Source organism: uncultured Marinobacter sp. (assembly GCF_947259545.1).
Taxonomy (GTDB): domain Bacteria; phylum Pseudomonadota; class Gammaproteobacteria; order Pseudomonadales; family Oleiphilaceae; genus Marinobacter.
Genome location: NZ_CAMYMK010000008.1, coordinates 514,532 through 572,202, shown reverse-complemented (window position 1 = coordinate 572,202; position 57,671 = coordinate 514,532). Strand labels below are relative to the sequence as shown.

At 56.4% G+C, this 57,671-nt stretch carries 53 protein-coding genes and 1 tRNA gene (2 of these 54 running past the window's edge); 13 read left to right on the top strand and 41 right to left on the bottom strand.

The window, feature by feature from the left end; genetic code table 11:
- The 23 genes from Q0Y21_RS14295 to rpsB form a co-directional block, all read right to left on the bottom strand.
- Positions 1-2,177 carry the 5' portion of a hypothetical protein gene (locus tag Q0Y21_RS14295; protein ID WP_297796826.1) on the bottom strand. Its footprint begins 766 nt before the window's first position, so the window shows 2,177 of its 2,943 coding nt (coding positions 1-2,177); its start codon is at positions 2,175-2,177; its stop codon lies beyond the left edge, outside the window.
- On the bottom strand, positions 2,170-2,952 hold the full coding sequence (locus Q0Y21_RS14290; protein WP_297796824.1) for a Wadjet anti-phage system protein JetD domain-containing protein: 783 nt from the start codon (positions 2,950-2,952) through the stop codon (positions 2,170-2,172). Before Q0Y21_RS14290 ends, Q0Y21_RS14295 begins: the two co-directional genes overlap by 8 nt.
- A 144-nt stretch (positions 2,953-3,096) precedes the next feature.
- Entirely contained in the window at positions 3,097-4,404 is a 1,308-nt protein-coding gene (locus Q0Y21_RS14285) for a DUF3883 domain-containing protein (RefSeq protein ID WP_297796822.1), read from the bottom strand.
- Entirely contained in the window at positions 4,401-4,796 is a 396-nt protein-coding gene (locus Q0Y21_RS14280) for an HIT family protein (RefSeq protein WP_297796821.1), read from the bottom strand. The genes Q0Y21_RS14285 and Q0Y21_RS14280 overlap by 4 nt, the downstream gene beginning before the upstream one ends.
- A 73-nt stretch (positions 4,797-4,869) precedes the next feature.
- Complete coding sequence (locus Q0Y21_RS14275; protein ID WP_297796819.1) at positions 4,870-6,201, bottom strand: NADH:flavin oxidoreductase/NADH oxidase family protein; 1,332 nt, start codon at positions 6,199-6,201, stop codon at positions 4,870-4,872.
- A gap of 419 nt (positions 6,202-6,620) precedes the next feature.
- Positions 6,621-7,433: an SDR family NAD(P)-dependent oxidoreductase gene (locus tag Q0Y21_RS14270; RefSeq protein ID WP_297796817.1), complete on the bottom strand. Its 813-nt coding sequence runs from the start codon at positions 7,431-7,433 to the stop codon at positions 6,621-6,623.
- A gap of 8 nt (positions 7,434-7,441) precedes the next feature.
- Positions 7,442-8,512 carry an AraC family transcriptional regulator gene (locus Q0Y21_RS14265; protein WP_297796815.1) on the bottom strand — a complete coding sequence of 357 codons (1,071 nt, stop codon included), beginning with the start codon at positions 8,510-8,512 and terminating at the stop codon, positions 7,442-7,444.
- A 294-nt stretch (positions 8,513-8,806) separates the two neighbouring features.
- Positions 8,807-8,883, bottom strand: a tRNA-Met gene (locus Q0Y21_RS14260).
- Between the two features lie 70 nt (positions 8,884-8,953).
- Positions 8,954-9,631 (bottom strand): ribonuclease HII, encoded by a 678-nt coding sequence (gene rnhB, locus Q0Y21_RS14255; protein ID WP_297796813.1) that lies wholly within the window; start codon positions 9,629-9,631, stop codon positions 8,954-8,956.
- Complete coding sequence (gene lpxB, locus Q0Y21_RS14250) at positions 9,628-10,806, bottom strand: lipid-A-disaccharide synthase (RefSeq protein ID WP_297796811.1); 1,179 nt, start codon at positions 10,804-10,806, stop codon at positions 9,628-9,630. Before lpxB ends, rnhB begins: the two co-directional genes overlap by 4 nt.
- Before the next feature lie 17 nt (positions 10,807-10,823).
- Positions 10,824-11,615 carry an acyl-ACP--UDP-N-acetylglucosamine O-acyltransferase gene (gene lpxA, locus Q0Y21_RS14245; protein ID WP_297796809.1) on the bottom strand — a complete coding sequence of 264 codons (792 nt, stop codon included), beginning with the start codon at positions 11,613-11,615 and terminating at the stop codon, positions 10,824-10,826.
- Positions 11,615-12,052 (bottom strand): 3-hydroxyacyl-ACP dehydratase FabZ, encoded by a 438-nt coding sequence (gene fabZ / locus Q0Y21_RS14240; protein ID WP_127331619.1) that lies wholly within the window; start codon positions 12,050-12,052, stop codon positions 11,615-11,617. The genes lpxA and fabZ overlap by 1 nt, the downstream gene beginning before the upstream one ends.
- 11 nt (positions 12,053-12,063) lie before the next feature.
- Positions 12,064-13,089, bottom strand: coding sequence for a UDP-3-O-(3-hydroxymyristoyl)glucosamine N-acyltransferase (lpxD, locus tag Q0Y21_RS14235; RefSeq protein ID WP_297796807.1), 1,026 nt, complete (start codon positions 13,087-13,089; stop codon positions 12,064-12,066).
- Positions 13,090-13,152: 63 nt separating this feature from the next.
- Positions 13,153-13,650 (bottom strand): OmpH family outer membrane protein, encoded by a 498-nt coding sequence (locus Q0Y21_RS14230; protein WP_297796805.1) that lies wholly within the window; start codon positions 13,648-13,650, stop codon positions 13,153-13,155.
- A gap of 44 nt (positions 13,651-13,694) precedes the next feature.
- Positions 13,695-16,013, bottom strand: a complete 2,319-nt coding sequence (bamA, locus tag Q0Y21_RS14225; RefSeq protein WP_297796803.1) for an outer membrane protein assembly factor BamA — start codon at positions 16,011-16,013, stop codon at positions 13,695-13,697.
- Between the two features lie 43 nt (positions 16,014-16,056).
- Positions 16,057-17,406, bottom strand: a complete 1,350-nt coding sequence (gene rseP / locus Q0Y21_RS14220; RefSeq protein ID WP_297796801.1) for an RIP metalloprotease RseP — start codon at positions 17,404-17,406, stop codon at positions 16,057-16,059.
- A gap of 48 nt (positions 17,407-17,454) precedes the next feature.
- Positions 17,455-18,630, bottom strand: a complete 1,176-nt coding sequence (gene ispC, locus Q0Y21_RS14215; protein WP_297796798.1) for a 1-deoxy-D-xylulose-5-phosphate reductoisomerase — start codon at positions 18,628-18,630, stop codon at positions 17,455-17,457.
- Between the two features lie 8 nt (positions 18,631-18,638).
- Positions 18,639-19,478 carry a phosphatidate cytidylyltransferase gene (locus Q0Y21_RS14210; protein ID WP_297796796.1) on the bottom strand — a complete coding sequence of 280 codons (840 nt, stop codon included), beginning with the start codon at positions 19,476-19,478 and terminating at the stop codon, positions 18,639-18,641.
- A 22-nt stretch (positions 19,479-19,500) separates the two neighbouring features.
- Positions 19,501-20,271, bottom strand: coding sequence for a polyprenyl diphosphate synthase (uppS, locus tag Q0Y21_RS14205; RefSeq protein WP_297796794.1), 771 nt, complete (start codon positions 20,269-20,271; stop codon positions 19,501-19,503).
- Between the two features lie 67 nt (positions 20,272-20,338).
- Positions 20,339-20,896: a ribosome recycling factor gene (gene frr, locus Q0Y21_RS14200; protein WP_297796792.1), complete on the bottom strand. Its 558-nt coding sequence runs from the start codon at positions 20,894-20,896 to the stop codon at positions 20,339-20,341.
- 72 nt (positions 20,897-20,968) lie between these two features.
- Positions 20,969-21,697 carry a UMP kinase gene (gene pyrH, locus Q0Y21_RS14195; RefSeq protein ID WP_297796790.1) on the bottom strand — a complete coding sequence of 243 codons (729 nt, stop codon included), beginning with the start codon at positions 21,695-21,697 and terminating at the stop codon, positions 20,969-20,971.
- Between the two features lie 187 nt (positions 21,698-21,884).
- The gene (gene tsf, locus Q0Y21_RS14190; RefSeq protein ID WP_297796788.1) at positions 21,885-22,754 is read right to left on the bottom strand and encodes a translation elongation factor Ts; all 870 of its coding nucleotides are present in this window, start codon (positions 22,752-22,754) and stop codon (positions 21,885-21,887) included.
- Between the two features lie 90 nt (positions 22,755-22,844).
- Entirely contained in the window at positions 22,845-23,597 is a 753-nt protein-coding gene (gene rpsB / locus Q0Y21_RS14185; protein ID WP_297796786.1) for a 30S ribosomal protein S2, read from the bottom strand.
- A 251-nt stretch (positions 23,598-23,848) separates the two neighbouring features.
- Here rpsB and map point away from each other — a divergent pair, with 251 nt between their 5' ends.
- From map to dapE, 6 genes are read left to right on the top strand one after another with little or no spacing between them, the layout of a single operon-like run.
- Complete coding sequence (gene map / locus Q0Y21_RS14180) at positions 23,849-24,619, top strand: type I methionyl aminopeptidase (RefSeq protein ID WP_297796784.1); 771 nt, start codon at positions 23,849-23,851, stop codon at positions 24,617-24,619.
- Positions 24,620-27,265 (top strand): [protein-PII] uridylyltransferase, encoded by a 2,646-nt coding sequence (locus Q0Y21_RS14175; RefSeq protein WP_297796782.1) that lies wholly within the window; start codon positions 24,620-24,622, stop codon positions 27,263-27,265.
- Positions 27,262-28,464 (top strand): succinyldiaminopimelate transaminase, encoded by a 1,203-nt coding sequence (gene dapC / locus Q0Y21_RS14170; RefSeq protein WP_297796780.1) that lies wholly within the window; start codon positions 27,262-27,264, stop codon positions 28,462-28,464. Before Q0Y21_RS14175 ends, dapC begins: the two co-directional genes overlap by 4 nt.
- Entirely contained in the window at positions 28,461-28,808 is a 348-nt protein-coding gene (locus tag Q0Y21_RS14165; RefSeq protein ID WP_297796778.1) for an ArsC family reductase, read from the top strand. Before dapC ends, Q0Y21_RS14165 begins: the two co-directional genes overlap by 4 nt.
- A 27-nt stretch (positions 28,809-28,835) precedes the next feature.
- Positions 28,836-29,864, top strand: coding sequence for a 2,3,4,5-tetrahydropyridine-2,6-dicarboxylate N-succinyltransferase (gene dapD / locus Q0Y21_RS14160; RefSeq protein WP_297796776.1), 1,029 nt, complete (start codon positions 28,836-28,838; stop codon positions 29,862-29,864).
- On the top strand, positions 29,851-30,987 hold the full coding sequence (dapE, locus tag Q0Y21_RS14155; protein WP_297796774.1) for a succinyl-diaminopimelate desuccinylase: 1,137 nt from the start codon (positions 29,851-29,853) through the stop codon (positions 30,985-30,987). The genes dapD and dapE overlap by 14 nt, the downstream gene beginning before the upstream one ends.
- A 2-nt stretch (positions 30,988-30,989) precedes the next feature.
- Here dapE and Q0Y21_RS14150 read toward each other — a convergent pair whose 3' ends face one another.
- Positions 30,990-31,208, bottom strand: coding sequence for a SlyX family protein (locus tag Q0Y21_RS14150; protein WP_297796772.1), 219 nt, complete (start codon positions 31,206-31,208; stop codon positions 30,990-30,992).
- Positions 31,209-31,424: 216 nt separating this feature from the next.
- On the opposite strand from Q0Y21_RS14150, the gene Q0Y21_RS14145 reads away from it, so the two are divergent.
- Positions 31,425-31,970 carry a cold-shock protein gene (locus Q0Y21_RS14145; RefSeq protein WP_297796770.1) on the top strand — a complete coding sequence of 182 codons (546 nt, stop codon included), beginning with the start codon at positions 31,425-31,427 and terminating at the stop codon, positions 31,968-31,970.
- Positions 31,971-32,030: 60 nt separating this feature from the next.
- Here the strand turns inward: Q0Y21_RS14145 and Q0Y21_RS14140 are convergent, their stop codons facing one another.
- The 4 genes from Q0Y21_RS14140 to Q0Y21_RS14125 all read right to left on the bottom strand — a co-directional run bounded on the left by Q0Y21_RS14140 (position 32,031) and on the right by Q0Y21_RS14125 (position 35,784).
- A complete protein-coding gene (locus tag Q0Y21_RS14140) occupies positions 32,031-32,408 on the bottom strand; it encodes a hypothetical protein (RefSeq protein ID WP_297796768.1) in 378 nt (125 codons plus the stop codon).
- Positions 32,380-33,786 (bottom strand): hypothetical protein, encoded by a 1,407-nt coding sequence (locus Q0Y21_RS14135; protein ID WP_297796766.1) that lies wholly within the window; start codon positions 33,784-33,786, stop codon positions 32,380-32,382. Before Q0Y21_RS14135 ends, Q0Y21_RS14140 begins: the two co-directional genes overlap by 29 nt.
- 61 nt (positions 33,787-33,847) lie before the next feature.
- A complete protein-coding gene (locus tag Q0Y21_RS14130; RefSeq protein WP_297796764.1) occupies positions 33,848-35,254 on the bottom strand; it encodes a mannose-1-phosphate guanylyltransferase/mannose-6-phosphate isomerase in 1,407 nt (468 codons plus the stop codon).
- A gap of 89 nt (positions 35,255-35,343) precedes the next feature.
- Entirely contained in the window at positions 35,344-35,784 is a 441-nt protein-coding gene (locus Q0Y21_RS14125) for a VOC family protein (RefSeq protein WP_297796763.1), read from the bottom strand.
- 149 nt (positions 35,785-35,933) lie between these two features.
- On the opposite strand from Q0Y21_RS14125, the gene Q0Y21_RS14120 reads away from it, so the two are divergent.
- Together Q0Y21_RS14120 and Q0Y21_RS14115 are read left to right on the top strand one after the other, a co-directional pair.
- Complete coding sequence (locus tag Q0Y21_RS14120) at positions 35,934-36,863, top strand: DUF1853 family protein (RefSeq protein ID WP_297796761.1); 930 nt, start codon at positions 35,934-35,936, stop codon at positions 36,861-36,863.
- Positions 36,864-37,007: 144 nt separating this feature from the next.
- On the top strand, positions 37,008-37,880 hold the full coding sequence (locus tag Q0Y21_RS14115; protein ID WP_297796759.1) for an ABC transporter substrate-binding protein: 873 nt from the start codon (positions 37,008-37,010) through the stop codon (positions 37,878-37,880).
- Between the two features lie 61 nt (positions 37,881-37,941).
- Here Q0Y21_RS14115 and Q0Y21_RS14110 read toward each other — a convergent pair whose 3' ends face one another.
- The 6 genes from Q0Y21_RS14110 to tssI all read right to left on the bottom strand — a co-directional run bounded on the left by Q0Y21_RS14110 (position 37,942) and on the right by tssI (position 44,299).
- Entirely contained in the window at positions 37,942-38,544 is a 603-nt protein-coding gene (locus tag Q0Y21_RS14110) for a hypothetical protein (RefSeq protein WP_297796756.1), read from the bottom strand.
- A gap of 555 nt (positions 38,545-39,099) precedes the next feature.
- The gene (locus tag Q0Y21_RS14105) at positions 39,100-39,780 is read right to left on the bottom strand and encodes a hypothetical protein (protein WP_297796753.1); all 681 of its coding nucleotides are present in this window, start codon (positions 39,778-39,780) and stop codon (positions 39,100-39,102) included.
- 174 nt (positions 39,781-39,954) lie between these two features.
- Complete coding sequence (locus Q0Y21_RS14100; RefSeq protein ID WP_297796750.1) at positions 39,955-40,881, bottom strand: hypothetical protein; 927 nt, start codon at positions 40,879-40,881, stop codon at positions 39,955-39,957.
- Positions 40,859-41,365 (bottom strand): DUF3304 domain-containing protein, encoded by a 507-nt coding sequence (locus Q0Y21_RS14095; protein WP_012139544.1) that lies wholly within the window; start codon positions 41,363-41,365, stop codon positions 40,859-40,861. Before Q0Y21_RS14095 ends, Q0Y21_RS14100 begins: the two co-directional genes overlap by 23 nt.
- Entirely contained in the window at positions 41,362-42,213 is an 852-nt protein-coding gene (locus tag Q0Y21_RS14090) for a DUF4123 domain-containing protein (RefSeq protein ID WP_297796746.1), read from the bottom strand. Before Q0Y21_RS14090 ends, Q0Y21_RS14095 begins: the two co-directional genes overlap by 4 nt.
- 4 nt (positions 42,214-42,217) lie before the next feature.
- Positions 42,218-44,299: a type VI secretion system tip protein TssI/VgrG gene (tssI, locus tag Q0Y21_RS14085; RefSeq protein WP_297796743.1), complete on the bottom strand. Its 2,082-nt coding sequence runs from the start codon at positions 44,297-44,299 to the stop codon at positions 42,218-42,220.
- 170 nt (positions 44,300-44,469) lie between these two features.
- On the opposite strand from tssI, the gene Q0Y21_RS14080 reads away from it, so the two are divergent.
- Positions 44,470-45,495, top strand: coding sequence for an NADP-dependent oxidoreductase (locus Q0Y21_RS14080; RefSeq protein WP_297796740.1), 1,026 nt, complete (start codon positions 44,470-44,472; stop codon positions 45,493-45,495).
- 50 nt (positions 45,496-45,545) lie between these two features.
- On the opposite strand, the gene Q0Y21_RS14075 is transcribed toward Q0Y21_RS14080, so the two are convergent.
- The 6 genes from Q0Y21_RS14075 to Q0Y21_RS14050 are packed head-to-tail and all read right to left on the bottom strand — an operon-like array spanning position 45,546 to position 52,416.
- A complete protein-coding gene (locus Q0Y21_RS14075) occupies positions 45,546-46,514 on the bottom strand; it encodes an NAD(P)H-quinone oxidoreductase (protein WP_297796737.1) in 969 nt (322 codons plus the stop codon).
- 19 nt (positions 46,515-46,533) lie between these two features.
- Complete coding sequence (locus tag Q0Y21_RS14070; RefSeq protein ID WP_297796734.1) at positions 46,534-47,673, bottom strand: DUF3524 domain-containing protein; 1,140 nt, start codon at positions 47,671-47,673, stop codon at positions 46,534-46,536.
- 14 nt (positions 47,674-47,687) lie between these two features.
- Entirely contained in the window at positions 47,688-49,418 is a 1,731-nt protein-coding gene (locus Q0Y21_RS14065; RefSeq protein ID WP_297796731.1) for a sugar phosphorylase, read from the bottom strand.
- A complete protein-coding gene (locus tag Q0Y21_RS14060; RefSeq protein ID WP_297796728.1) occupies positions 49,415-50,638 on the bottom strand; it encodes a glycosyl transferase in 1,224 nt (407 codons plus the stop codon). Before Q0Y21_RS14060 ends, Q0Y21_RS14065 begins: the two co-directional genes overlap by 4 nt.
- Positions 50,639-50,668: 30 nt before the next feature.
- Entirely contained in the window at positions 50,669-51,472 is an 804-nt protein-coding gene (locus Q0Y21_RS14055) for an HAD-IIB family hydrolase (protein WP_297796726.1), read from the bottom strand.
- A complete protein-coding gene (locus Q0Y21_RS14050) occupies positions 51,469-52,416 on the bottom strand; it encodes a hypothetical protein (protein WP_297796722.1) in 948 nt (315 codons plus the stop codon). The genes Q0Y21_RS14055 and Q0Y21_RS14050 overlap by 4 nt, the downstream gene beginning before the upstream one ends.
- Before the next feature lie 85 nt (positions 52,417-52,501).
- Here Q0Y21_RS14050 and Q0Y21_RS14045 point away from each other — a divergent pair, with 85 nt between their 5' ends.
- On the top strand, positions 52,502-53,956 hold the full coding sequence (locus Q0Y21_RS14045; RefSeq protein WP_297796719.1) for a protein adenylyltransferase SelO: 1,455 nt from the start codon (positions 52,502-52,504) through the stop codon (positions 53,954-53,956).
- Between the two features lie 33 nt (positions 53,957-53,989).
- On the opposite strand, the gene Q0Y21_RS14040 is transcribed toward Q0Y21_RS14045, so the two are convergent.
- The gene (locus Q0Y21_RS14040) at positions 53,990-55,504 is read right to left on the bottom strand and encodes a fumarate hydratase (RefSeq protein WP_297796716.1); all 1,515 of its coding nucleotides are present in this window, start codon (positions 55,502-55,504) and stop codon (positions 53,990-53,992) included.
- Positions 55,505-55,701: 197 nt separating this feature from the next.
- Here Q0Y21_RS14040 and Q0Y21_RS14035 point away from each other — a divergent pair, with 197 nt between their 5' ends.
- Both Q0Y21_RS14035 and Q0Y21_RS14030 read left to right on the top strand, forming a co-directional pair.
- Complete coding sequence (locus tag Q0Y21_RS14035; RefSeq protein ID WP_297796713.1) at positions 55,702-56,475, top strand: enoyl-CoA hydratase; 774 nt, start codon at positions 55,702-55,704, stop codon at positions 56,473-56,475.
- 195 nt (positions 56,476-56,670) lie between these two features.
- On the top strand, positions 56,671-57,671 hold the 5' portion of the coding sequence (locus tag Q0Y21_RS14030) for a hypothetical protein (protein WP_297796711.1). It continues 1,783 nt past the right edge of the window; 1,001 of the gene's 2,784 nt are visible here — the first part of the coding sequence; it begins with the start codon at positions 56,671-56,673; the stop codon falls past the right edge of the window.

Genomic DNA, 57,671 nt, shown 5'->3' with positions numbered 1-57,671 from the left:
ACATTCCAGCGCTCAACCATGCCAGCAAACAGGTCCGACAGACTTTTGAACGTTTCCCGAATAACCGAAGATGTCGGACTATCTTTTTGTAGCTCGCTGTCACTATCTGAATGGATGCCCAAGACCACAAACTGGTTCAGACAATCGAGGATGGCGCGGCGACGTTTCTCCAGGTCGTCCAGCTGAGTTTCCAGGTCATCAAATGAGGCGGCGGAAACGCGCTCAATGTCTAACGGCTTCTCGGCCTCCAACTCTCTAAGGTGCGGGAACCGATGCTCCACCGTGCCCACGCTTTTGCTGAGGCCCGCGAGTTCCCGTTCCCTTTCTTCGATACGATCTTTCTCTGCCTTGGCTTTGGCGGCTTTCTGTTGCACGGCATCCTGCTTTTCCTGCTCCAGTCGTGCCTGCTCTTCCAGTTTGGCCAGTTGCTCGTCCGCCGCCTGTTTTTCCTCGGTGGCATCCCGCAGAGTGGTGGCTGCCGCGGGGTAACGCCTTAGGGTGTCCAGATCCTTTTCGATGGCGCGGATCTCTTTTTCGGTGCGCTCGATCAACCGCGGCCGGTCATGTTCCTGGTTGGCGGTGTCCGCCAGCTCCGCCCGCTCCTTTTCGAGGCCATGAAGCTCACCTTCAATATGCCGGCGCTGCTCGGCGAAGTCAGTCTGCCGGGGCGGCTGGGCCTGGTATTCGGCATCGAACCAGTCAAAGCCTTTATCATTGGGCACGAACAGCCGGGCAAAGGCTTCGATGGTCGCCTTGGTCTCGGCCTCCAGATCCTGGCCCGGACTAGCCATGACCAATCGGGGGTCCACTGCCCGTAGCGGTGCAGCGGTGGCTTCATCCAACTGGTTCTGCAGCTGCCATTGTTGCTTGCTCTCCCGATCCTTCAGGGATTCGAGTTTGCGTTCAAGTTCCTGCTTCTTCTTCTGAATCTGCTCTAGCCGGATTTCCGCCTGGGCGGCACTCTTGAGCGCAGCCAGGTGCCCTTTCTTACTATCGAGTTCCTCTTTCTGAATGTCCTCGATTTCCTGAAGGGTCATCTCACCGTACTGAGACATCAGCAAATCGCCATCTTTCTGGCTCTGCTCCGCCTGCTTGATACGACGGTCAGCGGAACGGATCTCGCCCTTCAGGCCGCTAGCGTCCTGCTCCAGTTTTTTCAGAGCCTGAAGAACATGGCGCAGCGTCTCGTTCTGCTCATTGAACGCCTCCACTGCGGTTTTGCGCCTGGAGCCAATGTCCTGCAAGGCATTGGTGACGCCATCCCGAAAAGCAGCAAAATCGTGCTGACTGCGCAGCAGGGTCTGGTAGGCTTGGTAATCCCGATACAGCTTTTCAAACCGAGGCCGCTCTTTTTCGATTCGGGTTAGCTGGGTTTGTTGCTGCTTTAACTGATCGTGCCGGTTGAGAAACTCATCGATATTGAAATCGAAGGCGTCATCGGCAAACTTCTTGTCCGCCTCGATAATGCTGGCCACAGCATTGGCCATGGCCTGATCGTCTGCCTTCATTTCAAACAGCAACAGGATCAGCGTGCGCAGAGACTGCACCCGGCGCTCGTCGGACTCACCCAAAGGCAGCACGGAATAGCGCACGGCATCCGCGTTCATCAACTCGCTGCTGTACAGCATCTGTTTGAGTTTGGCCGGGTCATTCACCAGCCGAGTGTCTTTGTTGAGCTTTTTCAGAGTCTCTGATAAGCGGCTAAATGACAATTCTGGTACGGCCTGCCCGATACCATCTTCGTCATCACTATTCCAGAACAGGGGCCGCAGCTGGTCGTAAGCCACCGGCACAAAGGCGCGACCGTAACTGAGCTGGCTGGCGCTGTCCCGGTACAGAATCTGGCAATGCACCCCGGCCGGGTTCTCGGCTTCCATGATCAGGAAACTGAACTGGCTGGGAAAGTAATGCTGGTAACTTTCCTCGTTGGTGTAAAAGCTGCCAGCGCTGGCGTTACGGAAGGCGAATTTCTTGCGGCTGTTCTTGAAGTTGTTCTCCGGCAGCAGGAACAGCCGCAGCGAATTCAGCAGACTGGACTTGCCGAGGTTGCCCGGGCCCAGAATCAGGCCGTGGTTATCCACCGGAATTTCCACGTAACAGAAGCCGGCGGAGTCCACCAGCACAAGACGGCGAATGCCAAAGGTAAAATTGCCTGGGCTCCCCTGGGAGTCACTCATCCAGAATCATCTCCTGTTCCATGAATTTGCCGGTGGCTCGAAAGGCCTCTGCCAGGGATACAAATCCAAGCGCTTCGGCTAGTGAAAGCGCTTTGGTAAACCGCTCAGTGCTATCCGGCACCTTGCAGAAACGGTCTAGCCAGGGCTGCCAGTCGGTTGGCTGCACGAACGTGGCTTTGTCACCGAGAGAGGCGGCCATCGTCGAGAACATTTGCAGACCACCGGCATCATAATCGAATGCGCAGAATACTTCTTCGTAGCCCTTCAACCAGTCAAGAATTGCAGCCCGGGTAATCCGGTTGCCACCGCCTAACACCACATCGCACTCTACCAGCTCCAGACGCTTGCCCAATGCTTCACTGGCAAAGTCCAGCATTTGTCGATATTGATAGAAATTACACTCGTTCTCCACTACCAATACAGAACGTGCGGGATGAAAACCAACATCGACGGAATCGTTCGCGATAACCACAATATCCGGCCGGCTGGACGCCAGACCCAGGTGATAGGCAAGAAGAAAGCTGACGTCGGTGCCATGGCGGTGGGAGTTGCCCTTTTTAGCGGCATCCACCCGGCTGGCCGGAGCCTCCGCCCTATTCTGCAACTCTGCGAAACCAGTTTCATCCAGTACCGTGACCACCCACCGGTTAGTCTGGACTTTCTCCGTGGCAAAAATATCTCTGTGGCGGCAACGAAAAGACTCGGGGAGTTTCTTCAGGAACGCTTCATAGTTAATAGGCTGGCCGCGCAGGATTTTCTTGAGGTAATCGTTCAAGGGGCACCAGAATCACTCAGAATATTGTTTTTCGACGCATGTTTAGAGGTTAGTGTAACGTTATCAGATGCCAATTGTACCGGGGCTTGCCCGACCGACGCAGCTTCGTCTTCTGGCTTTTTCTGGTTAGTGATTTCGACCCTATCAAAACCGCGCTCGGTAGTTTTGGGGCAACAACTGCACATGCTGTTCAATCGCCCCAGGCAAGATGAAAAATTTCGGAGCCGTGGTAAATTCGTAAACCCGATACAGGCGAAACGCGTCTGAGAAGTCATTGGAGAATGCCCGCTCGTTCTCGCTGATGAAAAATGGCAGATACTTGCCAGAGTTGGTCGCCTTAACCTCCAAGAAGCGCTCTTGATCCCTCGAGGCATCAAAAGACCGGATATCGAAACCCAACCCATCGCCCCGGTCCTTGCTCGACCATTCAACCTCTGCCGCCAGGTCCGGCCGCCCCAGAGCTGTAAGCCTCTGCCGTTCCATACGAAGAACGAATTCCTCAGCGCGCTCCCCCAACTGGCGATTGCGACGCTCACGCTCTGAGAAGTCGATACGTGTCGCCAAGTAATTGGGCCTGCCCTCGGCGACATGAGGAATGCGCTCTGGCGGTTCTGGATCAAACACCGCATCCCAGGCCCAATCCTGATTTTCCGGCTCATTAACAACCTTATCGGCAACGAGATTTACGTCGTCGACGACCTTCTGATGGCCAGCAAGATAAGACAGAACCACCTGTTTGAGCTGGTACTGATAGTTGAAAGCGGGTTTGTAGCCGGGGATGTAGGGTAGGCCCAACTCCAGTAATACAGCACTGACATTCTGGTGTTTGTATTCGATCGATCCCTCGGAGCGATTATTCAAGCGGGGCTGCAGCGCCCTGCGATGCGCCGCTTTGCTGTAGGAGGCTCCGACGAGATGTTTCTCCAGCATCGTCACGTAATCATTGACTAAAAACTCGCATTCCAACCAGTCCCAACCACCATGTTCCGGCTGAAGAAGGTCACGAATCGACTTTTCATCAAGGCTAGTTAACAGTGCGGACCGCAGAAGCTCGCGCGCAATCTGGTTACCCAGCAGTTCAAACAGCTCATCGTCCAGAAACGAATGATCGATGTGGGCATCGATGACCCCTTGCGATGTCGCCGTTGTCAGTTTTTGATATGGTTCTTGTTGACCGGGTCTGATTTTGTGGTGCCAAAACCCCTCACTCCGCAGGTGGAAAAACGGTAAATGGGGGTTGTTCCGGTCCGAAGGAGATGCCAATGCCTGAAAACGCTCGCTGAAATGGCGCTTGAGATCATCGTCAAGATAAAACCGGTTGTTCGTAACTTCGCCCGACTCTACGAGATCCATGACCGCCTGCAACATGGCCACTTTGTGAGGGCTCTTATTAGTACTCCCTCTGTTCATTCGAAGCGTTGAAAAGCGCTTCTCATAATCAAGCAAACTCACCGGCCACTCCAGTAATCCGCTTTCTCCGGGATGACCCATCGCACGCCACCACGAGGATCTTGCTGATCGCCTGCATACCTCGGTATCAAATGACAATGCATGTGCAAGACCGTCTGCCCTGCCGCCGCTCCACAGTTCATACCAATATTGTAGCCATCAGGCTGGTAACGCTCTTCAATCCACTGCTTGCCTTGCTCGACCAACTCCATAATGGCTTGTTGTTCAGCCGAGGTAAGGTCAAACCAGTCCGCGGCATGCCGATTGGGGACGATCAACAAATGGCCCTGAGAAACCGGAAAGCCATCCAGGCGAATATGAGCCAACCCATTGGACGGCATTGAACCATGTTCTGATCCTTCATTGACGACGCAAAATGGGCAGTTCTTTTTCATTGCAAGCTTCCGCCTATGGATCCAAAGTTTCCTGATGTGTTGAGCTATGCTCGTCAAAATCTTAGACCAGAATTCAGCCCCTGCGTTGTCGGTGGGACTTTTTCACCCGCCGGGCCCGGCTGAGTTCATCCTTCATGTAGGCGCCGACGGCTTTCAGGAGACCGAGATCCGGATCGGCCTGTTCGTTGTCTGCCAGCCGGAAAATCTGTTGGTAGTACCAGGCTTGGCCACCCAGCACGTTGATCACTTTCAGCGGCATCAGCGGGCTGGCCGGTGAGAAAAACCCACTCTGGGCGAGCTTGATGTGATCCTCATGGCAGACGGTCTTGTCGATGCGCCCCTCGAGCAGATCCCTGGGCGTGTCCGGGTCCGTGCAGAGCGGGCGGCCCAGGCCGATCACATCGGTCTCACCGTTGGCGACTACCTCTTCCATAAAAGCCCGCGTGCGAAATCCGCCGGTGACCATCAGCGGGCAATCGCAGACTTCACGAATCTTCTGGGCATAATCCAGAAAATAGGCCTCCCGCTTGCGGGTGCTTTCCCGCATGGCCGGCCCCTCGCTCGCGGTGTCCGCATCACCGGTGTAACCAAGCAGCCGCGGCTGTTCGTAGGTGCCGCCAGAAACCTCCAGCAGATCAATCCCCTCTTCATTGAGCCAGCGGACCACCTTCACACTCTCGTCCAGGGTGAACCCGCCCTTGCGGAAATCGTCGGAATTGAGTTTGACCGCCACCGGAAACTCCGGCCCCACGGCCGCGCGGGTCGCACGAACTACTTCCAGCAGGAAACGGGCACGATTCTCCAGAGCCCCGCCCCAGCGATCCGTCCGCTGATTCGTCACCGGAGACAGAAAGGAAGACAACAGATAACCATGGGCCCCATGAACCTGAACACCGGTGAAGCCGGCATCCCTGGCAATCCGGGCAACATTGGCAAAGCGCTGGATGAAGTCCAGGATCTCCAGCTCCGTCAGCGCCCGCGGGCGGGCATAGTTGCCCATGAGTGACAGCTGAACCGCCGAGGGCCCCATCGGCCGCGAAGTGACATAGCGCGGCGACTGGCGGCCGGCATGGGAAATCTGCATCCACAAATGGTTGCCATTGCGGGTACCGGCTTTGGCCCAGGCCCGCAGTTGCGCCATACCCTCAGGCTCGCCCTCCGACGGTGCAGGATCAATGGCCACATTACCCGGTCGTTCCAGCACCCTGCGGTCAATCATCACGTTGCCGGTGATCAGCAACCCTGCACCGCCATCAGACCAGCGCCGATAGAGCGTTTCATGCCGGAGGGTGGCGTGCAAGTGAGCATCGGACAGCCCTTCGGTCATAGCGGCCTTGGCGATTCGGTTGGGTAAGACAGCGCCGCAGGGGAGTTTCAGGGGCTGGTCCAGAGGGGATTGGAGCATGAGGTATCCTGATTCTTGTTGATTTTTCGATTTCCGAATCATGATTCGTTAGAGGAATTCGCACAATAGCCGGCACAAGCTTCTCCATGAGCGCGACACAATCCCGCAGCTGGTCCCGGTTGACGGAACTGTCCAGGTAGCCCCTCTATGCATCAGCTGTTTGCAAAGGGTATAGATTCCGTTCAAAGCAATGCCCAATACCGGCGGGGTATCCTACTTGCCAAAAGCCGTCTGCGCAGCAACCCTCGCCCTCTCGACTGGCCTCCCCATTCCTCTCAAATGTGCTTGTCGTTGTGGAAGTCCCAAAAACCCTGAAGAACATAGCGGTTGTTTAACAGCACTCGGACTTTTGGGAAATTCCGTCCAGGCCGGTTCCCACGTCAAAAGTCGGAGTAGCATGGCTTTCAAAATAAGGGTAATTAACGGGCGGATCGGTTACCAACAACCCCTTGAAGAATCCGCGAGACAAACTGCTGGGGGAACAGGGAGGAAACCGGAACCAGCTTATTCAATCCGGGCAGCGCCACCCGCTGCTTTCTCTCAATTGCCCGAATTCCGCACTCGGCAACTTGTGCTGCATCCATCGCAACCAGGTCAGCAAGAGAGCTGATGGATCCACGGCTATGCTGTTCTGACGATAGCCCCATGGCGTCGTATATCTTGGTGCGGGTTATTCCGGGGCATAGCATTCCTACATAGATCCCATGAGGAGCCAGTTCATCGGCCAAGGCGTGAGTAAAGGCAATCACATAGTGTTTACTACCGGCGTAGGCGGCCAGTTTCGGGACGGGCACATAACCACCAATGGAGGCGACATTGAGAATGTGCCCCTGCACTCCTTCCTCTATCATCCGCCTGGCAACCACTGCCACCAACTCGGTGACAACCTGAATGTTGAGAGTCAGGGCTTTGCGCACGCTCTTTGTGTCGAGTTCCGTGTGGTTGCCCAGCAAGCCAGTCCCGGCATTGTTCACGAGCACTTCTACGCTGAATCCCTGGTCATCAAGTTGCTGCATCAACGTTTCAACAGCGTCGTCTGTCGTAAGGTCCATCTGGATGGGAATGAATTCACCGGGGCCATTACCCAATTCTGCTTGCAATGACTCAAGTTCATCCGGGTCCAGGGTCGCGGTTGCAACTTTTGCCCCCATCGCGTGAAACATGATGACCATTTCCCGGCCAATGCCACTGCCACCGCCGGTTACCAATACCTGCCTCTGATTCCAGTCCATACCTTTCATTACCTCTCTTTATTGTCTCGATTGGCTGCTTGCTGTCTGAACTGGGAAGGAGTCATCCCATGACAGGCCTTGAACCACCTTATAAAAGACTGGCTTTCGGTGTACTGCAGACGATGCGCAATAGCTTCGATACTCTCATTGCTTTCCAGAAGAAGCTTCCTTGCCATCTCCTCACGTAATTCGTCCAACAACGCCCGATAACTGGTGCCCTCAACGTTCAATCGACGTAAAAGGTGACGGCTGCTCATACCCAAGGCATTTGCCAACTCGGATCTGGAGGGCTTTCCTCGCATAACCATCGTTTTCAGAATTGAGCGGGCATTCCCTAAAAAATCGGGCTCTGTTTGTTTGCTTTCCAGGAAGCGGGCATGATTCTCGAGAACATCTCGCATTGCACTGTTGGAGTGCAGCAGCGGTGCATCCAGGTGGGCGATCGGAAAGACCAGCGCGTTCATCGGCTGGTTAAAATGCACCGGACAACGAAATACCCGCTCATATTCTCTGAGTTGGTGAGCAGTTTTTGGTGCCCCATGCTGGAGGAGCACGCAATCAAAATCCCAATGCCTTATGTTTGGCAGGTGTACTCTCACTGTGGCGAGACTACCAAGCATGTAGTCAACCGCTTGCGACCGAAACTCTGGATTGGTCGTGGCTAAATTCCAGGTCCAGGCAACTTGTCCGGGATTGAATTCAAACGAGGTGCTTCCAACGTTGCTCACCAGATGCTCATACCGCATGCACATCTCAATCACTTCGCGAAGCGTTCCACAGGCCCTCACTATATAGCCCGCCACGCCAAAACTTTCGGGCTGAGAGAACTCAGATAGGTGAAGCCCAAGGAGATCATCACCGGTATGCTTCACACCCGCATTAAGTACGGATTCAAGGTACCGCATTGGCACCATCTGGTTTGGATCAATCAGGTACTCAGGGCGCAGCCCGGTCTCATTTAATATGCTGCTGTACGTTAATCCGAACTGCTCGGCCAGGGTCAGAAGATGCTGCAGAAGGCCGGACAGGACGAAAGCCCCGTCGTCGTTTACGCCACCGCTCTGGGAGTCTGATTGCATACCGTGACCGCTCTTCCCAATCATGAAAGACCCGGATTGGAGTCAGATCGTTTTAGTTAGTCTGCCCACAATACTGGACCGGCAGGCAAGCTGCCCATCACATCTTGGGACCACCAATAAACATTTTAGGACATATTTAGGAATGCATCTGCCCAGGCTGAAGGCCACACGAATAACCTCCGTGATCCAGCAACAGACCTCGAAGCCACCTGTGGTGCTGTGTCGAGAAGAATTTCTGCCACCCCAAACGCAAAAAAGGCAGACCAGTAAGTACTGATCTGCCTTTCTTTTATGTGGTAGCGGGGGCAGGATTCGAACCTACGACCTTCGGGTTATGAGCCCGACGAGCTACCAGACTGCTCCACCCCGCATCAAACTGGTTGTTTATCGGGGAACCCCCGAATCAACGTGCGCGTATCTTAAGGATTCGCCCTATGCCTGTCAATCGATATTTTCAAACAGGTCACTCGGATACGTCAGACTCTCCTGCGGTGCCTGCTCATACATGCCCACCTTATCGATTGCCTCCTGCACGGGACGGAACGAACGTCTGTGGTGAACGGTGGCCCCCAGGCGATTCAATGCCTCCAGGTGAACTGGCGTGGGATAGCCTTTGTGCCTGGCAAGCTCGTAACCGGGGAACTGCTTATCCAGTTCGGCCATTTCACGGTCACGAACCACTTTTGCAATGATGGATGCCGCGCTGATGGCTTCGACGCGCGAATCGCCTTTAACGACCGGCTCCGAAGGCCAGCGCCATTTCGGGCAACGGTTTCCGTCGACGAGCACATATTCTGGCTCCACAGACAGGCCGGAGACCGCCCTTTCCATCGCCACCATGGTTGCCTGGTAGATGTTCACGCGATCAATCTCATCCGCCTCGGCACGCCCGAGACTCCAGGCGGCGGCCTTCTCCAAGATTTCTTCGTACAGAGCTTCCCTGCGCTTTTCTGTCAGCTTTTTGGAGTCAGCGAGCCCCGCTATCGGGCGTTCGGGATCCAGTATCACTGCCGCGGTTACAACCGCTCCGATTAATGGGCCCCGGCCGACTTCGTCGACACCCGCCAGGCGCGAACCGGAGTAATGGCAGTGGAACGGAGGTAATGGCGACTTGCTCAAGACGATCGCTCCAGCAGTTCAGAGATAGCGTCCGCCGCTCGCTCATCCGCATTCTGGCGGAGTTGCAGGTGCAACTCGGTGAACGCCTCGGTCAGACGGGTTCGCTCGTCCTCGTTCTCCAGGCGCTCGAGCACGGCGGCGCCCAGAGCCTCGGGGGTGGCGTCGTCCTGAAGCAATTCCGGCACCAGTGGCTTACGGGCCAACAGATTGGGAAGTGCGACATGGGGCACCTTGACGAGGCGCGATAGCAGCTTGTAACTGACATTGCTCAGCCGATAGCCGACCACCATCGGCTTTTTCAGCAGCATGGCTTCAAGCGTGGCTGTTCCCGATGCCAACAGCACCACGTCGGAGGCCGCCATCACCTCACGGGAGCGCCCTCTTACGATGGTGACCGGCAATGCCACTTCCAGGGACTCCACCAGCCCGCGCACCTGCTTTTCACGGTCACGGTTCACACAGGGAATCACCAGCTGCAGATCCGGACGGGACTCCTGTATCCAGCGCGCCGCAGCCAGAAACAGGCTACCGAGGCGTTCCACTTCGCCACTGCGACTGCCCGGCAATATCGCCAGCACCGGCTTGTTCTCATCCAGCCCGAGGGCCTGCCGGGCACCTGCGGTGTCCGGTTCCATCGGTATGCGATTCGCCAACGGGTGCCCGACAAACGCCACCGGTACATCGTGCTCTTCGTAGAAACGGGCCTCGAAGGGGAACAGGGTCAACATCAGGTTCACGGATTTTGCGATCTTGAAGATTCGCTTCTGGCGCCACGCCCAGACCGAGGGGCTGACGTAGTGGACCGTTGGAATGCCGGCATCGCGGCAGCGGCGTTCAACACCGAGGGTGAAATCCGGGGAATCGATACCGATGACCACATCCGGTGGCGTGGTCAGGAAATAGTCCATCAGGCGGGCGCGAATGCTGAACAGTTCGCGAATGCGGCCAAGCACTTCCACCAGCCCCATCACCGACAACCGCTCCATCGGAACCAGGGAATGGAAACCGGCCGCTTCCATCTCTTCCCCGCCGATACCGACAAAACGGGCGCGAGGGTATCTGGCACGCAGCGCATGGATCAGGCCGGCACCGAGTATGTCTCCCGATGCCTCGCCCGCCACAATGCCAAATGTGATGCGGCGGTCGCTAATAACCCTGGGGGTGGGATGGTCCATCACCGCTCCAGGGCCGACTATCGAATGATGCCGCGGTGTGCACCACGAAGAGAGTCAAGGAGCGGACGCAGCTCGTCCACATCGGGGTAGGACTTTTCCAGCTCTTCCACAGCCTGTTCGGTGGTCAGGCCCTGGCGGTAGATAACCTTATACGCCCGGCGCAAGGTCAGCAGCACTTCCTTGCTGAACCCTCGGCGGCGAAGGCCTTCCACGTTCATGCCGTGAGGCGCAGCGGACTGGCCGCTGGCCATGACATACGCCGGGATATCCTTGAGGACAATACTGCCACCGGCCGCCATGCTGTGAGGGCCAATGTGACAGAACTGGTGAACCATGGTGCCACCACCAAGGATCGCCCAGTCACCAACGGTGACGTGTCCGGCCAGGGTCGCGCAGTTGGCGAGAATCGTGTTGTCGCCAACCGTGCAGTCATGAGCCACATGAACATAGGCCATTAAAAGGTTGCCGCTGCCGATCCGTGTCTCACCACGATCCTGGACAGTGCCACGATGAATCGTACAGTTTTCACGGATCACGTTGTCATCACCGATCACCAGTGTGGTCGGCTCGCCGGCGTATTTCTTGTCCTGACACTCTTCTCCAATACTGGAGAACTGGAATATGCGGTTGTTGCGGCCAATAACCGTTGGCCCTTTTACCACCACATGGGAGAGGATTTCGGTTCCCTCTCCTATTTCCACATCGGGGCCGATGTAGCTCCACGGACCAACGGTCACGTTGTCCGCCAGTCTGGCTGATGGGTCTACAATCGCTTGAGGATGGACACCCGACCAGTCATTTGTCGCCATCAAACTTCTCTCTCAGCGGTCAATATATCGGCCACGCAGACGACTTCACCGTCGACCAGTGCCCGACACTCAAATTTCCAGATTCCGCGTTTGCCAGAGATAAAGGTGGATTCCATGCACAATCTGTCTCCCGGCACCACGGGGCGCTTGAAACGCACCTTACTGGACCCAGCCAGATATTGTACCACGCCATCCGAGGGTTTCCGTTCAACGGTCACAAAACCCAGAACCCCTGAAAGCTGCGCCATCGCCTCTATTATCAGCACTCCGGGCATGATTGGCTTGTTTGGAAAATGGCCCGTAAAGAATGGTTCGTTGAAGGAAATGTTTTTATATCCCTTAATGGATTTACCCTTCTCGATTTCGGTGACCCGATCCACCAGCAGAAACGGGTATCTGTGGGGCAAATATTCCAAAATTTCTTCAATATACATCATCTTTATCGGCCTCAGCCTTCTGATTTCTTTTCCAGTTCTTTAAGCTTTCGCGCCATAGCGTCCAGCTGCCGAAAGCGAACTGCGTTTTTGCGCCACTGGCGATTCTTTTCTGCGCTGGTACCCGAAGAGTACACACCCGGTTCCCGGATATCGCCCGTAACCAGGGTCATGCCCGTCAGGTGTACCTGGTCTGCAATCTCCAGGTGACCGGCAACACCGGATGCGCCGCCGAATACACAGTGCCGGCCGATTCGGGTACTGCCTGCAATCCCGACCATGGCAGCCATGGCACTGTGATCACCTATGGTTACGTTATGGGCGATCTGGATCAGGTTATCCAGTTTGACACCATTGCCAATCACCGTGTCATCCAGGGCACCCCGATCAATGGTGGTGTTAGCGCCGACCTCCACGTCGTCGCCCAGAACCACTTTGCCGATCTGGGCAATGCGATGCCAGGCGCCCTTCTCATTCGCAAACCCGAAGCCATCAGAGCCAATCACCGCACCACTGAGAATATGGCAACGCTGTCCCACGACAATATCGTGAGCCAGGGTTACCCGGGGGCGTAAAACCGTCTGACTGCCTATGCGAGAACGGGCCCCTATGATGGAGCCGGCACCGATAACAACATGATCGCCAATCTCAGCTTCCGCTTCGATCACTACCTGGGGACCAACGGACGCCGTTTCGGAAATCCTGGAAGACGGATCCACAATCGCAGACGGATGGATGCCAGGCTGCGGACGAGGCGCGGGATCGAACCAGTGGCTGAGGCGAGCATACCCAAGATAGGGATTGTCCAGTAACAGGACATTGGTCGGAGAATCGCCCGCTGCCGAAGGTGAAAGGATAACGGCCGATGCCTGTGTTTCTTTCAGATAGCGGCCGTAGGAGGGATTGGCCAGGAACGTAATCTGCCCGTCGGTAGCGGCCTGTAACGTAGCCACGCCATGAATAATGGTATCCGGATCTCCCCGGAGCTCCGCCCCAAGTTCGGCAGCGATCTCCCCCAACCGGTAGCAACTCTGTGTCATCACTTACTCCACAAGGTAAGGCCGCCCGGCCTGTCGTTGATGCCGGGCCGAAGCCAGGCCTGATCAGCGGTTCAGCTTATCCAACAGCTCATCTGTCAGGTTCATTTCCTGCTTCACGTAGATCACGGCCTCGCTGGGGAGAATCACATCAAGATCATTTTCTTCAACAAGTTCCTGAACAGCGGCATCTACTTCAGGGCGGGCATTCTCAACGAAAGACTGTTTACGGCTGGCTACGGTGGAGTCCAGACGCTGCTTCAGGAAATTGAATTCCTTTACCTTTTCCTGGAATTCTGTCGCCAGCTTGCTGCGCTCGGATTCGTTCATCATCGCGCCATCCTTCTCGAGACGATCCTTAAGCTTCCTCGCCTCTTCCTGGGCACGACGAACCTCAGCCTCATCATCGGAGAAATCCCGCTGAAGGTTTTCGCTGAAAGCTTTTGCCTCGTTAGAAGAAAACAGGGCCTGGCGAAGATCGACAACACCTATACGAGTTTCAGCCGCTACAGGAAAAGCCACAACCACCGCCAACATGGCGACCATTGCTGCAAATCGGAACATGGGTTTTCTCCTCTGTTTCTTTGTTTTTCTACATCGTCCGCTGATCAGAAGGTCTGTCCCAGTGAGAACTGGAAGACCTGTGTATCGTCACCACTCTTATCGTTCAACGGCTTGGCCAGACTGAAAGCCAGGGGACCAACGGCGGTGATCCACTGGAACCCTACGCCTGCCGACAACCGCAACTCGTCCGCGGCAGGATCAAAGTCCCGATCCGGATCAAATACCTGACCCGCATCCACAAAGAATGCCGTGCGCATGGAGCGGCTGTCCCCGGCAAACGGTGTCGGGAAGATCAATTCCAGGCTGCCTTCAGTCAGGACACTACCACCGAACGGGTCAGGATCAGACAGATCATTGGGGCTGTTTGTCGCCCGCGGCCCCAGGGAATTGGCTTCGTAACCACGGACCGAACCATAACCACCGGCGTAGAAGTGTTCGTAGAACGGCATAACATCGCGGCCATCGTAGCCATCACCATACCCCACCTCGGTGCGTCCGCGCAGCACCCAGGTCTGCCTCTCATTGAGCGGCTGATAGAAGTCGGTTTTATGGCTTAGCTTGTAGAAAGTCAGGTCACTGCCGGGCACGGCTATATCGGCAGACAGTGAATGACTATAGCCATCGGTGGGCAAGACACCGCGGTTCAGGGTGCTGCGACGCCAGGAGCCAAACAGGAAATAGTTATTGAAATCACTACCTTCCTCTTCGATGAACTCCCGGACCTCTTCCGAGGTAAATACACCACCCTTGAGCTTGGACAGGGTGTAGCCAACGCCGAAATTCAGACGGGTAATGCTGTCGGTCGGATACCCGAAACTCAGGCGGCCACCGTATTCGTCCAGCAGGTAGGAGGAAATATCCTGCTCTTCAAAGTCCGTTTCACGGGCAAACAAACTGAAGCCCCGGCTGACGCCATCCACCGTGTAGTACGGATCGGTATAAGAGAAGTTTGCACTTTTGATGGAGTCACTGACGTTAACGCCAAAGGACACCCGCTTGCCACTGCCGAAGAAGTTATTCTCCGACACATTGGCGCCCAATATCACGCCTGAGGCCTGAGAGAAACCAATCGAGGCAGAAAGACTACCGGTGGGCTGCTCGACGACGGAATAGTTTACATCCACCATGTCATCGGTGCCGGGAACCGGGACTGTCTCAACGTCTACTGTCTGGAAAAAACCCAGCCGCTCCAGCTTGGTCTTGGAGAACTCAATGCGATCAGTGGAGGCCACTCCGCCTTCCATCTGCGTCATTTCCTGTCGCAGGACCTCATCGCGGGTCGATACGTTACCTTCAAAGTTAACCCGACGGACGTAAGCACGCTTCCCGGGCTCTACATAGAACGTTACCGACGCGGTATTGTCCTCGGCAGGCTCAGGCACGGCGTTGACGTTAGCGAATGCGTACCCTTCACGTCCCAGACGACGAGACAGGCGCTCGGACACAGCCGTCACGGTGGAACGGGAGAAAATGTCGCCCTCTTCGATGGGAATGAGCTTACGCAGTTCATCCTCGTCGACGATCAGTTCGCCCCGAAGCTGGACGTCTGACACGGTGTACTGAGAACCTTCATTAAGCGCGATCGCAATAAATACCTGCTTCTTGTCCGGTGAAATCGATACCTGACTGGACTCCACGTTAAAGTCCAGGTAACCCCGGTCCAGGTAAAACGACCTCAGAGACTCCAGATCGCCGCTGAGCCGCTCACGCGCGTACTTGTCAGCATTGGTAATGGAATTCCACCAGCTACTTGTTCTGAGCTCGAACAAATCCAGCAATTCCTCATCATTGAAGTTCTCATTGCCTATGATGTTGATGTGCTGGATGGCCGCCACATTCCCTTCATTGATCACCAGTTTGATAGCAACCCGATTGCGGGGCAATTCCTCTGCAGTGGCCTTCACCCGGGCATTGTAACGGCCCTGACTGATATAGGATCGAAGGATCTCAAGCTCAAGGCGCTCCAGGGTCGCCCGGCGAAATACCTGGCCCTCCTCGAGCCCTGCTCCCGCCAGCGCATCCATGAGCATATCCGTTTCGATCTTCTTGTTGCCTTCAATCTCAATGGAAGTGATGGAAGGCCGCTCGCGAACGGTCAGGATGAGAACGCCACCGTCCCGGCTTGCGTCAATATCCGTGAACAGCCCGGTACGGAACAGGTCCTTAATCGCCCCCGCAAGCTCGGCTTCATCCACCGGCTCCCCAATACCGACGGGAAAGGAAGAAAATACGGTACCTGCGGATACCCGCTGTAGCCCCTCTACCTCAATATCGGAAACCGTGAATTCGTCAGCGTGCGCTGAACTCATGCCTATGCCGGCAATTGCCAGACCTATGGCTACACCTAGAAGAGAACGTCTCATTCAGTCATTTCGCCTGTTAATGCGCGTAAGGAGCCCGCAATTCTCACAACCGCATCAGGTCGTTGTAAAGAGCAAACACCATTAATGTGAGAATCAATGCCATACCAATTCGTAATCCAAGCGCCTGAACCTGCTCGGAAAGCGGCTTACGGCGGATGGCCTCGATGGTGTAATAAACAATGTGACCACCATCAAGAATCGGTATCGGCAGCAGGTTCAGCACCCCCAGACTCACGCTCAGGTAAGCCAGGAAGCGGACAAAATCTTCGAAGCCGGAGCTGACACTGGCTTCAGCGACCCGGGCAATGGTAATCGGACCGCTGAGATTGGTGGGTGACAACAGCCCGGTTACCATCTTTTTGATAGCAACCAGCGTCAGACGGGTATCCGCCCAGGTTTCACTGATGGCATTCGGCACCGCTGCGATGGGACCGAACCTCACGTCCCGCAGCACTTCGTCGGGCCAGCTTACCTGAGCAACACCAGCTCCGACAAAGCCAATCTCCTCACCGCTGTCGGTGGTTTTCGATGCCGGCGTTACCCGGAGGTCCAGGCGCTCGCCCTGACGCTCAATGGTTACCGCCAGCGACGCTCCCGGGGAACTCCGGATGATATCCACCAGCTCAAACCAGTCCGCAACAGGCTCCCCGTCCACAGCAACGACCCGATCTCCGGATTTCAGGCCGGCAGATTCTGCAGCACCACCCCCGCTGATTTCGTCCACCACAGCAGGAATTGAGGGGCGCCAGGGCTGAATTCCGAATTCACCCAGGGGATTGGGATTATCGTCTCTGAGACGCCAGCCATCGAGCGAAGCAGACAGCTCTCCGCGGCTGCCACTGTCACTGACAGTCAGAACCACATTGCCATGCTCACCTGCCCGCTCGAGCAAACGCATGTTGATGTCCCGCCAGGAGGTCACCCTGCGACCATCCACTTCGTGGATCTCCATGCCTTCAACAAGGCCCATGCGCTCTGCAACACTGTCCGGCTCCACATCGCCAACGATGGGCGCCACGGTCGTAAAACCGACCACACTCAGCAGCCAGTAAGCTGCGATGGCAAAAAGGAAATTTGCCACCGGTCCGGCAGCGGCAATAGCAATCCGTTGTGACGGAGGCTTGGAGGTAAATTCCTGATGACGAAGCTCTTCAGGAACCGGCCCTTCACGGGCATCCAGCATTTTGACGTAGCCGCCGAGCGGGATGGCGGCAATCGCAAATTCAGTGCCGTGACGGTCATACCAGGAAAACATCGGCTTCCCGAAACCAACGGAAAAACGAAGTACCTTGACCCCACAGCGCCTGGCTACCCAGAAATGGCCATACTCATGGAGGGTCACCAGTATGCCCAGTGTCAGAGCCAGTGCCAGAACGGTTTGAACTAGTTGCATAGCGCTCTCAATAGTTGGCAGTCATTCCGACAATCCGATGACGATAAATCAGACAGTCAGCAATCGTATCTGTTCCCGGGCGAACTCGCGGGCTTCCGCATCTTTAGCGAATATGGTTTCAAAACTGTCGGCAGACACCACCTCGGTCGCCGTCATGGTGCGCTCTATAATAACGGGGATATCGGTAAAGCAAAGGCCGCCCGCCAAAAAAGCCGCGACCGCCTCCTCATTGGCGGCATTCAACACCGCTGGCGCCGTCCCGCCAGCCTGAAACGCTTCTGCTGCCAGCCTCAGGCAGGGAAACCGGTGCATATCGGGCCGCTCGAAGTGGAAGCGACCGATCGAAAACAGGTCCAGCGGCGCCACTCCGGCATCAATGCGCTCCGGCCAGGCCAGCCCATTGGCAATGGGGGTCCGCATGTCGGGACTACCCAATTGTGCCAGAACCGACCCATCGGCGTACTCGACCATCGAATGGATAATGCTTTCGGGGTGAACATGCACCTCAATCCGTGAAGGATCGGTATTGAACAACCAGCAGGCTTCAATGAGCTCAAGCCCCTTGTTCATCAGGGTGGCGGAGTCCACGGAGATCTTCTGGCCCATGGACCAGTTAGGGTGTGCGCAGGCCTGTGCCGGGGAGACGTTTTTAAGGTCATCTTCAGAGTGTTCCCGAAACGGACCACCCGAGGCGGTGAGCAGGATACGGGTAATGCCGGCGCCATCGGGATCCCGGATTCGATCTGCCGGCATACACTGGAAAATCGCGTTATGCTCACTGTCGATCGGAAGCAGCTCCGCACCGGACTCGGCAACAGCATCCATGAACAACTTGCCGGACATAACCAGTGCTTCCTTGTTGGCCAGCAGCACGCGCTTGCCCGACCGAACCGCAGAGAGCGTTGGCGAAAGCCCGGCAGCCCCCACGATGGCCGCCATAACCGTGTCCACCTCATCGGAACTGGCCACCTTGCAAAGCCCCGATTCGCCGCTCAGCACAGTGGTCGGAAGTTGCGGAATCGCATCCGCCAACTGGCTAGCAGCGTTAGCATCCGCCATGACGGCATACACCGGCTGGAACTCACGGCACAATATCGCCATGTCCTCAACCCGGGTGCTGGCAGTCAGGGCGTGAACCCGAAATCGGTCAGGGTGCCGGCGAATCACATCCAGCGTGCTCAAACCGATGGACCCTGTAGCTCCAAGGATGGTTATATGGCGCATAAAACCGCTCACCAGTTACCAGCCGCCAGCCAGCCGAGTTGGGTAATAATCAGCGCAAACACCGGAATGGCGGCCGTCAGGCTGTCGATACGGTCCATGATACCACCATGACCCGGCAGCAACTGACTGCTGTCCTTGATGCCACGGAAACGCTTGAGCATGCTTTCCAGAAGGTCTCCCAACACAGACACCAGACCGGTCACCAGACTTGCGATCACCAACAGCAGGGTCTGATCCATGGGCGCTGACGCCAACTGGCTGACGATGACCGCAAAGACCGCTACTGCGGCCAGACCACCCCAGACACCCGCCCAGGACTTACCCGGGCTGACCCGCGGTGCCAGCTTTGCTTTGCCAAAGGCCCTGCCCGCGAAATAGGCACCAATATCGGCAACCCAGACCACACAGAAGACATAAAGGATAACGAGCAGATTGTTGGCCACATCGCCAAACTGGAAAGAGCCGGTGCGCAGGTGATTTAACCCGACCCACGCCGGTACCAGCACCAACAATCCCATGATTGCCCTCACGGGTAATGACCCCCACTGACCGGATCCTGACGGGTAGCTGCGTACCATCAGGAAACAGGCAATCCACCAGACAACCGCCAGCCAGAGTACGGCAACAGCGGGAACGTCGAGTAAAGCGTACAGCACAGCAGCGACCACGCCGGCATAGGCCACACGGGCTACCGGGGCGGTTACGCCAGACATGTTGGCCCACTCCCAGGCGCCAATGGTGATAATGGCGCCAGTAAACAGGGCGAAGCCAAGCGGTGGCAGAAAGAAGATGCCGCCAATAGCGATCGGGGCAAGGATAAGCGCAGTTATGATTCTGGTTTTTAGCACAATAGAGTTCGCTGTCTTGTCGTTATTGTTCCGGCTGGCGACTGGCAATCTGGTCGTCAGTCTGGCCAAACCGCCGCTGTCGGCCAGCATAGGCCTTTAGCGCTTTCCTCATTTCGTCCTCAAGGAAATCGGGCCAGTAAACCGATGAGAAGTACAGCTCGGTGTATGCCAGGTGCCAAAGCATGAAATTGCTGATGCGCTGCTCCCCCGCCGTCCGGATCATCAGGTCTGGCATGGGCAGATCGCCGATCGAGAGGTGTTGCTGAATCAAACCATCGGTTATATCCGACGGTTCCAGCTCCCCTGCCCGAACTTTTTCCGCAACCTGCCTGGACGCCTGCGTAATGTCCCAGTGGCCGCCGTAATTGGCTGCTATGACCAAGGTCATCAGGGTGTTATCGCGGGTAAGCGCTTCCGCTTTTTCCATGTGTTCCTGCAACGCGGGGCTGAACGCTGTCCGGTCACCGATTATCCGTAACCGGATATTATTGCGGTGGAGTTTTTTGACCTCCCGCTCCAGGGCGAACAGGAAGAGACGCATCAGAGCCGACACTTCGTCTTTTGGCCGACGCCAGTTCTCACTGGAGAAGGCAAACAGGGTGAGAACCTCGACTCCTTCACGGGCACAGGTTTCCACCACAGACTTGACCGCATTCACGCCCGCCTTATGGCCCGCTACCCCCTTCAACTGGCGCTCTTTCGCCCAGCGATTGTTACCATCCATGATAATGGCCACATGCCGGGGCCGGCTATCAGCCGACACCGGAATCTCTGCGGATACAGTTTCCGTCATGAAGTCCCCTGCACAGCCGACGGGTCGGCATCGGCTGATCGTTTTGTCTGAATAAAACCGAGACTGATCAGACAGCCATCAGGTCTTCTTCTTTGGCTTTGAGCATCTTTTCGACGTCGGCAATGTAGCGATCCGTCAGTTTCTGGATATCATCCTCGCCCTTGCGCTCTTCGTCTTCGTTGATTTCCTTTTCTTTCAGCAGGTCTTTCAACATGGAGTTGGCGTCACGGCGAGCATTACGGATGGACACACGACCGTGTTCAGCATCGGCTTTCGCCTGCTTGACCATCTCCTTACGGGTTTCTTCGGTCAGCATCGGCATCGGAACCCGGATGATATCGCCGCTGGTTGCAGGGTTCAGGCCCAGGTCCGAGGTCATGATCGCCTTTTCAATGGTAGGCACCAGGTTCTTTTCCCACGGTGACACGGTCAGGGTGCGGTTGTCTTCCACATTGACGCTGGCGACCTGTTTCAACGGCGTATCCTGGCCATAGTAGTTCACCATGACGCTGTCGAGAATGGCCGGATGGGCACGACCGGTACGGATTTTGTTGAAGGCTGAGTGCAGAGCGTCAACACTCTTCTGCATTTTCTTCTCAGCTTCGGATTTGATGTCGTTGATCACTAGAGCATCCTCAATTCGTTTTTCGTGTCAGTCCGGTTCCCGGCCGCTACAGTGCTGGCCGGGCCAACCATTTTATTCGATCAGTGTACCTTCTTTCTCGCCGGTTACGATGCGAGTCAGGGCACCGGGGCGATTCATATCAAACACCCGCAGCGGCATGCCATGATCACGGGCCAGGCAGATCGCTGTCAGGTCCATGACGCCGAGCTTCTTGTCCAGCACCTCGTCATAGGTCAGATAGTCATATTTTTCAGCTGTGGCGTCGAGATAGGGATCCGCCGAGTAGACGCCATCCACCTTGGTCGCTTTGAGAACCGCATCCGCCTCAATCTCGATACCACGAAGGCAGGCAGCGGAATCGGTGGTAAAGAAAGGATTGCCAGTCCCAGCACAGAAGATCACCACATCGCCGTCTTTCAGGTCGCGAACTGCGCGACGGCGATCATAGTGCTCAACGATACCGCTCATGGGAATGGCCGACATGACACGGGTACGGATGTTCGAGCGCTCAAGGGCGTCGCGCATGGCCAGACCGTTCATTACGGTTGCCAGCATCCCCATGTGGTCGCCGGTTACCCGATCCATGCCCGCGGCATTCAGTGCTGCGCCCCGGAACAGGTTACCACCACCGATAACCAGCCCTACCTGAACACCAATACCAATCAGGGCACCAATTTCCAGTGCCATCCGGTCAAGAACTTTGGGATCAATACCGAAATCGTGCTCCCCCATCAGGGCCTCGCCACTGAGCTTGAGCAGAACACGTTTGTATCTGGGCTGGGTTTTCGATGATGTCGGCATGGTGATCCCCTTTTCGTCTGTTGGCTGCTATCTGGCGCGACAAGCTTCGCAGGCTTGTATCTGACATACTCCTCAACAAAAAGGGGTATCTCAGATACAAGCCCGCCACGAAAGCCGGGTTACCCCAACTGACGTGGCAGACTCAGGTGACACTGCAACCATAAGGCCGCAGCGTCAATTAGAAGGATCAGGCCTTACCAGTGCCGGCTGCTGCAGCAACCTCGGCAGCGAAGTCCACTTCTTCCTTCTCGATACCTTCACCCACTTCCAGACGAACAAAACCAACCAGCTCACCGCCAGCGGATTTGATCAGCTCACCTACAGTCTGGTCCGGGTTCTTGACGAAAGGCTGTTCAACAAGGCTGTTTTCCTTGAGGAATTTCTTGATACGGCCGCCCATCATCTTCTCGACGATTTCGGCAGGCTTGCCTTCCATGTCCGGCTGGGCCTTGATCACTTCTTTCTCTTTCTCGAGCTCTTCGGCAGGCATGTCTTCCGGCTTGCCAACCCGCGGGTTAACAGCGGCAGCGTGCATGGCGATGTCACGGGCAACTTCGGAGTCACCAGCAGTCAGAGCTACGACGGAAGCGATCTTGTTGTTGCTGTGGACATAGCCACCGACAACCGGACCTTCAACCTTAACAATGCGACGTACAGTGATGTTCTCGCCAATCTTCTGAACCAGCGCTTCACGCTTGGATTCCAGATCGCCGTCCATCAGCTTGGCCACGTCGGTCTCGCCTTTTTCGAAGGCAACTTCCAGGACGTCGTTGGCGAAGTTGATGAAGTTGTCATCACGGGCAACGAAGTCGGTCTCGGAGTTGACTTCCAGAATGAAGGCAACGGTGTTGTCGTCAGAAATCTTGATCAGAGATACGCCTTCAGCGGCAGTACGGCCTGCCTTCTTGGCGGCTTTCAGGCCGGAAGACTTACGCAGCTCTTCGATCGCAGCGTCAACACTGCCACCAGCTTCTACCAGTGCTTTCTTGCACTCCATCATGCCAAGGCCGGTACGCTCACGCAGCTCTTTGACCATTGCAGCGGTAATTGCAGCCATGTTCAATCCTCTTATTCCGAATTCGGTAGGGAGGTGTGCCCGGGGTTATTCGCGGGCACACCCTTACATCTCAAACCTGAAGGGAAAACATCACTCAGCGGCTGGAGCGGCACCTTCAGCATCTTCACTGACTTCAACAAACTCGTCAGCGCCAGCACCGGCAGACTGAGCTGCGTCGATGCAGGTATCGGCAACGGCCTTCACGTAGATCTGGATAGCGCGAATGGCGTCATCGTTGCCCGGGATTACGTAATCAACACCGTCAGGATCGCTGTTGGTATCAACAACACCGATGACAGGAATGCCCAGCTTGTTGGCTTCCTTGATGGCGATACGCTCGTGGTCCACGTCGATCACGAACATGGCGTCCGGCAGGCCGCCCATGTCCTTGATACCACCGATAGAACGCTCGAGGCGGTCCATCTCACGGGTACGATCAAGGGCTTCTTTCTTGGTCAGCTTGTCGAAAGTACCGTCCTGACTCTGGGCTTCCAGGTCACGGTAGCGACGGATAGACTGACGGATGGTCTTGTAGTTGGTCAGCATGCCACCCAACCAGCGGTGGTTTACGAAAGGCTGACCAGCGCGCTCGGCTTCTTCCTTGACGATTTTCGCTGCGGCACGCTTGGTACCTACGAACAGAACCTTGTTCTTGTTCTCTGCCAGTTGCTGAACGAACTTGAGTGCGTCGTTCATGGCAGGAACAGTCTGTTCCAGGTTGATGATATGAATCTTGTTGCGGGCGCCGAAGATGAACTTCGACATTTTCGGGTTCCAGTAACGAGTCTGGTGACCGAAGTGAGCACCTGCCTTGAGCAGGTCACGCATATTTACCTGAGCCATGATATTTACCTTTTTAGCTTCGGGTTAGTCCTCCACGCGTCCGATTGACCCAACCATTCGCCTTAAAACAGGAGACGGCACCCTGGGACAACGTGTCGACACGTGTGTGAATTTGCCGGATTTGTTTCCAGCGGGCGCGTTTATACCATAAATTGGCCGTGCCACGCCATTATTTTTGCCATCAACCTTCCTTGTACCCAGCCCCTCTCCCCCTTAAAATGCCGGTTTGATACACATCAACGGGAAGCCCAATGCAGGTATCGATCAAAACTCCGGAAGAAATCGAGAAGATGCGCGTCGCAGGCCGCCTGGCTGCAGACGTTCTTGAGATGATCGGGGAACACGTCAAACCCGGCGTCACCACCGAGGAACTGGACCGCATCTGTCACGACTATATTGTGAACGAGCAAAAGGCGATCCCGGCCCCTCTGAATTACAAGGGTTTTCCCAAGTCGATCTGCACTTCTGTCAATCACGTTATCTGTCACGGCATCCCTTCCGAGAAAAAGGTGCTTAAGGACGGAGACATTCTGAACATCGATGTGACGGTAATAAAGGACGAGTACCACGGTGACACCAGCAAGATGTTTATCGTCGGCAAGCCCAAGCCGGGTACCGAGCGACTGATCAACATCACTCAGGAATGCCTCTATAAAGGTATAGAACTGGTCAAACCGGGTACCCGCCTGGGTGATATCGGCCATGCGATCCAGCAGCATGCGGAGAAGCACCGCTACTCAGTGGTTCGCGATTACTGCGGTCACGGCATCGGCAAGGTGTTCCACGAAGAGCCGCAGGTTATGCATTATGGGAAGCCTGGCACGGGCCTGGAATTGCAGGAAGGTATGACCTTCACTATTGAGCCAATGATCAATCAGGGCAAGTACCACACGAAACTGCTGCCGGACGGCTGGACCGTGGTGACCAAAGACCACAAGCTGTCGGCCCAGTGGGAACACACCCTCCTGGTGACAGCCGACGGATGCGATGTCCTGACCAAACGTACGGAAGAGTCTTTCTAGGTGGACCAAAGCGAACTGGAATTCCGCATCAGTAACGATGACTCTCCCGTAGTCGCCGCCCGCGAGTTACTGCGGGAGCGGTATAATGCAGATGCGGAAGCCTTTCGCCAGGGGGCGGATGTCAGGGCCCTGGTTCATTCCCGGGCCGACACGGTGGATACCACCCTGCGACTGATCTGGAACCGCTACCCGTTCTCGACATCCAACGACATTTCCCTGGTGGCTGTTGGCGGCTATGGTCGCGGCGAGCTCCACCCCCACTCAGACGTCGATCTGCTGATACTGACCCGCAACGGCATCCGCAAGGAATGGCAGGAGGACCTGGGCGCTTTTATCACCCTGCTCTGGGACCTGAAGCTGGACATTGGCCACAGTGTGCGCAGCATTGAGGAAAGCAAGGCCGCTGCCCGCGAAGATATCACCATCCTCACCAACCTGCTGGAAACCCGCACCATCGCCGGTCCTGATGAGCTGAGGGAAGACCTCAGCGAGCAGGTCTATGCCGATGATGTCAGTTCGGATCGTGAGTATTTCATCGCCAAACGGGAAGAGCAGCAGCGACGCCACAAGAAGTACGGTGACACCGAATACAACCTGGAACCCAACGTGAAGGGATCTCCGGGCGCCCTCCGGGATATACAGACCATCGGCTGGATCACCAAACGCCATTTCGGCCTGCAGAATATTGCCGACCTGACCCGCTTCAGCATCCTGACCGAAGAAGAACACCAGATCCTGTTCCAGGGCGAGACTTTCCTGTGGCGCCTGCGTTTTGGTCTGCAGCTGATTGCCGACCGCAACGAAAACCGCCTGCTGTTTGACCATCAGCGAGCCCTTGCAGAAATGCTGGGTTACCAGGACGAGGGCAAGCGACTGGGCGTCGAACTGATGATGCAGTCGTACTACCGCACCGTGTTGGCGCTGGCAGAGTTGGCCGATGTCATTCTCCAGTACTATGACGAGGCAATTCTTGGCGCCGGCGATGCCGATGATATCCAGCCGCTGAACAAACGTTTCCAGATCCGCAACCGGTATATCGAGGCAGTGAACAATCAGGTCTTTGCCTACGCGCCCTACTCCATCATGGAGATTTTCGTGCTGATGGCCCAGCACCCGGAAATCAAGGGCATACGAGCGACCACCATTCGCTCCCTGCGGGCGCACCGCCACCTGATTGACGATGCCTTCCGTTCGGACCTTGCGGTGACGTCCCTGTTCATGGAGTTACTGAGGACACCCCACGCGCTGGATCAGACCCTGTCCGCCATGAAGAAATACAACGTGCTGGGCCGCTACCTGCCGGAATTTGGCCAGATCATCGGTCAGATGCAGCACGACCTGTTCCACATCTATACCGTGGATGCCCATACCATGAGGGTCATCCGCAACATGGCCCGGCTGACGAGCCCCGAGGCACGAACGGAATACCCGTTGGCCTCCCGATTGATTCACCGTCTGCCCAAACTGGAAACCCTGTTTATAGCGGGCCTCTATCACGATGTTGCGAAAGGTCGCGGTGGTGACCATTCGGAATTGGGGGCCATTGACGCGGAAGACTTTTGCGAGCGCCACCATCTCAGTGAGCGTGACACCCAACTGGTGTCCTGGCTGGTGGAAAACCACCTGATGATGTCGATGACCGCACAGCGCAAGGACATTTCCGATCCGGACATCATCCATGCCTTCGCCCAGTCGGTTCCGAGCCAGGCGCATCTGGACTACCTTTACGTCCTCACGGTGTGCGATATCAGCGCCACCAACCCCAAGCTCTGGAATACCTGGCGCGCATCACTTTTGCGCCAGCTGTACATCGAAACCAAGCGAGCACTGCGCCGGGGCACGGAAACTCCGGTGGATCGCCAGGAGTGGGTGCGGGCAACACAGTCCGAAGCCCGGGAGATCCTGCACGCCCAGAACATGACTGACGAGCAGATCGACAGCATCTGGAACACTCTGGATGAAGACTATTTCCTCCAGGACTCCACCGTGGATATCGCCTGGCAGACCGCGGCCATCATTCGCCACGGCGACAATCCTGACCCGTTGGTGCTAATCCGTGATACCCGTGGCGGCCCCACGGATGGCTATTCCCAGATCATCATCTACATGCGTGACCGGGTCGCGCTGTTCGCTGCGACCACCGCGGTGCTGGAACAGCTCAACCTCAACATCGTTGACGCACGGATCAGCTCCAGCGAGACCCCCTACTCCATCAGTTCGTACGTGGTGCTCGATGAAAAGGGCAAACCCCTGGGCATTGACCCGGCCCGCAAGGACCGTGTGCGCCAGAGGCTGATAGAGGAACTGGACGATCCCGAAGATTATCCCGACATCATCCATCGCCGTACACCCAGACAGCTCAAGCACTTCGCCTTTCCCACCGAAGTCACTCTGTCCAATGACACGATCAATCAGCGCACAGTGATTGAAGTCATCACGCCGGACAGACCCGGCCTTCTGGCGCGGGTTGGCCAGGTTCTGCTTGAGCATCGCGTCAGGCTGACCAACGCCAAAATCGCCACCCTGGGGGAGCGCGTGGAAGACGCCTTCTTCGTTACCGACGAGCAGGGCGAGCAAATCAGTGACCCTGCCATCTGCCAGGCCCTGCAGGAAGACCTTCGTACTATGCTGGACGACACTCAATGAACTCCAATCTGGACCGACTACACCCTTACCCGTTTGAGAAACTGGCCAAACTGAAGGCCGGCATGTCCGTACCTGAACATCTGTCGCCTATTTCTCTGGGTATTGGCGAGCCCAAACACCCGTCACCGGCGTTCGTAAAGCAGGTTATCGCGGACAACCTGGACAAACTGGCCAATTACCCCACCACCCGGGGAACCGACGAATTGCGACAAGCCATCAGCCAGTGGGCGACTCGCCGCTTTGATCTGCAGCCGGGAAGTTTGTCCGCCAGCGACCATATTGTTCCGGTCAATGGCACCCGTGAGGCCATTTTCTCCCTGGTTCAGGCCGTGGTTGATGCCAGCAAGCCGGCCACCGTGGTCAGCCCGAACCCGTTTTACCAGGTCTACGAGGGCGCAGCGTTTCTTTCAGGCGCGACGCCCGTCTACCTGCCCTGCGACGGCAGCAACGGCTTTATCCCGGATTTCGATCAGGTACCCGATGATGTCTGGCAAGACTGCCAGGTGCTGTTCCTCTGCTCACCGGGTAACCCCAGTGGCGCGGTCATTCCCCGTGAAACCTTGATCAAAGTGATCGAACTCGCGGACCGCCATGACTTCGTCGTCGCCTCGGACGAGTGCTATTCCGAGCTCTACCCCGACGAATCCCGGCCGCCGGAAGGCCTGCTGCAAACCTGCGCAGCTATCGGTCGACACGATTTTTCACGCTGCATCGTCTTTCACAGTCTGTCCAAGCGCAGCAATCTGCCCGGGCTGCGTTCGGGCTTTGTTGCGGGCGACGCGGCAATCCTGAAAGGCTACCTGAAATACCGCACCTATCATGGCTGCGCCATGCCCATCCACAATCAGCTGGCCAGCATTGCCGCCTGGCAGGACGAGGATCATGTGCGGGAGAATCGCGCCGCCTACCGCGCGAAGTTCGAAGCGGTGGTGCCCATCCTCCGGGAAGTCATGTCCGTTGACTATCCGGACGCCGGGTTCTACCTCTGGCCAGAAACCCCGATGGATGACGAGACGTTCGCCCGCGAGCTTTCCGCTCAGCAGAACGTCCATGTACTGCCGGGGCGCTACCTCTCCCGAACCGTGAATGGCCACAACCCCGGCGAGAACCGGGTGCGCATGGCGCTGGTCGCACCGCTGGAAGAGTGCGTTGAAGCTGCGAAACGCATTGTGGAATTTGTAAAGGCAAACAAGGCATGAAGATATACGGCATCAAGAACTGCGATACGGTCAAAAAAGCCCGCAAATGGCTGGAGGAACAAGGCGTTCCCTATGAGTTTCACGACTTCAGGAAAGACGGGCTGGATGGCCCCCTGCTGTCACGCCTGGAGCAGTCTGTCGGCTGGGAAACTCTGGTGAACCGCCGGGGAACCACCTGGCGCAAACTTCCCGAAGACGTTCGTGATACCATTGATGCCCAATCCGCCCACGACATCATGTTAGAGAACCCTTCCATCATCAAACGACCCGTGGTCGAGCATGAGGGAAATGTCAGCGTAGGCTTCAATGCCGACGAATGGGCCACCCGTTTTTCCCAAGAATGAATCTGAGACAATAGGAGCAACCACCTGATGAGTTTTGCATTCGGTATCGGTATCGGCACCCAGAACAACCAGGGCGAATGGCTGGAAGTGTTTTATCAGCAGCCGGTGATGAAACCCGATAACAGCCTGATAGAGGTGGCGGGCAATTCGCTCGGTTACAAGGGCGGCAACCAGGCGCTTCAGGTTACGGGTGACGATCTGAACGCCCTGTCCGAGGCACTGCGTCAGGTGGGAAACACCGAGCAGGCGAGCCTGGCTGAGAAGGCGTCCAAAAGCACTCGCCCGGTCGTCGTCACCATCCTGGAAACCGATAACATGGCTTCCAGTACGCCGGAGGTGTACCTCAAGCTGCACCTGATCTCTCACCGCATGGCCAAACCCCATGGTGTAAAACTGGACGGCATCTTTGGCCTGCTGCCAAACCTGGCGTGGACCAACGAAGGCGCGATCGACCTGAACGAACTGTCCGAGCGTCAGCTGAAGGCCCGCCTGGAGGATCGTATCCTGGAAGTGAAGTCCGTGGATAAATTCCCACAGATGACCGATTACGTGGTCCCCAAAGGCGTGCGTATCGCTGACACGGCCCGGGTTCGCCTGGGCGCATACGTGGGCGAAGGCACCACCGTCATGCACGAAGGCTTCATCAACTTCAACGCCGGCACCGAAGGCACCAGCATGATCGAAGGCCGTATCTCCGCTGGCGTCATGGTTGGCCAGGGCTCGGATCTGGGTGGCGGCTGCTCCACCATGGGCACGCTGTCCGGCGGTGGCAACATCATCATTTCTGTCGGCGAGAACTGCCTGATTGGCGCCAACTCCGGCATCGGCATTCCGCTGGGCGACCGCTGCAAAGTGGAAGCCGGCCTGTACATCACCGCCGGTACCAAGGTGGCACTGCTGGATGACAACAACGAGCTTGTAGAAGTGATCAAGGCCCGCGATCTGGCCAACAAGCCTGACCTGCTGTTCCGCCGCAACAGTCAGACCGGCGCCGTCGAGTGCAAGTCCCACAAAACCGCGATCGAGCTGAACGAAGAACTGCATGCAAACAACTAATTCCCCAACGCTCGATCTGGCCATCGACCTGATCCGCCGGCGATCCGTCACCCCGGAAGACGCCGGCTGCCAGGACCTGATGATGTCCCGCCTGGCTGCGCTCGGCTTTGAGGGCGAATCACTCCGGTTTGGCGACACCGACAACCTCTGGGCCCGCAAGGGCGCAGAGGGGCCAGTGCTGGCATTCGCCGGTCATACCGACGTCGTCCCCACCGGTCCCGAGAAGAATTGGGCCCATCCTCCGTTTGAGCCGGTCATCCAGGACGGTTACCTGTACGGTCGCGGGGCCGCGGACATGAAAGGCAGTCTGGCGGCATTCGTGACGGCCTGCGAACGGTTCGTGGAAAATCACCCCGATCACCGTGGCTCCATTGCCCTGCTGATCACCAGTGATGAGGAAGGCCCGGCCCATGACGGCACCGTCAAGGTGGTGGAAACCCTGGAAGCCAGAAACGAGAAGATCGACTGGTGCCTGATCGGTGAGCCGTCCAGCACCCATGAGGTGGGAGATGTCATCAAGAACGGCCGGCGCGGTTCACTGCACGGCTATCTGAGCGTTCACGGTGTTCAGGGCCATGTCGCCTATCCGCACCTGGCGGAGAACCCGGTGCATGCCGTTGCGCCGGCACTGGATGCCCTGGCCCGGGAATTCTGGGACAACGGCAATGACTTCTTCCCGCCGACCACCTTCCAGATCACCAAAGTGGAAGCGGGCACCGGCAGCAACATCATTCCCGGTGAATGTCTGGTGCACTTCAACTTCCGCTACTGCACGGAAAATACCGCGGAAAGTCTGGAAGAGCGCGTGGTTGCCGTTCTGGACCGGTTCGGTTTCAAGTATGACCTGCAGTGGCACCTGAGCGGTCGTCCGTTCCTGACGGATCGCGGCGCGCTGGTCTCCGCCAGCCAGAATGCCATTCGCACGGTCACCGGCCGGGAAACGGAACTGTCCACATCCGGCGGCACTTCCGATGGCCGTTTCATTGCGCCCACCGGCGCTCAGGTGGTTGAGCTGGGCCCGATCAACGCCACCATCCACAAGGTGGATGAGTGTGTGAAAGCGGCGGACCTGGACACTCTGTCTGACATCTACGAGCAGATCCTGATTGAACTGCTGGCGTGAGATCAGTAATGCGGGGGCGGGGTTTCCTCGTCTTCCCGCTTGATGTTCGAGGGTGATACTTCCTTCAGTTGCTTGTTCAGAAGCCGTTTAGCCTCCCACAACTCACGGATATCCATCTCCTGCCGGGCCACCTGATCGCTCAGGGTATTGATAAGGTCATCCTGAAACGCCAGCCGGGTTTCAAGCTCATCCAGTCGTGCTTCCAGATCGTTATTTGTCATTGGTCGTGACTGCTCTCCGCAAATCCTGTGATCCATGTATCTGACTGACCACTTGCTTGGTCAGCGCTCCCCGTTATCTGGTATCATGCCGCTTTTGCCCGCCAAGGCCCGTTTTCTTCGGTTACTTTGGCGGTTATCACCGGCCGGATAGGCGATTTTACCCGATATCCGGCTCTTTATCGTTAGCGTTAAAAAGTAATGGAGAAATCTCAGTCAATGCGTAATCCAGCCAAAGCGATCCTTGTTGCTCTCCTGATCGCCATTCCGTCACCGTTTATCCTCGGTTTTCTGTTGGTCAGCTTTACTCCGGAAGTATTCCAGATTTTGTCCAAATCCGGATCCAGCGAACTGGCAACCAACACCCCATTCATCCTTGGCAGCGGCCAGGGCATCGCAGCCTACATCATCGCCGTTGTACTTTTTGGCGCTGCTGGCTTCCTGACCGTGGCGTTTGCCGCCAGACAAGGCGCCAAACGTTCCGCCCCTGCCCAGTCCCGCCCGTCCAATCAGGACTATGACGACAGCGACGACTTTGACGACACCAGCCCGGAAGGCGATGAGGAAGGCACTGTTAAGTGGTTTAACGTGAAGAAAGGTTTTGGCTTCATCGTTCGCGACAGTGGTGACGAGGTATTCGTTCACTTCCGTGCCATTCGTGGCCGTGGCCGTCGCGTGCTGCGTCAGGGCCAGCTTGTTCGTTTCAACGTTGTTGAAGCCGACAAGGGCCTGCAGGCCGATAACGTGTCCATCCTGAGCGACTGACTTGCGCCGGGTGTAGCGAAAAAGGGGCAGCCATGTGGCTGCCCCTTTTTTTGTAATCCCTCAGTTCCAGACCACCAGTTGTTCGCCCCGGTCGTCCAGGCGCCACCATTTTTCATCCTCAACCGGTTCGCCCTCTTTCCAGTCACCCGGGCTGCAGCGAACCTCCGTATCCATCCTGCGCCACGCACTGCGAGCAAACTCCAGATCGGAATTCCAGGGCAAAGACGCACCTTCCAGCACCAGACAGGTATAACGTTTACCGGACGCCCCCGGATACAGGCTGATGTTGACGGTCTCACCTTCGTAGTGCGCGCGGCCCTTGATGGCCTTGGCGTCGACCTGCCGGTCATCCAGTTCAAGTTCATCCAGATGACTGGATAACCACTCCGAAGCCGCCAGAGGCTTCAGGTCACGAATGTATATTTCGAGGTCCTGCACCCGTTGTTTCTCCCCCATCATGATCACAATGGACAACATAGTGAACCGGGCCGGGGCGGGCTGCAACCCAGCGCTCCAGTTCCTGCTGCAAATCCTCCACCGTCAGCGTATGCAAAGTACCGGCAGCTTTCCGTTCATGCCAGGCAACCTCGAACGCCGCCCGCTCAATTTCCAGCTGCGCCAGGCTGGATTCCAGTACTTCCAGAGACTCGTGGCGGGCAAGCGCCACCAGACATTGCCGGCGTAACGTATCCATCTGGCCAGCTACCGCAACTGCATCCACCGGGCCACGACTCGCATACAGGTTGAGCCTCGCGGCAGCCCTTTCGACCCATCGGAGCATGCCACCAGGAGATCCCACCGCCCGGCTCCTGCACTCAGCCACGTAGCTCATGACCGGCTCGGGCAGGCGGACATTCCACCGCTTCTCAATGGCTGGCTGGTGGGCAGTCAGAACGGATTTCTTCTGATCGTATCCAGAACCCGGCATATCGAAAATATCCATGGAGCGCCCGAGCCAGCGTTCCAACTGCGAGACAGCTCCAGCGCACTCCTGACCAGACGGTCCCAGTAACAGCAGCGGCCCCTGCCACGACAGCACCAACTGCGCCGCGAAACTGTCCGAGCGACCGGCCAGGGTAACGGCATCCGCCGGCGATACATTGTCGAGGATAAGCGCTGGCCAGTCCCGTTGGGCCACATGACGATCCGGCACGGCAGGATGATCACTGGCTACCAGTTCCGACTCCCGCCGCAGATCCAGCTCTACATACCCGTTCTCAAGGCACGGCAGCAACGATTTCAACCAGGAAGATTTACCTGTACCACGATCCCCACGGAGCCAGATCAGAGCATCGGGTGCGGCAGCAATAGTCACCGCAACCTCCTCCGCCAGGGACAGCCACTGCAGGTCACTGACGACAACGGGAATATTGTCCGGGCTCTCCTCCGTTTCTGGCCCGCCACTCCAGCCAGACAGCGGCCATTCACCCACCAGCTCCAGAATAGCGACATACGCTTTTTCCTGAAGTCGCTCGGCATTGACAGCCAGAGTTGAGAGCAACACCGGCCAGTCCAGCCAGGGCGCATCGGAGATTTCGCGGGCGGACGAGAACCAGTACAGAAGTTGCGAGGATAAGCGGCCTTCCCCACCCACCTCGGTGACAATGGGTTGTTCGCACTGGACGGTTCTTACCAGTTCGTCCAGATCAACACCTCGAGCCTTGAGGAAACCGGCCACCACCGATTCCCCCTCAACCAGGGCAAGAAGAAAATCCTCAACAGTGATTGCAAAACCACCACGCTGGGTCACGTGGTCCCGCGCCCGTTGCAGGGCGGTTTGACACAAGGGGCTCAGGCATCCCTGCCAGTCTTCCATTCAGCAACTCCTTTGCTTGAGGCCGCCCATCCCGGGCAGCTGGATTCTTGAATCCGATCAATCAAACGCGATTATAGGTGTCCTCGAAGCGGACAATGTCATCTTCGCCCAGATAGCTCCCGGTCTGGACTTCAATCAGTTCAAGCGGGATCACACCGGGATTCGTCAGGCGGTGTGTCACACCCAGCGGTATGTAGGTGGACTGGTCTTCCGTCAACAGCAGGGTTTCCTCACCCCTGTTCACGGTGGCGGTACCTTTGACCACTACCCAGTGCTCCGCCCGGTGATGGTGCTTCTGCAGGGAGAGAGAGGCACCAGGATTCACGGTAATCCGTTTGACCTGAAAGCGCTCCCCCATGGCAATCCCCTCGTAGGTGCCCCAGGGCCGGTGGACCTTTTTATGGAAACGGTGTTCCAGACGCCCCTGAGCCTTCACTTTGGCCACCAGCTTTTTGACGTCCTGCACGCGATTGCGATCGGCCACCAACACCACGTCATCGGTTTCCACGATGACATGGTCACTGACCCCAAGGACCGCAATCAATCGCCCCTCAGAGTGGATATAGGAGCCAGAGACATCCTCGGTGATGACGTCGCCACGACATACATTGCCCTGCTCGTCCTGGGGCTGGATTTCCCAGAGCGCGGACCAGGATCCGACATCCGACCATCCGGCGTCCAGCTGCACAACGACCGCATCGCGGGTCTTCTCCATCACAGCGTAATCGATAGAGTCATCCGGGCAGCTTTCAAACGCAGCCTTACCGACACGGGTGAAATCCATATCAGCCTGCTTTTGCTCCCAGGCCTCAAGGCAAGCCTTCAGTATCTGAGGCTGGTGGGTTTCCAGCTCCTGCAGGTACCGGTCTGCCCTGAACAGGAACATCCCGCTGTTCCAGAAGTAATCGCCCTCGGAGAGGTAACGCTCGGCTGTTGCCTCATCCGGCTTCTCCACGAAAGCTGCAACATCCTGATAACCATTCTTCTGGTCACCTGCCTTGATATAGCCATAGCCAGTGTGTGGCGAGGACGGGACGATACCAAAAGTCACCAGCTTGCCGGAACGGGCAGCATCCGCACCCTTCTGCACTGCTTCACGAAATGCCGCGAGATTTTTCAGCACATGATCAGAGGGCATTACCAGAAGCAATTCTTCCGGGTTGTCCTCGGCGGCGGCCAGGGCTGCCAAAGCAATCGCTGGCGCCGTGTTACGACCTACTGGCTCAAGAATAATGCCAGCTGTGCGCTCGGGCGCCTGAGCATGGAGCTGAGCAGCGACAACAAAGCGGTGGTCCTCGTTGGTGATTGCCATCACCCGGGCGCTGTTGTCCAGCATGAGCCCCCGCTCAATGGTTTCTGCCAACAGGGAGTCATCGGAGACAACCGGCAAAAACTGCTTCGGGTAGGCCTCACGGGAAAGCGGCCACAAGCGGGTCCCTGAGCCACCGGAAAGAATCACTGCAAGCATGTGTCATCCTTGGTTGAACGTTTCGCAAATTCTAGCGTAAAGCCGCCTGGTTTCCCATTGCGGCCTTGTCATGCTCTGGTGTGACAGGGCTACCAGGTCCCCGTGTTTTCCATGCTGACCCAGGGCTCCCTGGGCTCCAGCGCTTCGCCTTTCTGAAGCAACTCTATGGAAATACCATCCGGTGACCGCACGAACGCCATGTGGCCATCCCGCGGTGGGCGATTGATGGTGACACCATTGGCCTGCAGGTGCTCACAGAGAGCGTAGATATCCTCCACCCGATAAGCGAGGTGGCCGAAGTTACGACCGCCACTGTATTCCTCGGGGTCCCAGTTGTAGGTCAGCTCAATCATTGGAGCCCTGTCCTCTGCCGCGCGGGCTTCATCGTCAGGTGCCGCGAGAAAAACCAGGGTAAAGCGCCCTTTCTCACTGCTCTTGCGGTTCATTTCCTTCAAACCCAACAGGTCACAGAAAAAATGCAGGGATTCGTCCAGATTGCTGACACGAATCATGGTATGGAGATATTGCATGGTGGTTCTCCTGAATAAAATTCACATTGGGCGCTAGTAAGGTTGTACCTTAACCACACCCCCGGAATCCAGGCGGCGTTGCCATAAAATCAAGTTGTCTTGCCTGACGACTGGCTGCTCCCACGTCAGGATTGAAGTATGCTTTCGGAATGACTATTTCCACGCCATCGCCAACTACGTTCAAGACACCTGCGATACGCCACCTGGCCTGGATGATCGCCACACCACAGTTACTCGTCGATGAGCGGGTGTTTTACCCGGTTCACTACGCGACTGCCGAAGCCATTCAGCGGTTACGGGAGTGGGACCAGACCCCGTCAAGCGGACCGGAGGTTCTGTCTGAAGAGCCCAACCCCAGACTCGGATACTACTTTGAACGACTGTACGAGTGCCTGTTGACCGAGCTGCTGGGCTGGACGGTGCTATTGAAGAACCAGCAAATACGACAAGAAGGCCGAACCATCGGTGAGCTGGATTTTGTCGTATACAACCAGCACGATCGTCGCGTTGAGCACCATGAAATTGCGGTTAAATACTATCTTGGCTATCCCTACGCCAATGGACAGAACCGCTGGTACGGCCCCAACGCCAGGGACCGGCTGGACCTGAAAACCGACCACATGCTGCACCGCCAGAGCCAACTCACCAGTCGACCGGAAACGGTACGGTTGTTGAACGATCATGACATCAAAGGGCCCATCACCACGCGCATCTTCATGCCTGGCTATCTGTTCTACTCCAGTATTACCCGGTTACCGCCGCCAGCAACGGTACCGGAAAACCACCTTCGGGGCCGTTGGATGTATCTGAGTGAGCTGCAATCCGACACCACCCGACACTGGGTTCCGCTGAACAAGCCGCATTGGCTCGGCCCCTGGTTGCAACAGGAAGAGCCTGTTACAGCCCACGTGCAGCGGGCCCTGGATACCGTGTCAGCTAAAGGGATACCACGCCTGTTTGCAGAGATGGAACCGTCCGAACAGCATGATCACTGGCGGGAAACATCTCGCATATTTGTCGTGCCAGACACCTGGCCGGCACCCGCCGCACTTCCCCCGACAGTTATGCTCGCGGATTGAATTGATGGCCCATTCAACACGGTTGTTTAGAGCTGGCTCCATGCTACTCTTTGAATATACGAAATCTACGCCCTCTCTTCTCGGTGGTGACCCCGCACGCAGGACGGCATTGTCCGGGCCGCACCGCCATGTCTGGATGGAAAAATGCCTCTGCAAGGACAGCCCAGCCGTTATCGGTTCGTAAACAGACTCTGCAACCAGCTTTTGGGTGTGGCGCTAGCCTGCGCCCTGGCCCCGGGACTAAAAGCCGAAGAGCCGTCCCCGGGTGTCAGACTCACCAACGGGCACTGGCCCCCATACATGGAGAATACCCCTCCCCACTATGGGACAATTTCACACATCGTGACCCTGGCGTTTGCCAAACACGATACACCGGTGACCTATGGATTCTTCCCCTGGTCCAGAGCCCGCATGCTGGCAGAAAAAGGCGTGTGGGACGGCTCGGTAGCCTGGACCTGCCGCCCGGAAATGCTCAAGCATTTCCACTTCAGCGATCCCATCGTGGCTCACAACTATGTACTGTTCCACCGCACCAGCATGGACTTTGACTGGAACGACGTAAAAGACCTCGAAAGCTATCGCATAGGCCTGACACAAGACTATAACTACGGTAAGAAATTCGAAGAAGCCGTGGCTGCCGGCACCATCAGCGCAGAGATCACCACCTCGGACCAGACCAACTTCCGCAAACTGGCTGCCGGCCGCATCGACCTGTTTCCCATGGAACCGGCCGTGGGCATGGGCATGATCAAGACACTGAACCTGAGCGACAAAATCACCTTCCACACTACCCCGCTACAGTCCGATTACCTTTACCTGATTCTCTCCCGCCGGGTGCCTGACAGTGAGCGGTATTTGAAGGAGTTTAATGAAGGATTGGACGAGCTGCGGCAATCCGGGCGGCTGGTGGATTTGATTACCACCTCGCTGCCGGATTTGCCGCTTCGGTATTTGGTGGTGGAAGACGGCGATTCGCGGTGTGGGGACAAACCACCTTATCTAACCGATCGCCAGTAGAAGCGTAGCTTCGTGTCTCCAGCAGTATCGTCATACAGGAACTTTTCCAGTCAGCGCTGCCTTATACAACACTGGCGGTTTCGGGCCTTTGTTGGCGATAAGTCGGCATGTCCATACTGCCCAGTTTCGGCGTAAGCCTGCACTGCCGGCGCCCCCAGGGGTATTGCCGTTGACTCCTCAATAGCTCCGCGCCTTCACCTTTTTGCCAGGTCTCCAGATCAAGGTCCCGCCAGAACCTGGGATTCCGGCCTGTCTGCCGATCATGCTCGGCGGTTACCGGATCCAGGTGGCGGAACGGTTCCAGCCTGGGCATGTCCGGCAGGGGCTGGGTGACGTCCATTAAGCGTTGCAGCATGTCCCACAAGGCCAGCACCTCGGTTTTTTCCGCTTCGATGTTGCTCAGGGAAGTTTTGTTAAACTGCTTTTGGGTGTAGCGATGTACAAACATCAGTCTATAGAAGATACCGCCACGTTGGACTACTCGCTCTACGTAGGCATCGAACTCCACAAACGGCGCTTCGAAGTTACGTCCCTTGCCCAAGGCGAACTTTACCTGCCCGGTCACTCGGTTGAACTCACTGCAGCCGTCTTCCAGGGTTTCGTCCAACTTCTTTTCCAGAGTTTTCTCGAAAGGCTTGAGGAGGGTTCCGACGACTTTCGTCATAAGCCAGTCGGTAGTTGGGCCTGCAATCCAAAGTGCAAATAGAAACCAGGCTCCAGGCAATGCGGTAACGAGTATCACAAATACAATAGGAGGAAACCCTAAAGCGTTAGATGCGACAGACGTTCCCCACGAAATCAGAGCCGCGCCCCCTACTGTCAAAGTCAGTATCCAAGTGAATGGAATAATCAGTATTAAAGCCTTTAATCCAAGCTTCTCATTAAGAAAGCGAAGCCTCTGATGGTCCCACCACCAGTCGGTCTTATAGAACTCCGGATCCTCTCGTTCTCCAGACTGAACCGTATCAACATCCTCCACGGTTCGGTGGTACGGGTTAAGGTTAGCGTAGGCGCCATACGGTTGGAGTTCGTCCCCAACGCGCTCCCGTTTGACCCGGGTTTCGGGTAGCTGCACCGACTGGTCAGACCGATAGGCGGTAGAAGTGTATTCTTGTGTCTCCATCGGCATGGTCATACAGACAGTTCCTTTACGGACCAAGGGGACTCACTGGTAATAGGGTGGACATGAAAAAATGTTCCGCCTGTGTGGGCCTCAATCCTAGGTGGGTACTTCAACGCCTCTCACAGTAAAATACCGATAACCATGAAAGAGGTTTGCCTGTTGATTGGAGCGAAAATCCATTTTCTCCGGAACCGTATCGTGCATGCCATGACTAAACAAAAGCATCACAGCCTCTGGCACGTCATTCGGAAGATTCTGTCCCTCTAGCCAATCTCTCCAGCGGTATGCCATTAAACATTCATTGCGCAAGACCAATCGTGCATGCCTTGAAACAGATGGGTCCGCCGATTCAAATCTACGGATCAAATCCGTTGCTTCCTCATCGACCTGGTTAAGCCAGCTCCACGACTCATCCAACTCCTCTAGTGCCGCATCCAATCTATCGCGCTCTTGCGCGACCGTCTGCCAACGATTCTCCTCAGAATCAGCCAACGCAGCGACTAACTCACTAACTCTCGAATGCAGCCAACCCGGTAACTCGTCCTGAGAACCCTCAAGAATATTTTTTGCGTGACGATACTCAGCAAATCGTTGGGACTGCCAGTACAGATACAGCATGATATGGGCTCTGAAAGCCTCCTCCGTTAACTCATGCCGGTACTGCCTCATGAAGCGCTCATAGTGACGTACTAATCCGAACATCGTGTGGGAGCCCACGACGTGATTAAACTCAAATTGTTGTGCAATTTCGCGATCGGCTTGTGCAAGATCATCCATATGGGGGATCGGAACCCCAGCCCGATAGGCTGAGTTATACATACGATGTAAAGCTACCGTGGAAAGTTCTGAGCTCGGCTTCTGGTTGCCATCCTCAAGACCACCTCCTACATCCGGACTGATTCCAGGGAATAGTTCCTCCCTCCAGTCATTATTCAATGTTCCCAAGGTCCGTTAGCGGCGATAGAAGCGACGTTCATGGGCGGCGACCAAATGTAAAGCTGTTGCAACAGCTGGATGCAAGTCTCCCCCATCGTCCAGAACCGGAGTCATTGGATGCATCCAATCGAGCGGTCCCATTTCCGGGTGAGTACGATCAACGCAATCAAAGAAACCCGCAAATTCGACAATAACTTCGATATCGTTATATAAAAACTTTTCAGCAGACTGGGTACATACATTTTCCAACAGGTTCCGGATAAACCGCTTACCTATAGCAGCGCCAAAATCGAACCCGAATACGGAAATCCGAATCGTACGTAATGGTGGCCCCTCAACTGACATTACCTCCTCTACCTTGCGGCGAAACGATCTTTCTGCCATGTCTAACCGGGTTGGCGCACCTGACATCAACAAGCTGGCAGCAACGGGGGTATCACGTATTGGCTCGAATATTTCAGTACCAGCACGAATCGCACCGTTCCGAATCTCTTTAACCCAGCCCTTCCAATCCGTAAAAGAATCCTTAAAGGTTTTTGAGAAGGTTTCGTACCAGGGGCGGCCACCACTATTACTTATCGTATGCTTGCCAGCTTCTACTCCAGCTCCATTTTTTTGACCATCTATCCCTGACACGACCTCATCTGGCGTTCGACGGGCGGCGCCACCAAAACCATTGGCGGCATCTGCATCCAATGCAACACCGAGCCCGGAAAAATAGAACTTATCAAAGTACTGAGATTTATCTTCGGAAACGCCATAATGGTAGAGAAACCATAGTTTGGAAATATTAGAGCGCTTCCCTACGCCCTCTTTGCCATCAATCCCCAAGCCCACTCCGTCAAAGAAAAAACCTAGCTGAAGGTCATTGAAGCAACCCGGATTTTCAGCATTTTCCCTACTTAACTTCGCACAGGAGTCAATTACTTTTCTCGAAAACATTAACAAACGCATCCTTGCTTTGTTCTATTTGATAATTGGATCTAGTTGATTCGCTCCAGAAAAATTTCACAGAATCATCAGCGAAAATATGCACATGAAGATAAAGCTCATCATTTGGTCTTTCAGGAATTTCAACCAACAATCTCTTGCTTTGCTTTCTAAGGCCGACATCATATTGTGATTGGGTCACACTTACGGTCCAAGTTAACTCGACTTCCCCAGAGTCAAGCTTTCCACAACAAATTGCACCACCGCTGGTTCCCGGCCCATTTCCATCGTGAGCTGCAGCCCCACCTATCCATTTACCGTTCAAATTTACATCGTGGATAGGGCGATCCACATGGTTATGGAACACAAAAGCAGCGTCCTTAGCTGCAAACGTATAGTTCCACGCAATCGGACTAAAAACTGCTAAAACAAGTATCAATTGCAGCCAAACAGGCAGTGGGTCCAAAACCTTGTTCATTAACCAGCGACCAATCATATACTCCCCTGTTCTACCGGCCCGTCGAGTAACTCAACTAATGGTTTCTGCATACTAACTGCGCGTTCCGCAAGCTCCTTAACTTCGGCGGATGCTGTTTCTTCATTACCTGCTGCCATCTCCAAATACACATAAACCCTTCGATCATCGACGGTCACGATACCCAGTTCGTCAGCTCGATTCAGACAATCCTGCACCCTTTGCCGCTTCACTCCTCCACTCAAACCACAAAACACCTCTGGCGTTTCCTTGGCAAGGCTGCTGATGAGCACATCGATCTCTGGATTGCCCACCAATTCACGCCACAGATCTTCATCCACGTCCAAGATCCATTCGTCAGAGTTACCGGATTTTGTTGTTAAACGGGATTCAAAGATCATGTGAAATTTTCCATTTTCCAACCTGTAATTCCATGAAACCAAGTCGGCGAAAAGCTCATCGAACCATGAACGCTCCACCTGATCTTTCAGTATCTTGATAATTTCCGGGCAGTAGAATCTAAGCAAACGCACCTCTTGCTCCGGAGAAATGCAGCATAATGCCGGAGCTAACTGACGGCTAAGATGCTCTCCCTCCGAGTACGCCGCTATCCATGCCTGGCTGGCACCAGCCAGGCTACTGATACTGGCCTGTTCAAGCCTTTTTACATCAAGCTGAATCAACCAAGGTCCCTCGCTGACCAAATGTAGCTGGGAATCGTCATACACGAGGGGCCACATCCTTCCTGATACCTGATCCAAGGCCACCGCACGTTCTGCAGGATCAATGAAAGCAAGCTCGGCAATAACGAAAAAGTTCAGCTTCTCATCCGCACTATCAAGCCACTCTCTGGGCACATACTCAATCACGCCTCTAATCTCCACTTACCATAAGTGCCCCATGATCCAGCGCCCTTAACCAGCATTCTTTACAGATCTTTGGCAAATCTCGAGATTCCGGCCCGGCACTTCGTCTAATCGAAGTTTCCGCCAGCTCAGGAGCGCTCGCACTCTTGTCACGATGAACGCCGAGAGTCTCAGGCCTCTCCGGCTGTCGAGATTGTTGGCCACTCCCCTTACCCGGCGACCCACCCGAATTGATCTTGATACCGGGCCCCACCAGCGTCACACCACTCGGATCCAGTTTCAGCAGGCTGCCACCAGCAGCGATGGTGAGTTCTGCCCCGGCGTCCAGTACCACTTTGGCGCCTGCCTTGTGGTGAACTTCGGTGCCGGCTTCGCTGAGGGTCCCCTTGCCGGATTTCTGGTGGAAGGTGCCACCGATATTCTGGCTGCAGTCGCCGCCGATGGACTCGCGTTTTTCTCCATCTACGGTGCAGTGATCGTTGCCTTTGATGTGAGTGAAATCGTTATTTTCGACGGTTCGGTGGCTGTCGTTTCGGATGACTTCGGTGCGGTTGTTTTCCGTCAGCAGGTCCAGGTCTTTCTGGGCGTGGACGTAGATCTGTTGCTGGTCAGCTTCGTCTTCAAATCGCAGCTCGTTACTGCCCTCGCCCTTGTGGGTCTGGGTTTTGAGGGTGGTTCTTGTCTTGTGTTCCGGCAGCGCGTAGGGCGGCGTATTGGTGGCGTGATAGGTCCGGCCGGTAATGATGGGCTGGTCCGGGTCGCCGTCCAGGTAAGAGACGATGACTTCGTGGCCGATGCGCGGCAATGCCGTAAAACCGTACTGGCCGCCTGCCCAGCCCTGGCTGACTCGCAGCCAGGCGCTGCTGTGTTCGTCGTTCTTGGAGTAACGATCCCAGGGAAATCTTACTTTTACTCTGCCATGTTCGTCGCAGTGGATCTCTTCCCCCTCCGGACCGGTGACGATGGCAATCTGGGGGCCGTCCATTAATGGGCGGTGGTTGATCTGTGGCCGCCAGGTGCGGTCTGCGGGGATGGCGTTGAAGGCGTTGTGGTAGGTGGTGGCCGCACTGCCCCCCTCTTCTTCCAGGGCCTGGGGCTGTTCGCCGGTGTGGTTGATGCTGGTGAACAGCCATTCCCGGTTCAGGGCCGGGCTGTCGTGTTCAGCAAGTTTAACTTTGGCGCCCACGGTGAAGTCGGGACGGTTGCTCTGTCCGTTGGCAATGGCGGCGTCGTTTCTCAGCGCGTCGAGACGGCTTCCAGTGAAGGGCTGGCCACTGGCGTCGGCCTTGAAGCGGCCCGGGTAGTCGTAGTGCTGATAGTCTTCCCGCTGGGCAGCCAGTTTGTCAGCCTGCTGTTCGTGCATCAGGGCGTATGCTGGATTCTTGAAGGTGTAGTCCTTCATGGCCACGGAGGCGGCCCTGATCCGCTCCCGGTAGCTGAACTGGAAGATGGCGCTCTGGCGGGTACTGCCGCCGGCCGTGCCATTGTATTCGGCGGGGGCGAGTCTGGGGGCGTCGCCGTGGTGGTCGGCGATGATCAGGGCGGGTGGTTCTTCGCCATTTACGTCACCGTGGTGATAGCGGTAATGCCAGCCTTCCTCGGCCGCCAGCCGTTCTAAAAACCCCAGGTCGCTTTCCCGGTGCTGGACGCAGTATTCCCGTTCTTCCGGGTGACGCTTGAGATCGAACACGGTATCGACGATGCCCCGCTCTTCCAGCAGGGTTCGCACGATGGCGTCGGTAGCTTGAGCCTGGAAGATGCGGCTGTTCTGCATCAGGCCCAGGCGCCACAACGGGGGCTGAATGATGACTTCGTAACGGGTGCGGCGGTAACCAGCATCGCCGCGGGCGAATTCGTTGACCACGCCCGTGAAACGCCGCAACGGCGCGCCGTCCTGCCAGATCACCAGATCCACAGTCTGTTCCAGTACATCAGCCGCCGCTACCGACGGGTCGGTGCTGGCCAGTTTGAGCTTGCCGTGAAACAGTTCAGAAAGGGCTTCGTTCAGCTCGAAGCCGACAACGGAAAAGTGATCAGAGGAAAATCCGCCAATGGTGGCGGTGAACTGCAGTCCGCTTGCCTGGGGCATGTCTTCGGTCCCTGAAGATAAAGTCGTATGTTCATTACTCGTCCTGAGTGGGCCCGATTATAACGATCGGGCTGGCGAATGTAACCCCGGTCATCCCGAGTTGAGAGGTTGACCCCAAACCCATTCTGCTGCACCCTAATCTGGTTTCATTACGCAACCGGAGAACGTCAGTGAACGACTACAAGAATCATGCAATCGTGCTCAAACAGCGTCCCCAGGGCGAAATTCAGGATGGCGACCTTGTTATGGAAGAGCGCCCTGTCAGGCCGCCCAACGAGGGAGAAGTCGTGGCCCAGGTCCTGTGGCTGTCACTGGACCCTTACATGCGCCCGCGTATGAACGATACCAAGGGATACATGGATCCCATTGGCATTGATGAGGTCATCGTTGGGGAGAGCGTCGCGCGGATCGTGGAATCCCGCTCCGACAAACTCAAGGTTGGCGACCTGGTCACCTGCTACTCCGGCTGGCAGGAATACGTGACTTTCCCGGCGGATGCGCCGATGGTTTACCAAATCAACCAGAAAGACAATGTGCCCCTGCAGACTTATCTGGGCGTAGCGGGCATGCCCGGCCGTACCGGCTACTGCGGCCTGACGTACGTAGGCAAACCCAAGACAGGTGAAACCGTGGTGGTGTCTGCCGCTTCCGGGCCTGTCGGCACCGTGGTCGGCCAGACGGCGAAAAAAGAAGGCTGCCGTGTGGTGGGCGTGGCCGGCGGACCGGACAAATGCAGTTTCGTGGTTGAAGAACTGGGTTTCGATGCCTGTGTCGATTACAAGGCGGGTAACCTTGAAGAGGATCTGAAAGCGGCCTGCCCTGACGGCATCGATATCTACTTCGAGAATGTTGGCGGTGCCGTGACCCGCGCGGTTGCACCGTTACTGAACCCCGGGGCCCGCGTGCCTATCTGCGGTTATGTGTCTGCCTACAATGCCAGTGACATGGCGTCGGTCGAGACACCGTTCCATGTCCTGAAGGCATTGGATCCGGTTCCCGATCACCGTTTTTTCCTGGTCACCGAGTGGCAGGACAAGCATCAGGAAATCACCGGCATTCTTACTGATCGCATCGCCAACGGCGAGCTGAAGTATCGTGAGACCGTTGCCGAGGGGCTGGGTTATGCCGTTGAGGCGTTCAAGGGGATGCTGAAGGGGCAAAACTTCGGGAAGCAATTGGTCCACATTACGGACTGATCTGACGTGGGTACGTCGGATTACGCCTTGCTAATCCGACGTACATACACTTAGCCGTTTACGTTCAACAGCACCTTGCCGGTGTTCTTATTGGCGTTCACGTAGGCCATGGCCTCGGCAGCCTCTTCAATGGGCCATTCACAATCAATAATCGGCTCAATCTGACCGGAACTGAGCAGTGGCCAGACGTGTCGATAAAGGGCCTGCATGACTTCCCCTTTGACCATCAGCGGTCGTGACCGCAGGGTTGATCCGATCAGGCGATGACGTTTCACCAGCATCAAACCAAGATCCACCTCGGCGGACCGCCCGCCCATCAGGCCAATCAGAACTATTCGACCATCCGCGTTCAGCACTTTCTGGTTATCGCCAATGTAACTGCCGCCCACCGGGTCCAGTACCATATCGATGCCACCCCATTTCCGGACCGCATCCACAAACGAGCCGTTGTTTCGATTCCAGATACCGGTGGCTCCGAGTTTCTGACAAAAATCCAGCTTTCCGTCATCGCCCGCGGTGGCAAACACTGGATTACCAAACGCTGTTGCCAGCTGTATAACGGCCGTACCCAGGCCACTGGCGGCCGCGTGCAGGAGGACTTTTTCACCCGGCTGCAATTCCGCCTCCCGGTAAAGATTCAGCCAGGCCGTGGCAAACACTTCTGGCACCGCCGCCGCCTGCCTGAGAGACAACCCCTCCGGAATCGGCAATACCTGAGCCGCCGGCACGACCACTTTGGTGGCGTACCCGCCGCCGGTCAGCAACGCGCAGACTTCGTCGCCCGGCATTAAGCCGCTCACACCTTCACCAACGTCGGCGATGGTCCCGCTCACTTCCAGCCCCAGAACCTCCGAGGCACCGGGAGGCGGCGGATAAACGCCGGCCCTCTGCATCAGATCAGCACGATTGATCGCGGTCCACTTCACGTCAATACAGACATGACCTTCTGGCAACTCCGAGGGAGCATCACAGGCCTCCCAGTTCAGAGCATCGCCGACAACCTTGATCGCCTTCATCATATTCGCACGCTCCGGTGTTTCATTCTTGAATCATTGAGCATACCGCTTCACTGCCAATGGTGACATACATAGTATTGCGGTAACTGCGCTTCAATTCCGTATGGCGCCATTCATATGGAGGCTTTGCATCCGGTTTCTGCTCCAGCAGCGACACCAGGGTGTCAGCCGCACACAAAGCTTCCCGTTCCGGGTCGTCAACCGAGCTGGTGTAAAGTTGGGCTGAGGGAACATATTCCGGGTAGGCGAGACGGTCCGGTGCGAGAGCCAGACAGCCAGAGGCCATGGCCTCCAGCATCGACAGCCCCTGGAAATCGTGCAAGGCGGTGGACACCACCACGTCGGCTTCATGCAACAACTTGTCGTAGGCTTCCCGGCTGTCCATATAGCCCCAGTGCACAAGGCGACTGCGGTGACGGTGCTTTATCTCATCAAACACCCTGGGCTGGTTCCTGAACTGTTCTCCCACCACGCTAAGGCGAAAATCCTGACCCACCTCTGCCAGCCGATCGAGCAGCCTTAAAAGCCGGTCCGGAGATTTGTCGTACTCCCAGCGGTGGTTCCACAATAAATGTGGGCAGGCAAAGTTGTGGGGATTGGCCCGTTCACGGAATAGATAGTCCTCTATCGGCACAGGAACGACGCTGGACTTGTCCCGGATCTGACGAATCACTCCATCGGGTACGCCGTCAGGTAACTTGTTGAAAAACTCGTCGACTCCAACGAGAAAGCTGTCCCGGTTCCACTGACTGTTGAATACCACGTGGTCGGCGGCAATCGCGCTGTACAGGTTAACCATCTGGGGCTCGACACTGGCGTGCTGCTTGCCGGAATCCGGGTAGGCAAACTGGTTTTCATGCATATAGAGCAAAGCGGGGGTGCAGGCAAGATGGGGGTGAAACCCTCGAACGGACGCCAGATCCACCATGGATGTTACCAACAGCAGATCCCAGTGTTCCCGAAACGCGGGTTCCTGAAGCCAGGTCAGTGCGTTCCCGCGAATCCGCCAGCGGAAGAACCGGGGCGGCAAGGCAAGCACGTGCCAGTCAAATTCCGGCTGGCTGGCAACCAGCTGTTCCCGCCAGCGCTTGTGGCTGCCGGCATCGTAGGCGGATAACAACAGTACTCGTGGTTTTGACGGGGATAGCGGTTGCTTGAGCATGAGCGCATTCTGCCCTACTCCCGGTTCGACAGCCAGATACTCTGGTAGGGCTTTAACGTGATGGAACCGCTCAGGTCATCCACCCGCAGCCCGGAAATCAAATCCACCCACTGGTCGGTACCAATCAGGTTAATGTCACTGAGGGCGATTTTCTGAACCTCGTCGCTGATATTGTGAATGCAGAAAATGGACTGGTCCCGCCGCATGCTCTGGCGCCAGAAGCCGAACAACTGTAACCCGAGGTGGAGCGTGAACTGAGTGGCATTGGGATGGAACGCCGGCTGACGGCGGCGAATGGCGATCAGGCGCTTGAGCTCCTTGAATACCTTGCTGTGATGGCTCAACGGGTTGGCCAGCTCACTTTCGATCGATTCCAGCTTCCACTGCCCCCGATTAATGGAACGCAGACGGCCGGTGTGCTCTGCCCGCTCATAATCGTTTTCTGTGGCGAGCAAACTGTGAATGTAGAAGGCCGGGATTCCCTCCAGTGCCAACATCACCGTATGGGCGCAGATGAAGCGCTGCATTTGCCAGTGATCAGCCCCACCTTTGACGGTCCCCTTGAGCGCATCGTACAGCGCAATGTTGATTTCATAGGGCTGGTCACGGCCGTCTTCCGTACGACGGTATGAAACCTTACCGCCGAAGGACTCCATGGCATTGATCAGACCCTGCTTTTCGTCCTCGGTCAGCAGGCCATCGGTGGGACGCAAGCCCACACCATCATGGGAAGCAATGAAATTCAGATAGGTAGTGCCCATCTGCGCCGGAGGCATGCTCATCAACCAGGTTTTCAGATGCCGGCAGTTCCCGGTCACCAGGGTGTGGATCAGCAGCGGTGGCAGGGAAAAGTTGTAAATCGCGTGCGCTTCGTTGGCGTTTCCTAAGTACGTCAGGTTTTCCCGGTTGGGCACGTTGGTTTCGGTGATCACCACCGCCCGCGGGGTGTGATGTTCAATCAGCAGCCTCAGGATCTTGATCAGTTCGTGGGTCTGCTGGAGGTGGATGGAAGGCGTCCCCGGTTCCTTCCACAGGAAGGCCACGGCATCGAGCCGGAACATGACCACGCCACGCTCCAGGTATTTCCGGATGATCGACACGAACTCCATCAACACGTCCGGGTTAGCAAAGTTCAGGTCCACCTGATCTTCACTGAACGTGCACCAGACGTATCGCTCGCCATCCTCCGTCATCACCGGGTTAAGCAGTGGCGATGTCCGCGGACGCACCACCGCACTCAGGTCATCGTTCAGGCTGGCCTCGAAGAAGTAATCCTTCCCCGGGTCTATACGCTTGCGGAAGTTCTCGAACCAGCGGCTGCGAGCGGACATGTGATTGATCACCAGGTCCGCCATCAGCCTGAAATCCCCGGCGATGCGCTCAATGTCTTCCCAGGTGCCATGGGATTCGTTGACCGCCAGATAGTCCATCACTGAAAAGCCGTCATCGGAGCTGTAAGGAAAAAATGGCAGGATGTGGACGGCCGAGACGTCATCCGCCAGGTAATCCTTAAGGAACTCACGGAGCGTTACCAGCGGCTTTTCATCCGCTCGCCGGATGGTGTCCGCATAGGTAATCAGGACAATGTCCGCTTCGTCCCAGTTATTCTGGTGCGCCGGTGGAGGCTCCTGATTCGGAGCGAGCCCCATGGTCTTGAGCAGTTTTTCCGCCAGAAACCCACTGTCGAGATCGGGGTAGACGACCTCCAGCATCCCCGCCAGTTTGGATTTCAGTGGTTCTCTCATGGGCGGAACTCCTTATTATCCAGATCCACCGCTTCCATCAGTTGCTCTTTGATATCCGGAATCGCACTGGTTACCCGGTTCCAGCTCGGAATAAACGGTGTATCCATAGGATTATCGAGGAAATAGGCCCCGGCGCGCATCACATTCTGCGCAAACAGCTCTACCGCTTTTTCTTCCTTGTGGCGATCGAAGGTCAGGCCATTGATGATGGCATCATTCTGGTAGGTCTCGACAAAATCCAGCGCGATCCGGAAGTAAGTCGCCTTGATGGTGCGAAACTTCTCGTTGGAGAAAATCTCGCCATTGGTGGCCAGCTTTCGGAACAACGCCTTGGAAATGTCCGTGCTCATCTTGGACAGCCCGCCGCTGGCATCTTCCGGCGACAGTTCCTGGTGCTTGTGGTCGTAGGTGTCGGCAATGTCCACCTGGCACAATCGGTTAGTGGCGTAGTTGCGCTTCATTTCCGACAATACCCCTACCTCCAGCCCCCAGTCACTGGGGATCCGCAGGTCGTTGATGACATCCGTCCGGAACGAGAACTCCCCCGCCAGTGGGTAACGGTAGCTGTCCAGGTAATCCAGGAAATCGTTGGGGCCACAGACTTTCTTCAGCGCCCGTATTAGCGGCGTGACCAGCAGACGACTGACGCGACCGTTCATTTTGCTGTCCGCTACCCGGGCGTAATACCCCTTGCAGAACATGTAATTGAAGGCAGGGTTGGCGACCGGGTAGATCAGGCGAGCCACCAACTCCCGTGTGTAAGTCAGAATATCGCAATCGTGCAGGGCGACGGACTTGCTGAGACCGGAAGCCAATACATAGCCAAAGCAGTACCAGACGTTACGCCCCTTGCCCATTTCCGTGGGCGCCAGGTTCTGTTCCCGGAGCTTGAGATCAATGGCTCGCAGCCGGGGGCCATCATTCCAGAGCACCTTGACGTTCTGAGGCAGTTCCGAAAAATACTCCAGGGCATAGCGATACTGCTCTTCCGTTGCTCGATCCAGCCCGATGACGATCTGTTCCAGGTACGGCACTTTGGCCAGCTCACTGACAATGTGCTTGAGTGCCGGCCCTTCCAGCTCCGAGAAAAGCGAGGGCAACACCAGTGACATGGGGCGTGCCTTGCGAAAGTTCATCAGTTCCTGTTCGAGGTCTTCCACCGGACGGCGGGTCAGGTTATGAAGGGTGGTGACGATGCCGTTCTGGTAAAAATCGCCCATGGCTGTATTCCTCGTGTCCTGAATTAGGGTTCAGTAACCGTACTCGAAGAGGATATTGAGTACGCATTCGTTCCAGCCTTCAGGGCCGGGCTTGAGGGAGCGCATGGCATGCCGGTCGGAGGTGAGCTGCACCAGATCTGACTGGACACCGCGGATGATGACCGGAATATTCACCGACTCCAGCATCCGCTGATCGTTGGGGCTGTCCCCCAGCGCGACCGTTACCAAACACGCCCGACCATAGTGCTCCCGATATTTACCCAGCAAGAAACGGACCCCATCGGCTTTGTCGAAGTCCCCCATCACGTGAAAGAAGCGTCCTCCCCGCACAAGGCGTAGTTTTTCCGCGGCCAGTTTTTGGGTGAACGTCACCAATTCCTCATCCGAACCGTCCCACAGGACAGGCTCCGTTCCCTGCCTGTCTTTTGCCAGCTCGGCCGAAGTTGCGGACAGGCCGGTCACGCGCCCCAGTTCCTCCACCGACATGTCCGCAAAGCCCCGAAATCTGTAGCCCTCGGAGCGTAACCCGCTCAGCACGGATAGCACTTGCTCACGGGACGCCCCAAAATTCACCACCTGCTCGGCCCTCGGCCCAAAACAGTTCGCCGGAATGATGACCGCTGCACCATTTTCGACAATAAACGGGTGGTCGTTGTTCAAGGAGGCTCTGATATCGCGAATCTCCGCGGCCGTCTTGCTGGAGTTGAGCACCACCGGAACGTTTGCCCGCCGCAGCCGCGCCAGTGCAGGCTCCGCTGCCTGCCATCGATAGGTGTCGTGGTCCAGCAGCGTGCCGTCCAGATCGGTGAACACCAGAAGGCGGGGTTTGGTCATGGCATGTCTCCGTCAACTTTGCGGAAACTGGGTAGGCCCAGGCTGTGATCTTCCGCCACCGCTATCACCACATCCGCCCGCGACGGCAATTCCGCCAGGCACCGGCGGGTAATGCGCTCATAATGCATAATGAATCGGGCGACCTGGTCATCGTTCATGATTCTGAGGGTCTTTGGATTTTTGCCCTCTTCTGGTGCACCACCCTGACGCCGGGCGAGCTTGTGCTCCTGCAGAGTGCGCCACTCCAAAACACAGTCCATCGAAGGCGCCTGGAGCATGATCAGAGTATCCAGTTGATCAAAGAACGTCCGGTAGGCGCCCTGCAGACACTCATCAACATACCGGCGCCAGATCCCTTGCGGATCCTCCTCCCGCTCCAACGTGTTAACCGGAGCGGCCAATTCATCGGGATTATTTGCCGGTGTCGCTGCGACACACCAGCCCTCAACCAGCACCACATCGGGCCGCCCTTCGAACTCCGGCCACAGCTCTTTGGGGGATCGGTCGTCCATAGACTTATCAAAAACCGGTACAGGTGTGCGGTCGGTCGGGCCAGCTTGCGTCAGCTGGTTAATCAGCTTCTGACCAAGCGCAAGGTCGTGGGTCCCCGGCACACCCCGGGTCGCCAGCAACGGGTGAACAGTGTCAGCCAGGTGCTCGCGCTCTGCCCTGGTAAGGTAAATATCATCCAGGGAGAAGTTGACCGTCCGGCAATCATATACAGCCTGCAGGATCTCTTTCAGAAACAGGGTTAGCGTTGATTTCCCTGTACCCTGAGCACCATGTATGCCAACGATGATCGGTTGCTTCCCTGTCCGGACCAGGGCCTGAACATGCCTGGCCAGCGGTACGATGGTCTGTTCCACTGTCCTCACGTAGGATGATGGCAGGGATTCCTGATCTATAAGGGGCTGCAGGATTTTCAGAAGTTGTTGATCAGCCACGGTCCGGTGTCCTGAGAGGTTTGTGTTTATATCTATACCTTTAATTTTTAGCATGATTTGTACCAGATGAGAGTGTAGGCGTCCTATGAGCAACAACCGTTTTCGGGTGGAACATCGCTATCTGGAGCTGCCGGACAGCTTCTATACCCGGGTTCAACCGACACCGCTGAAAGACGCCCGCATGGTGTGCTTCAACCATGCCCTGGCTGAACAGATGGGGTTTCACAGCAACCAGCCGGAAGACTGGACCGGCATTGGTGCAGGCACCGAATTACTGGAAGGCATGGATCCGGTGGCCATGAAGTACACCGGCCACCAGTTCGGCATGTACAACCCGGACCTGGGGGATGGCCGGGGTCTGCTCCTGTGGGAAACCATCGGGCCGGACGGCCGACGCTGGGACTGGCACCTGAAAGGCGCGGGCATGACCCCCTACTCCCGCTTTGGTGACGGCCGCGCAGTGTTACGCTCCACCATCCGCGAGTACCTCTGCAGCGAAGCCATGCATGGCCTGGGCATCCCCACGACCCGCGCCCTGTTCATGGTCAGCGCCCGGGACCCCGTGCCTCGTGAATCCATAGAGACCGCTGCCGCACTGGTCCGCGTTGCCGAAACTCACATCCGTTTCGGGCATTTCGAGTTTGCCGCTCATCACGAAGGCAAGGACACCTTGAAAACCCTGATGAATCACGTCATTGCCCTGCACTTTCCACATTTGATCGGGTTGGCAGACAGTGAGCGCTACGCACGATGGTTCGAGGAAGTCGTTGAGCACACCGCGCGACTGATCGCCGACTGGCAGGCTGTCGGCTTCTGTCACGGCGTCATGAACAGCGACAACATGTCCATCATCGGCGATACCTTCGACTACGGACCCTACGCCTTCCTGGACGATTTCGATGCTGGTTACATCTGCAACCACACCGACCAGGGTGGCCGCTATGCCTACAACCGCCAACCGGAAGTCGGCTTTGTAAACTGCCAGTACCTGGCCAATGCGTTACTGCCGGTCATGGACGAGGACAGCGTCCGCCGCGGCCTGAAGCGATACGAAATCGCTTACAACGAACGCTTCCTGCAGAACATGCGGGACAAGCTCGGGCTGGTTCAAGAGGACCGGTCGGACCTGCCGCTGATTATGGATACCTTCAACATGCTCAACGAACATCACGTGGACTACACCCGATTCTTCCGTGGGCTGTCCACCCTGACCACCAAAGGCACTGCGCCAGTCCGCGATCTGTTTGTGGATCGCAGCGTGGCAGACCAATGGCTTGAGCGCTACCAGCAACGCCTGGAGACCGAAAGCCACGCCCATGACGCCCGTGAATACGCCATGTGCAAGGTAAACCCCAAGTACATCCTGCGAAACTACCTGGCACAACAGGTGATTCAGGAAGCACAGAACGGGGACTATGAGCCAATGAAAGAGTTGCTGAAGGTCCTGGAAAAGCCGTTCGATGAACAGCCGGAATTCGAAGGGTATGCAGCGCTTCCCCCGGATTGGGGGAAGCACCTGAACATCAGTTGCTCGTCCTGATCCCGGACGGGATCAGGAACAGGGGGCCGGCATTCAGACGGCTTTGGCAGCGATGATTTTGTCGTGCCACTCGACCGGGCCGGTCTGGTGGACGGAGGAGCCTTTGGAATCCACCGCTACCGTAACCGGCATGTCTTCCACCTCAAACTCGTAGATGGCTTCCATACCCAGTTCCTCGAAGGCCACCACTTCGGCCTTCTTGATGGCTTTGGACACCAGGTAGGCAGAGCCACCCACGGCCATCAGGTACACGGCGCCGAATTCGCGGATGGCGTCAATCGCTACCTGACCGCGCTCGGCCTTGCCGATCATGCCGGTGAGGCCGGTTTTTTCCAGCATGGTGCGGGTGAACTTGTCCATGCGGGTGGCGGTGGTGGGACCAGCCGGGCCAACCACTTCTTCGCGAACCGGATCCACCGGACCCACGTAATAGATGAAGCGGCCTTTCAGATCCACCGGCAGTTCTTCGCCACGCTCGATCATGTCCACCATCTTCTTGTGGGCGGCATCACGACCGGTCAGCATCTTGCCAGAGAGCAGCACGGTTTCACCCGGCTTCCAGTCTTTCACCTCTTCCGGAGTCACCGTATCCAGGTTCACGCGGCGCACGCTGTCACCCACTTCCCAGGTGATTTCCGGCCAGTCGTCCAGGCTCGGCGGGGTTTGCAGTGAAGGGCCGGAACCGTCCAGCACAAAGTGTGCGTGGCGGGTGGCCGCACAGTTCGGAATGATCGCCACCGGCTTGTTGGCCGCGTGGGTCGGATAATCCTTCACCTTCACATCGAGAACCGTGGTCAGACCGCCAAGACCCTGGGCGCCAATACCCAGCTCATTAACCTTGTCGAACAGCTCCAGACGCAGTTCCTCGGAGCGGTTGGACGCACCACGGGCCTGCAGGTCGTGAATATCGATCGGATCCAGCAGGGACTCTTTTGCCAGCTCCATCGCCTTCTCGGCGGTGCCACCGATACCGATGCCCAGCATGCCCGGCGGGCACCAGCCGGCACCCATCTGCGGCACCATTTTCAGGACCCAGTCCACCACCGAGTCGGAGGGGTTCAGCATGGCGAACTTGGACTTGGCTTCAGAACCACCGCCCTTGGCGGCCACGTGGACGTCCACGGTGTTGCCCGGAACCATCTTGTAGTGGATCACCGCCGGAGTGTTGTCCTTGGTGTTGGCGCGCTTGCCGTCCGGATCAGCCAGTACAGAGGCCCGCAAGACGTTATCCGGGTGAGTGTAGGCGCGGCGTACACCTTCATTGATGATATCGTCCAGCGGCATGTCCGCATCCCACTGCACATCCATACCGATGGTGACAAACACCGTCACAATGCCCGTATCCTGACAGATCGGCCGCTTGCCCTGCGCGCACATGCGGGAGTTGATCAGGATCTGCGCCATGGCATCTTTCGCCGCCTGGGACTCTTCTCTCTGATAGGCCTCGTACACAGCCTGAATAAAATCTTTCGGGTGGTAGTAGGAAATGAACTGCAGCGCGTCCGCTACGCTCTCAATCAGGTCGTCCTGGCGAATTACGGTGGTCATAGGCGTCTCATCAGTTTTGGTTTATCGATGACAGAATTCGGAAGCGGGAGTTTACCAGAAAATGACCAGAGCGCGGCATGGGACCGACGGGGAAACTCAGGATTCTCTGAACCACAGTTCAAGAAAAGCCGTGAAAAAAACCACGAAAAGAAGTTACCATCCTAACGAATAAATGAAGAACAACAGCAGGAGATAACGTGACCAACCTCGTCCTAACTGAAAAAAACAAACAGGTACTGGTGGTACGCATCAACCGCCTGGACCGAAAAAATGCCCTCACCCATGCCATGTACACAGCCCTGGGTGACGCCCTGGAACAGGCCCATGCCGACGCGGACATCCGTTGCGTCCTGTTCACCGGCAGCGACGACTGCTTTACCGCCGGCAATGATTTGAGCGACTTTGCGCAGGGCCTGCCCGGTTCCTTCGAGGAAACCCCGGTCGGCCGTTTCCTGTTCCTGCTGGCCTCAGCCACCAAACCCGTGGTTGCAGCCGTTAACGGCCCTGCGGTTGGCATCGGCACCACCCTGCTTCTGCACTGCGACCTGGTCTTTGCCGGCAACAACGCCCGCTTTCAGATGCCCTTTGCCAACCTCGGCCTTTGCCCGGAGGGAGGCTCCAGCCTGCTGCTGCCCACGTGGATTGGCCGCGTCCGCGCGGCGGAACTGCTGATGCTGGGCGGCGCCTTCACCGCAGACGACGCCTACCGCCTGGGCATCATCAACCGGGTATGCGAGCCAGAATCCACTGAAACGACCGCCCTGGAGAGCTGCCACCAACTGGCCGCCCAGGCACCGGCTGCCATTCGTGCCACCAAGGAGCTGTTGAACCGCCCCAACCTGGGACAGCTGAAAGACACCATGCTGGCGGAGGGAGAACTGTTCGGCGAACGCCTCAAATCCGAGGAAGCCGCCGAAGCCTTCAAGGCCTTTATGGAGAAGCGAAAGCCGGACTTCTCAAAGTTCGACTGACCGCCTGCGTAAACTCGACAAAAACCTCTCTGCCAACTATTTTTCATAGCAGGTCAAAGGCCAGCTGAATGCAGGGAGGCTCCAAAAAGCCAGAATCACACTTTTGGCTGATCAACTGTTGCCACTCTGTCGCTATAGTCAGAGTTACGGAAAATACAGAAAAACGACACAACAATAGGAAAAGGTTCCACACCCATGTTCAAGAAAACACTAATAAGTCTTGCCGTGGCGTCTTCCCTTGGTCTGACAGGCTGCTTTGATAGCGCCGACTCGGGGGCGAATGCGAATCCGGATTATAAGATCAACAACCCAGCCATCGATGGGAAGACCTGGCCGCTGTTTAATCCACTGCTAGGCCAGTTACCAATCCCTAACGATTTGATATTCGACTCTGAACAAGGGGATGGAACCTTTGGTGTAACGGACAGTTCTCCCCCCGTTACCACCGCTCTGAACGAACTGAGCGGCGCTTCTACAGTTGCTCCCGCTGTGATCCAGTTCAATGGACAGATCGACCCAGGCACTGTGGTTTACGGCGAGACCGTCTTCCTGCTTGAACTCGAATATGCCAGTGGAGACCCTGTACAAGGTCTGAGCATTGGGGAGCCACCGACTGTGCTTGGTGCCGCCGCCGCTCGCGCTGATGTTGAAACCCTTGATGGCACCTCCGCCATTCGCATTCTGCCCCTACAACCGCTGAATCCACGTAAGCGTTACGTGGCAGTGGTTACCAAGGACATTACCGACATCAATGGCGAAAACATCATCGCCTCCCCCAGCTACGCCAACCTGACCGATGAAGAGCAGCCGCTGGGTAACGATGGTTTGGCTCCGGTTCGTACCCTGATCAACAGCCTGTGGGAACCGATTGCTGGTGCGGCACTCGGAATCACCGATGACAATATTGCGGTGAGTTACAGCTTTACGACTTCGAATGATGAGAAGGTACTGCAGTATATTGCTGAGCCTGCGGCGTGGTTCTCTGATCAGATAGAAACCTTTGTAAAAGTTAGCGCAGCTTCTCAAGCCGTCGAAGCAGGAGCTTCATCTTTCGAAGAAGTGAAAACGGCTGTCGATACTGCATTCGGCGCCTTCCCTACATCTCTCCCAGCTAACCCAGATTCACCTCTCAACGCACTATTTGCAGAAGGTGGTGCATGCGAGATCGGCGGCCCAAATGTAAGCGGTCTCGGCGA

Bases quoted from the DNA above. Each gene is read 5' to 3' on its own strand.
- Q0Y21_RS14040 (WP_297796716.1), bottom strand. From the start codon at position 55,504: ATGACCACCGTAATTCGCCAGGACGACCTGATTGAGAGCGTAGCGGAC.
- Q0Y21_RS14280 (WP_297796821.1), bottom strand. From the start codon at position 4,796: ATGAAAAAGAACTGCCCATTTTGCGTCGTCAATGAAGGATCAGAACAT.
- lpxA (WP_297796809.1), bottom strand. From the start codon at position 11,615: ATGGCGACAAATGACTGGTCGGGTGTCCATCCTCAAGCGATTGTAGAC.
- lpxB (WP_297796811.1), bottom strand. From the start codon at position 10,806: ATGGACCATCCCACCCCCAGGGTTATTAGCGACCGCCGCATCACATTT.
- Q0Y21_RS14105 (WP_297796753.1), bottom strand. From the start codon at position 39,780: ATGGATGATCTTGCACAAGCCGATCGCGAAATTGCACAACAATTTGAG.
- Q0Y21_RS14095 (WP_012139544.1), bottom strand. From the start codon at position 41,365: ATGATTGGTCGCTGGTTAATGAACAAGGTTTTGGACCCACTGCCTGTT.
- Q0Y21_RS14070 (WP_297796734.1), bottom strand. From the start codon at position 47,673: ATGCTCAAGCAACCGCTATCCCCGTCAAAACCACGAGTACTGTTGTTA.
- bamA (WP_297796803.1), bottom strand. From the start codon at position 16,013: ATGAGACGTTCTCTTCTAGGTGTAGCCATAGGTCTGGCAATTGCCGGC.
- ispC (WP_297796798.1), bottom strand. From the start codon at position 18,630: ATGCGCCATATAACCATCCTTGGAGCTACAGGGTCCATCGGTTTGAGC.
- Q0Y21_RS14135 (WP_297796766.1), bottom strand. From the start codon at position 33,786: ATGGAAGACTGGCAGGGATGCCTGAGCCCCTTGTGTCAAACCGCCCTG.
- Q0Y21_RS14230 (WP_297796805.1), bottom strand. From the start codon at position 13,650: ATGTTCCGATTTGCAGCAATGGTCGCCATGTTGGCGGTGGTTGTGGCT.
- Q0Y21_RS14265 (WP_297796815.1), bottom strand. From the start codon at position 8,512: ATGCAATCAGACTCCCAGAGCGGTGGCGTAAACGACGACGGGGCTTTC.
- Q0Y21_RS14275 (WP_297796819.1), bottom strand. From the start codon at position 6,201: ATGCTCCAATCCCCTCTGGACCAGCCCCTGAAACTCCCCTGCGGCGCT.
- Q0Y21_RS14145 (WP_297796770.1), top strand. From the start codon at position 31,425: ATGCGTAATCCAGCCAAAGCGATCCTTGTTGCTCTCCTGATCGCCATT.
- Q0Y21_RS14065 (WP_297796731.1), bottom strand. From the start codon at position 49,418: ATGAGAGAACCACTGAAATCCAAACTGGCGGGGATGCTGGAGGTCGTC.
- Q0Y21_RS14270 (WP_297796817.1), bottom strand. From the start codon at position 7,433: ATGGACTGGAATCAGAGGCAGGTATTGGTAACCGGCGGTGGCAGTGGC.
- Q0Y21_RS14125 (WP_297796763.1), bottom strand. From the start codon at position 35,784: ATGCAATATCTCCATACCATGATTCGTGTCAGCAATCTGGACGAATCC.
- rseP (WP_297796801.1), bottom strand. From the start codon at position 17,406: ATGCAACTAGTTCAAACCGTTCTGGCACTGGCTCTGACACTGGGCATA.
- tsf (WP_297796788.1), bottom strand. From the start codon at position 22,754: ATGGCTGCAATTACCGCTGCAATGGTCAAAGAGCTGCGTGAGCGTACC.
- rpsB (WP_297796786.1), bottom strand. From the start codon at position 23,597: ATGGCTCAGGTAAATATGCGTGACCTGCTCAAGGCAGGTGCTCACTTC.
- Q0Y21_RS14075 (WP_297796737.1), bottom strand. From the start codon at position 46,514: ATGATGAAGGCGATCAAGGTTGTCGGCGATGCTCTGAACTGGGAGGCC.
- pyrH (WP_297796790.1), bottom strand. From the start codon at position 21,697: ATGCCGACATCATCGAAAACCCAGCCCAGATACAAACGTGTTCTGCTC.
- Q0Y21_RS14060 (WP_297796728.1), bottom strand. From the start codon at position 50,638: ATGGGCGATTTTTACCAGAACGGCATCGTCACCACCCTTCATAACCTG.
- fabZ (WP_127331619.1), bottom strand. From the start codon at position 12,052: ATGATGTATATTGAAGAAATTTTGGAATATTTGCCCCACAGATACCCG.
- Q0Y21_RS14120 (WP_297796761.1), top strand. From the start codon at position 35,934: ATGACTATTTCCACGCCATCGCCAACTACGTTCAAGACACCTGCGATA.
- map (WP_297796784.1), top strand. From the start codon at position 23,849: ATGCAGGTATCGATCAAAACTCCGGAAGAAATCGAGAAGATGCGCGTC.
- dapC (WP_297796780.1), top strand. From the start codon at position 27,262: ATGAACTCCAATCTGGACCGACTACACCCTTACCCGTTTGAGAAACTG.
- dapE (WP_297796774.1), top strand. From the start codon at position 29,851: ATGCAAACAACTAATTCCCCAACGCTCGATCTGGCCATCGACCTGATC.
- Q0Y21_RS14115 (WP_297796759.1), top strand. From the start codon at position 37,008: ATGCCTCTGCAAGGACAGCCCAGCCGTTATCGGTTCGTAAACAGACTC.
- uppS (WP_297796794.1), bottom strand. From the start codon at position 20,271: ATGACGGAAACTGTATCCGCAGAGATTCCGGTGTCGGCTGATAGCCGG.
- Q0Y21_RS14110 (WP_297796756.1), bottom strand. From the start codon at position 38,544: ATGACGAAAGTCGTCGGAACCCTCCTCAAGCCTTTCGAGAAAACTCTG.
- tssI (WP_297796743.1), bottom strand. From the start codon at position 44,299: ATGCCCCAGGCAAGCGGACTGCAGTTCACCGCCACCATTGGCGGATTT.
- dapD (WP_297796776.1), top strand. From the start codon at position 28,836: ATGAGTTTTGCATTCGGTATCGGTATCGGCACCCAGAACAACCAGGGC.
- Q0Y21_RS14100 (WP_297796750.1), bottom strand. From the start codon at position 40,881: ATGTTTTCGAGAAAAGTAATTGACTCCTGTGCGAAGTTAAGTAGGGAA.
- Q0Y21_RS14150 (WP_297796772.1), bottom strand. From the start codon at position 31,208: ATGACAAATAACGATCTGGAAGCACGACTGGATGAGCTTGAAACCCGG.
- Q0Y21_RS14130 (WP_297796764.1), bottom strand. From the start codon at position 35,254: ATGCTTGCAGTGATTCTTTCCGGTGGCTCAGGGACCCGCTTGTGGCCG.
- Q0Y21_RS14045 (WP_297796719.1), top strand. From the start codon at position 52,502: ATGAGCAACAACCGTTTTCGGGTGGAACATCGCTATCTGGAGCTGCCG.
- Q0Y21_RS14165 (WP_297796778.1), top strand. From the start codon at position 28,461: ATGAAGATATACGGCATCAAGAACTGCGATACGGTCAAAAAAGCCCGC.
- Q0Y21_RS14055 (WP_297796726.1), bottom strand. From the start codon at position 51,472: ATGACCAAACCCCGCCTTCTGGTGTTCACCGATCTGGACGGCACGCTG.
- lpxD (WP_297796807.1), bottom strand. From the start codon at position 13,089: ATGACACAGAGTTGCTACCGGTTGGGGGAGATCGCTGCCGAACTTGGG.